51 protein-coding genes are annotated in these 51,605 nt (G+C 71.0%); 23 read left to right on the forward strand and 28 right to left on the reverse strand.

Translation table 11 applies throughout. The features are described from left to right. Positions 1-88: 88 nt before the first annotated feature. Positions 89-1,522 (forward strand): adenylosuccinate lyase, encoded by a 1,434-nt coding sequence (purB, locus tag ABT324_RS26605; RefSeq protein WP_351182971.1) that lies wholly within the window; start codon positions 89-91, stop codon positions 1,520-1,522. 38 nt (positions 1,523-1,560) lie between these two features. Here purB and ABT324_RS26610 read toward each other — a convergent pair whose 3' ends face one another. Beyond that, positions 1,561-2,211, reverse strand: coding sequence for a TenA family protein (locus tag ABT324_RS26610; protein ID WP_351182973.1), 651 nt, complete (start codon positions 2,209-2,211; stop codon positions 1,561-1,563). A 138-nt stretch (positions 2,212-2,349) separates the two neighbouring features. On the opposite strand from ABT324_RS26610, the gene ABT324_RS26615 reads away from it, so the two are divergent. Next, positions 2,350-3,243, forward strand: coding sequence for a phosphoribosylaminoimidazolesuccinocarboxamide synthase (locus ABT324_RS26615; protein WP_351182975.1), 894 nt, complete (start codon positions 2,350-2,352; stop codon positions 3,241-3,243). A 131-nt stretch (positions 3,244-3,374) separates the two neighbouring features. Continuing rightward, a complete protein-coding gene (locus ABT324_RS26620) occupies positions 3,375-3,746 on the forward strand; it encodes an ATPase (protein ID WP_351182977.1) in 372 nt (123 codons plus the stop codon). A gap of 99 nt (positions 3,747-3,845) precedes the next feature. Here ABT324_RS26620 and ABT324_RS26625 read toward each other — a convergent pair whose 3' ends face one another. The 4 genes from ABT324_RS26625 to ABT324_RS26640 all read right to left on the reverse strand — a co-directional run bounded on the left by ABT324_RS26625 (position 3,846) and on the right by ABT324_RS26640 (position 6,013). Further along, entirely contained in the window at positions 3,846-4,481 is a 636-nt protein-coding gene (locus ABT324_RS26625; RefSeq protein ID WP_351182979.1) for an MBL fold metallo-hydrolase, read from the reverse strand. A 41-nt stretch (positions 4,482-4,522) separates the two neighbouring features. Further along, positions 4,523-5,122, reverse strand: coding sequence for a Rossmann-fold NAD(P)-binding domain-containing protein (locus ABT324_RS26630; protein ID WP_351182981.1), 600 nt, complete (start codon positions 5,120-5,122; stop codon positions 4,523-4,525). Then, positions 5,056-5,511, reverse strand: a complete 456-nt coding sequence (locus tag ABT324_RS26635) for an NAD-dependent epimerase/dehydratase family protein (RefSeq protein WP_351182982.1) — start codon at positions 5,509-5,511, stop codon at positions 5,056-5,058. The genes ABT324_RS26630 and ABT324_RS26635 overlap by 67 nt, the downstream gene beginning before the upstream one ends. A gap of 97 nt (positions 5,512-5,608) precedes the next feature. After that, positions 5,609-6,013: a hypothetical protein gene (locus ABT324_RS26640; protein WP_351182984.1), complete on the reverse strand. Its 405-nt coding sequence runs from the start codon at positions 6,011-6,013 to the stop codon at positions 5,609-5,611. 267 nt (positions 6,014-6,280) lie between these two features. Between ABT324_RS26640 and purS the strand changes: the two genes are divergently transcribed. The 3 genes from purS to purL are packed head-to-tail and all read left to right on the forward strand — an operon-like array spanning position 6,281 to position 9,470. Further along, on the forward strand, positions 6,281-6,520 hold the full coding sequence (purS, locus tag ABT324_RS26645) for a phosphoribosylformylglycinamidine synthase subunit PurS (RefSeq protein ID WP_351182986.1): 240 nt from the start codon (positions 6,281-6,283) through the stop codon (positions 6,518-6,520). Further along, positions 6,517-7,194, forward strand: a complete 678-nt coding sequence (purQ, locus tag ABT324_RS26650; protein WP_351182988.1) for a phosphoribosylformylglycinamidine synthase subunit PurQ — start codon at positions 6,517-6,519, stop codon at positions 7,192-7,194. The genes purS and purQ overlap by 4 nt, the downstream gene beginning before the upstream one ends. Continuing rightward, positions 7,191-9,470, forward strand: coding sequence for a phosphoribosylformylglycinamidine synthase subunit PurL (gene purL, locus ABT324_RS26655; protein ID WP_351182990.1), 2,280 nt, complete (start codon positions 7,191-7,193; stop codon positions 9,468-9,470). Before purQ ends, purL begins: the two co-directional genes overlap by 4 nt. Positions 9,471-9,535: 65 nt before the next feature. Here purL and ABT324_RS26660 read toward each other — a convergent pair whose 3' ends face one another. Together ABT324_RS26660 and ABT324_RS26665 are read right to left on the reverse strand one after the other, a co-directional pair. Further along, the gene (locus tag ABT324_RS26660) at positions 9,536-10,594 is read right to left on the reverse strand and encodes a pentapeptide repeat-containing protein (RefSeq protein ID WP_351182992.1); all 1,059 of its coding nucleotides are present in this window, start codon (positions 10,592-10,594) and stop codon (positions 9,536-9,538) included. Between the two features lie 93 nt (positions 10,595-10,687). Continuing rightward, a complete protein-coding gene (locus tag ABT324_RS26665; protein ID WP_502949802.1) occupies positions 10,688-11,413 on the reverse strand; it encodes a lysozyme in 726 nt (241 codons plus the stop codon). A 594-nt stretch (positions 11,414-12,007) separates the two neighbouring features. Here ABT324_RS26665 and ABT324_RS26670 point away from each other — a divergent pair. Beyond that, positions 12,008-14,122, forward strand: a complete 2,115-nt coding sequence (locus ABT324_RS26670; RefSeq protein ID WP_351182994.1) for a putative bifunctional diguanylate cyclase/phosphodiesterase — start codon at positions 12,008-12,010, stop codon at positions 14,120-14,122. Between the two features lie 61 nt (positions 14,123-14,183). Here the strand turns inward: ABT324_RS26670 and ABT324_RS26675 are convergent, their stop codons facing one another. Together ABT324_RS26675 and ABT324_RS26680 are read right to left on the reverse strand one after the other, a co-directional pair. After that, complete coding sequence (locus ABT324_RS26675) at positions 14,184-16,061, reverse strand: glycoside hydrolase family 15 protein (RefSeq protein WP_351182996.1); 1,878 nt, start codon at positions 16,059-16,061, stop codon at positions 14,184-14,186. A 68-nt stretch (positions 16,062-16,129) separates the two neighbouring features. After that, positions 16,130-16,708: a type VII secretion system-associated protein gene (locus tag ABT324_RS26680; protein ID WP_351182998.1), complete on the reverse strand. Its 579-nt coding sequence runs from the start codon at positions 16,706-16,708 to the stop codon at positions 16,130-16,132. Positions 16,709-16,883: 175 nt separating this feature from the next. On the opposite strand from ABT324_RS26680, the gene ABT324_RS26685 reads away from it, so the two are divergent. From ABT324_RS26685 to ABT324_RS26700, 4 genes are all read left to right on the forward strand, one after another. Next, entirely contained in the window at positions 16,884-17,285 is a 402-nt protein-coding gene (locus tag ABT324_RS26685) for a PRC-barrel domain-containing protein (RefSeq protein ID WP_351183000.1), read from the forward strand. A 288-nt stretch (positions 17,286-17,573) separates the two neighbouring features. Further along, complete coding sequence (locus ABT324_RS26690; protein ID WP_351183001.1) at positions 17,574-18,749, forward strand: S8 family peptidase; 1,176 nt, start codon at positions 17,574-17,576, stop codon at positions 18,747-18,749. A gap of 255 nt (positions 18,750-19,004) precedes the next feature. After that, the gene (locus ABT324_RS26695; RefSeq protein WP_351183003.1) at positions 19,005-19,805 is read left to right on the forward strand and encodes a DNA-binding response regulator; all 801 of its coding nucleotides are present in this window, start codon (positions 19,005-19,007) and stop codon (positions 19,803-19,805) included. 524 nt (positions 19,806-20,329) lie between these two features. Then, positions 20,330-20,716 (forward strand): sterol carrier family protein, encoded by a 387-nt coding sequence (locus ABT324_RS26700; RefSeq protein ID WP_351183005.1) that lies wholly within the window; start codon positions 20,330-20,332, stop codon positions 20,714-20,716. A 104-nt stretch (positions 20,717-20,820) separates the two neighbouring features. Here the strand turns inward: ABT324_RS26700 and ABT324_RS26705 are convergent, their stop codons facing one another. Then, positions 20,821-21,696: a LysR family transcriptional regulator gene (locus ABT324_RS26705; protein WP_351183007.1), complete on the reverse strand. Its 876-nt coding sequence runs from the start codon at positions 21,694-21,696 to the stop codon at positions 20,821-20,823. A gap of 72 nt (positions 21,697-21,768) precedes the next feature. Here ABT324_RS26705 and ABT324_RS26710 point away from each other — a divergent pair, with 72 nt between their 5' ends. From ABT324_RS26710 to purM, 3 genes are all read left to right on the forward strand, one after another. Further along, positions 21,769-23,055, forward strand: a complete 1,287-nt coding sequence (locus ABT324_RS26710) for an MFS transporter (protein WP_351183009.1) — start codon at positions 21,769-21,771, stop codon at positions 23,053-23,055. 480 nt (positions 23,056-23,535) lie between these two features. After that, the gene (purF, locus tag ABT324_RS26715; protein WP_502949803.1) at positions 23,536-25,062 is read left to right on the forward strand and encodes an amidophosphoribosyltransferase; all 1,527 of its coding nucleotides are present in this window, start codon (positions 23,536-23,538) and stop codon (positions 25,060-25,062) included. Positions 25,063-25,169: 107 nt separating this feature from the next. After that, entirely contained in the window at positions 25,170-26,282 is a 1,113-nt protein-coding gene (purM, locus tag ABT324_RS26720; protein WP_351183013.1) for a phosphoribosylformylglycinamidine cyclo-ligase, read from the forward strand. Positions 26,283-27,094: 812 nt separating this feature from the next. Here purM and ABT324_RS26725 read toward each other — a convergent pair. Beyond that, the gene (locus ABT324_RS26725; protein ID WP_351183015.1) at positions 27,095-27,283 is read right to left on the reverse strand and encodes a DUF3073 domain-containing protein; all 189 of its coding nucleotides are present in this window, start codon (positions 27,281-27,283) and stop codon (positions 27,095-27,097) included. 225 nt (positions 27,284-27,508) lie between these two features. Between ABT324_RS26725 and ABT324_RS26730 the strand changes: the two genes are divergently transcribed. Next, positions 27,509-28,387, forward strand: a complete 879-nt coding sequence (locus ABT324_RS26730; RefSeq protein ID WP_351183016.1) for a DUF8083 family protein — start codon at positions 27,509-27,511, stop codon at positions 28,385-28,387. A 61-nt stretch (positions 28,388-28,448) separates the two neighbouring features. Here the strand turns inward: ABT324_RS26730 and ABT324_RS26735 are convergent, their stop codons facing one another. The 4 genes from ABT324_RS26735 to ABT324_RS26750 all read right to left on the reverse strand — a co-directional run bounded on the left by ABT324_RS26735 (position 28,449) and on the right by ABT324_RS26750 (position 31,976). After that, positions 28,449-29,306, reverse strand: a complete 858-nt coding sequence (locus ABT324_RS26735) for a methyltransferase domain-containing protein (RefSeq protein WP_351183018.1) — start codon at positions 29,304-29,306, stop codon at positions 28,449-28,451. Positions 29,307-29,705: 399 nt separating this feature from the next. Next, positions 29,706-30,266, reverse strand: a complete 561-nt coding sequence (locus ABT324_RS26740; protein WP_351183020.1) for an RsiG family protein — start codon at positions 30,264-30,266, stop codon at positions 29,706-29,708. 89 nt (positions 30,267-30,355) lie between these two features. Continuing rightward, entirely contained in the window at positions 30,356-31,498 is a 1,143-nt protein-coding gene (ygfZ, locus tag ABT324_RS26745) for a CAF17-like 4Fe-4S cluster assembly/insertion protein YgfZ (protein WP_351183022.1), read from the reverse strand. 49 nt (positions 31,499-31,547) lie between these two features. Beyond that, entirely contained in the window at positions 31,548-31,976 is a 429-nt protein-coding gene (locus ABT324_RS26750; protein WP_502949800.1) for a Fur family transcriptional regulator, read from the reverse strand. Between the two features lie 231 nt (positions 31,977-32,207). On the opposite strand from ABT324_RS26750, the gene ABT324_RS26755 reads away from it, so the two are divergent. Beyond that, positions 32,208-33,056 carry an aminodeoxychorismate lyase gene (locus ABT324_RS26755; protein WP_351183024.1) on the forward strand — a complete coding sequence of 283 codons (849 nt, stop codon included), beginning with the start codon at positions 32,208-32,210 and terminating at the stop codon, positions 33,054-33,056. 67 nt (positions 33,057-33,123) lie between these two features. Here the strand turns inward: ABT324_RS26755 and ABT324_RS26760 are convergent, their stop codons facing one another. Next, entirely contained in the window at positions 33,124-33,639 is a 516-nt protein-coding gene (locus ABT324_RS26760) for a DinB family protein (protein WP_351183026.1), read from the reverse strand. 97 nt (positions 33,640-33,736) lie between these two features. Beyond that, positions 33,737-34,378, reverse strand: a complete 642-nt coding sequence (locus ABT324_RS26765; RefSeq protein ID WP_351183028.1) for a heme-binding beta-barrel domain-containing protein — start codon at positions 34,376-34,378, stop codon at positions 33,737-33,739. Between the two features lie 186 nt (positions 34,379-34,564). Between ABT324_RS26765 and ABT324_RS26770 the strand changes: the two genes are divergently transcribed. Then, positions 34,565-35,344: a class I SAM-dependent methyltransferase gene (locus ABT324_RS26770; RefSeq protein WP_351183030.1), complete on the forward strand. Its 780-nt coding sequence runs from the start codon at positions 34,565-34,567 to the stop codon at positions 35,342-35,344. A gap of 159 nt (positions 35,345-35,503) precedes the next feature. Here the strand turns inward: ABT324_RS26770 and ABT324_RS26775 are convergent, their stop codons facing one another. The 7 genes from ABT324_RS26775 to ABT324_RS26805 form a co-directional block, all read right to left on the reverse strand. Further along, a complete protein-coding gene (locus ABT324_RS26775) occupies positions 35,504-35,806 on the reverse strand; it encodes a DUF1416 domain-containing protein (protein WP_351183032.1) in 303 nt (100 codons plus the stop codon). Positions 35,807-35,837: 31 nt separating this feature from the next. Beyond that, positions 35,838-36,686 carry a sulfurtransferase gene (locus tag ABT324_RS26780; protein ID WP_351183034.1) on the reverse strand — a complete coding sequence of 283 codons (849 nt, stop codon included), beginning with the start codon at positions 36,684-36,686 and terminating at the stop codon, positions 35,838-35,840. A gap of 30 nt (positions 36,687-36,716) precedes the next feature. After that, complete coding sequence (locus ABT324_RS26785; protein WP_351183036.1) at positions 36,717-37,166, reverse strand: DUF4395 domain-containing protein; 450 nt, start codon at positions 37,164-37,166, stop codon at positions 36,717-36,719. Between the two features lie 106 nt (positions 37,167-37,272). Continuing rightward, on the reverse strand, positions 37,273-37,347 hold the full coding sequence (locus tag ABT324_RS26790; protein ID WP_350945149.1) for a putative leader peptide: 75 nt from the start codon (positions 37,345-37,347) through the stop codon (positions 37,273-37,275). Between the two features lie 152 nt (positions 37,348-37,499). Next, positions 37,500-37,940: a TlpA family protein disulfide reductase gene (locus tag ABT324_RS26795; protein ID WP_351183038.1), complete on the reverse strand. Its 441-nt coding sequence runs from the start codon at positions 37,938-37,940 to the stop codon at positions 37,500-37,502. Continuing rightward, the gene (locus tag ABT324_RS26800) at positions 37,937-38,740 is read right to left on the reverse strand and encodes an LmeA family phospholipid-binding protein (protein ID WP_351183040.1); all 804 of its coding nucleotides are present in this window, start codon (positions 38,738-38,740) and stop codon (positions 37,937-37,939) included. Before ABT324_RS26800 ends, ABT324_RS26795 begins: the two co-directional genes overlap by 4 nt. Before the next feature lie 43 nt (positions 38,741-38,783). Further along, the gene (locus tag ABT324_RS26805) at positions 38,784-39,542 is read right to left on the reverse strand and encodes an alpha/beta hydrolase (protein ID WP_351183042.1); all 759 of its coding nucleotides are present in this window, start codon (positions 39,540-39,542) and stop codon (positions 38,784-38,786) included. A gap of 185 nt (positions 39,543-39,727) precedes the next feature. Between ABT324_RS26805 and ABT324_RS26810 the strand changes: the two genes are divergently transcribed. Further along, entirely contained in the window at positions 39,728-40,474 is a 747-nt protein-coding gene (locus ABT324_RS26810) for a winged helix-turn-helix transcriptional regulator (RefSeq protein ID WP_351183044.1), read from the forward strand. 440 nt (positions 40,475-40,914) lie between these two features. Here the strand turns inward: ABT324_RS26810 and ABT324_RS26815 are convergent, their stop codons facing one another. Beyond that, a complete protein-coding gene (locus ABT324_RS26815) occupies positions 40,915-42,138 on the reverse strand; it encodes an APC family permease (RefSeq protein WP_351183046.1) in 1,224 nt (407 codons plus the stop codon). A gap of 135 nt (positions 42,139-42,273) precedes the next feature. On the opposite strand from ABT324_RS26815, the gene mshD reads away from it, so the two are divergent. The 5 genes from mshD to pstB all read left to right on the forward strand — a co-directional run bounded on the left by mshD (position 42,274) and on the right by pstB (position 47,390). Further along, positions 42,274-43,227, forward strand: a complete 954-nt coding sequence (gene mshD / locus ABT324_RS26820; RefSeq protein ID WP_502949801.1) for a mycothiol synthase — start codon at positions 42,274-42,276, stop codon at positions 43,225-43,227. Between the two features lie 219 nt (positions 43,228-43,446). Next, entirely contained in the window at positions 43,447-44,562 is a 1,116-nt protein-coding gene (gene pstS, locus ABT324_RS26825; RefSeq protein ID WP_351183048.1) for a phosphate ABC transporter substrate-binding protein PstS, read from the forward strand. A 166-nt stretch (positions 44,563-44,728) separates the two neighbouring features. After that, complete coding sequence (pstC, locus tag ABT324_RS26830; RefSeq protein ID WP_351183065.1) at positions 44,729-45,691, forward strand: phosphate ABC transporter permease subunit PstC; 963 nt, start codon at positions 44,729-44,731, stop codon at positions 45,689-45,691. Next, positions 45,688-46,602 carry a phosphate ABC transporter permease PstA gene (pstA, locus tag ABT324_RS26835; protein ID WP_351183050.1) on the forward strand — a complete coding sequence of 305 codons (915 nt, stop codon included), beginning with the start codon at positions 45,688-45,690 and terminating at the stop codon, positions 46,600-46,602. Before pstC ends, pstA begins: the two co-directional genes overlap by 4 nt. Before the next feature lie 11 nt (positions 46,603-46,613). Then, a complete protein-coding gene (pstB, locus tag ABT324_RS26840; RefSeq protein WP_351183052.1) occupies positions 46,614-47,390 on the forward strand; it encodes a phosphate ABC transporter ATP-binding protein PstB in 777 nt (258 codons plus the stop codon). 227 nt (positions 47,391-47,617) lie between these two features. Here the strand turns inward: pstB and ABT324_RS26845 are convergent, their stop codons facing one another. From ABT324_RS26845 to ABT324_RS26855, 3 genes are all read right to left on the reverse strand, one after another. Continuing rightward, complete coding sequence (locus ABT324_RS26845) at positions 47,618-48,460, reverse strand: helix-turn-helix domain-containing protein (RefSeq protein ID WP_351183054.1); 843 nt, start codon at positions 48,458-48,460, stop codon at positions 47,618-47,620. A 151-nt stretch (positions 48,461-48,611) separates the two neighbouring features. Next, positions 48,612-49,259: a phosphate signaling complex protein PhoU gene (phoU, locus tag ABT324_RS26850; RefSeq protein ID WP_351183056.1), complete on the reverse strand. Its 648-nt coding sequence runs from the start codon at positions 49,257-49,259 to the stop codon at positions 48,612-48,614. Positions 49,260-49,405: 146 nt separating this feature from the next. Then, positions 49,406-51,605: LCP family protein (locus ABT324_RS26855; RefSeq protein ID WP_351183058.1), on the reverse strand; the 2,200-nt coding region annotated here is incomplete at its 5' end.

Below are 51,605 nucleotides of genomic sequence, written 5' to 3' on the forward strand. Positions count from 1 at the left end.
GCCCGCGCCGGGGGGGGGGGGGGGGGGCCCGGCCGCCCCCCCCCCCCCCGGCCGGGCGGCGCACCGCCCGCCGGTATCCTGGCTGCTCGTGACGGTCAAGCCCAGCATCCCGAACGTCCTCGCCGCCCGCTACGCCTCGCCCGAGCTGGTCGAGCTGTGGTCGCCGCAGCACAAGATCATCCTGGAGCGCAAGCTGTGGCTCGCCGTGCTGCGCGCCCAGGCCGACCTCGGCATCGAGGTGCCCGAGTCGGCGCTGGCCGACTACGAGCGGGTGCTGGAGCAGGTCGACCTGGACTCCATCGCCGCCCGCGAGCGGGTCACCCGCCACGACGTCAAGGCCCGCATCGAGGAGTTCAACGCCCTCGCCGGTCACGAGCAGATCCACAAGGGCATGACCTCGCGGGACCTGACCGAGAACGTCGAGCAGCTGCAGGTCCGCCGCAGCCTGGAGCTGGTGCGCGACCGCACCGTCGCCGTCCTGGCGCGGCTCGGGCAGCTCGCCGCCGAGCACGCCGAGCTGGTGATGGCCGGGCGCTCGCACAACGTCGCCGCGCAGGCCACCACCCTCGGCAAGCGCTTCGCGACCGCCGCCGACGAGCTGCTGGTCGGCTTCCACCGGCTGGAGGAGCTGCTCGCCCGCTACCCGCTGCGCGGCATCAAGGGCCCGGTCGGCACCGCGCAGGACATGCTGGACCTGCTCGGCGGTGACGCGGGCAAGCTCTCCGAGCTGGAGCGCCGCGTGGCCGGGCACCTGGGCTTCGGCTGCACCCTGACCAGTGTCGGCCAGGTCTACCCGCGTTCGCTGGACTTCGAGGTGCTGACCGCGCTGGCCCAGCTGGCCGCCGCGCCGTCCAACGTCGCCACCACGATCCGGCTGATGGCCGGGCACGAGCTGGTCACCGAGGGCTTCAAGCCCGGCCAGGTCGGCTCCAGCGCGATGCCGCACAAGATGAACACCCGGTCCTGCGAGCGGGTCAACGGCCTCGCGGTGGTCCTGCGCGGCTACGTCTCGATGACCGGTGAGCTGGCCGGTGACCAGTGGAACGAGGGCGACGTGTCCTGCTCGGTGGTCCGCCGGGTGGCGCTGCCGGACGCGTTCTTCGCCTTCGACGGGCTGCTGGAGACGTTCCTGACCGTGCTCGACGAGTTCGGCGCGTTCCCGGCGGTGGTCTCCCGCGAGCTGGACCGCTACCTGCCGTTCCTGGCGACCACCAAGGTGCTGATGGGCGCGGTGCGGGCCGGGGTCGGCCGGGAGACCGCGCACGAGTCGATCAAGGAGAACGCGGTCGCGGTGGCGCTGGCCATGCGCGAGCAGGGCGTGGAGCGCAACGACCTGCTGGACCGGCTGGCCGCCGACGACCGCCTGCCGCTGACCCGCGACCAGCTGGAGGAGCTGCTGGCGGACCGCCTCGCCTTCACCGGCGCGGCGGCGGCCCAGGTCGGCGACGTGGTCGCGCAGGTCGAGGCGATCACCGCCCGCTACCCGGAGGCCGCGGCCTACCGCCCCACCGACATCCTCTGAGGGCGTGCGCAGCCGTGCTCTCGGGCACGGCTGCGCGCTCAGCCCCAGTGGGCGTCGAAGAAGTCCAGCTCGCAGCGGGTTGCCTGCTGGAACAGGCGCAGGCAGCGGGCCCGCTCGCGCTCGTCGAGCTCCGCGCCCACCCGGTCCAGCTCGCCGCACAGCCAGCGCACCCACGCCTGGAAGCCCGAGTTGTTGTGCAGCGTGATCCACTCCGCGTGCACGAAGTTCTCCGGCAGCGCGCTCGGCGCGCGCACCGCCCACTCCAGGTAGGACCACTCCGCGACGGTCAGCACCGTCAGGACCTCCGCGTAGCTGCCGCGCGCGTTGGTGTCCTGCATCAGCTCCCGGAACGCCACCGTCGCCTCGGCCAGCCGCGGGTGCACCCGGTCGGACTCGCCGACCCCCAACGCGTCGAACGAGCGCTGGAAGTAGGTGTTCTCCTCGCTGGTGACCACCCCGATGCTGCCCGCGATCGCCAGCCGCGACGCGTAGCGGTCCGCCTTGGCGACGCCGGAGCCGAGCAGCGCCAGGAAGTCGTCCACGAACTGGTAGTCCTGCACCAGGTAGGAGCGCATCGAGTCGACCGGCACCAGCCCGTCGAACAGGGCCTGAGTGAACGGGTGCGTGATGACCGCCGTCCAGTCGGGCTCGCTGCGCTGGCGGAGCCAGTCGGTGAATGTCTCGGTCACGGGTGTCCTCCTGGGTCCAGGCCCGGTGCCTCGGCTGGCACCGGGTTTCCGGCGCACCGGCGTCCGCCGCCAGGCGAGCCGGGTCACTCCTACCACCGCGTGCGGGCGCCCGGCCCCCGGTGGGGGAGAATCCGGCACGTGGTTGCACTCGCCGATTACCCCCAGATCGCAGCGGGCAAGGTCCGCCAGCTGCACGCCGTGGACGACGAACACCTGCTGCTGGTCGCCTCCGACCGCCTCTCGGCGTACGACCACGTGCTGGACACGCCGATCCCGGACAAGGGCCGGGTGCTCACCGCGATGAGCGTGTACTGGTTCGAGCTGCTCGCCGACCTGGTGCCGAACCACCTGGTCAGCGCCGACGACCCGCGCATCCCCGGTGAGGTGCGCGGCCGCGCACTGCTGGTGCGGCGGCTGGAGATGCTGCCGGTGGAGTGCGTCGCGCGCGGCTACCTCACCGGCTCCGGGCTGGCCGACTACCAGCGCACCGGCGCGGTGTGCGGGGTCGAGCTGCCCGCCGGCTTGGTCGAGGCCTCGCAGCTGCCGGAACCGATCTTCACCCCGGCCACCAAGGCGGAGCTCGGCGACCACGACGAGAACATCAGCTTCGACGCGGTCGCCGCGCAGCTGGGCGCGGAGCGCGCCGAGCAGCTGCGCGAGGTGACGCTGCGGGTGTACCAGCGGGCGGCGGAACACGCGCGCGGCCGCGGCGTGATCCTGGCGGACACCAAGTTCGAGTTCGGCCTGGCGCCCGACGGCTCGCTGGTGCTCGGCGACGAGGTGCTGACGCCGGACTCCTCGCGCTACTGGCCCGCGGACGGCTACCAGCCGGGCCAGGTGCAGCCGTCGTTCGACAAGCAGTACGTCCGGAACTGGCTGACCTCGCCGGCCTCCGGCTGGGACCGCGCCTCGGACACCCCGCCGCCGTCCCTGCCCGCCGACGTGGTGGCGGCGACCCGCGACCGCTACGTGGAGGCCTACGAGCGGATCACCGGCCGCTCCTTCGCCGACTGGCCGACCCCGGAAGCCTGACCGGCGGCCGGGCGCGCTTCCGGGGCTGCGGAGTCCGATGAGGATCCCTTCATCGGACCTTCAGGGCGACCTCACGCGCACCACCGAAGCTGGTTCTCGTCAAGGGGAAAGCCCGAGCGAGAGGCAGCACGATGATGCGGAAGACGAAGCGGACCTGGCTGGTGGCGGGCGCGGCGGTGGCGGCCCTGGCCCTCGGTGGCACGGGAGTCGCCCTGGCTGGCACGAGCACCACGCCCACCCCGGCCCCGCTCCCCACTGTCCAGCCCCAGCCCCAGCCCCAGGTCCCGGACCAGGTCCAGCCCGCCCCGGTGTGCGTCGACGACGACCTCGACGACCGCTTCGACGACGACTGGGACGACCGGTTCGATGACGACTGGGACGACCGGTTCGATGACGATCGGGACGACCGGTTCGACGACGATCGGGACGACCGGTTCGACGACTGCGACGGCCAGTTCGACCACGACGACGTGGACGACGTGGATGACCGGGACGACGACTGACCCGGGCAGGCCGAGGCTTGCCGGATCGGGCTCGGGGAACTCGCACCGTCGGTGAGGACGCAAGCCCCCTGACGTCCCGCTGGTGGCGGGACCCTGGGATCAGACCGTGGCCGGGGTGGCCTTCTGCAGGACCTGGACGGTGGTGCCTTCCGGGCGGAGGTTCTCGAACATGCGGTAGTGCATCTGCGGGGCGGCCAGGACCGCCTCGTGGATGGGGACCGCCGTGCGCGGGGCGACGGCGCGGAGGAAGTCGACCGCTTCGGAGAGCTTCAGCCAAGGGGCCGCGGTCGGCAGGCCGAGGACGTCGATGCGCTGCTCCGGCACGTGGAACGAGTCGCCCGGGTGGTAGAAGGCGCCGTGGTCGACGATGTACCCGATGTTGTCGACCACCGGGATGTCCGGGTGGATCACCGCGTGCGCGCCGCCGACGACGGTGACCGCCGCGCCGCCGAGTTCGAGCGCGTCGCCCGGCCGGGCGGTGGTCGCGGTCAGGCCGCGTTCCTCGACCGAGGCCGCCGAACCGGGGTCGACGACCAGCTGGGCACCCGGGTTGGCGGCCAGCAGCGCGGGCAGCCGGTCCAGGTCGAGGTGGTCGGGGTGCTGGTGGGTGACCAGCACGGCGTCCAGGTCGCGCAGGTCCTCGAAGTCCGCGGAGAACGTCCCCGGGTCGAGCAGCAGCCGCGTCGACCCGTTCTCGACCAGCACGCACGAGTGTCCGAAGTGGGTGATCTGCACGGTGTTCCTCCTCGTCAGACGGCTCGACCACTCTCGCACGATCACCAGTCGCGGCTGGGCAGCGCCTTGAGCAGCTCGGCTTCCTCGTCGGCGGTGAGCCCGGCCCCGCGCGCGCGGTCGGCTCCCAGCGCCCGCTCGGTCGCCAGCGCTGCGGACACCGTCTCGGCCAGTGGTCGGATGCGCAGCCCGGCCGCCAGCGAGGGAGCGGGGTCGTGCGAGGCGAAGCCGTCGTGGTCGTCCGGGATCCACAGCGGCAGCGACTTCGGCCCGGCCCAGCGCTGCACCCCGGCCGCTTCGAGCGCTTCGGGAGCGACGGCCGCGAGCGAGGTGCCGGGCGGCGCGACCAGTGCGGCGATGTCGGCCAGCAGTGCGCCGAGCGTGGTGACCGGGCCGATGCCGTCGAAGGTCCCGGCGAGCCCGCGTTCCGCGGCGGTGACGATCCAGCTGGCCAGGTCGCGGACGTCGATGTGCTGGACAGGTGAGCCGGGGGTGTCCGGCACGAGCACCCGCCCGCCGCGGGACAGCCGCAGTGGCCAGTAGCCGAACCGGTCGGAGCGGTCGCCGGGGCCGGTGATCAGGCCCGGCCGCACCACGAACGCGCGGTCGCCCACCGCCGCCCGCACCGCGTCCTCGCAGGCCACCTTGATGCCGCCGTAGGACTCGGGCGTGCTGGTGTCGGCGGAGTCGGTGATCGGCGCCAGCAGCGCGCCGTCAGTGCGCTGACCGGTAGTTTTGTTGTCGGAGTAGACGTGATTGTGGACACGAAGGTCCAGTGCCCGGCGGTACCCAGGACGTCCAGCGCCTCGCGGACCCACTGGTAGTCGCGCGCGACGTCGACGACCGCGTCGAACCGCTCCCCGGCCAGCGCCGCGAGCCCCTGGTCGCGGTCCACGACCACCAGCTCCGCGCCGTCCGGCACGTCGCCGCTCGTGCCGCGCGCCGCGCAGACCACCTCGTGCCCGCGCTCCAGCGCTGCCGCGGCGACCGCGTGCCCGACGAAGACCGTTCCGCCCAGAACCAAGATCCGCATGCCCAGCACACTTCCGGACACGACGCGGTCCTGGCGATGGATCTCGCTACCGGTGAACGCCGTGGGCACCCCGGTCGGAGTGCCCACGGCGTCGCGGTCAGCCGGTGACGGTGATGGTCATCGTCGGTCCGGCGCCGCCGCCGACGCGGGTGTGCACCGGGTACTGCCCCGGCGGGACGTCGGCGATGGTCGCCACCGCCTCGGCGACGCCGTCCCTGTCGGTGACCACCTCGGCCAGGCCCTCGTCCGCGCCCACCGGGTGCTCGCGGTTGCGCACGAACGCGGCCGACGAGATCCAGCTGACGCCCTCCAGGCCGTGGTCGAGCCGCAGGACCAGGGTGTTGCCCGCCCGGACCTGGGACTTGTCGGCGGTGAGCCGCGGCTGCTCGGCGACCGCGACCTGGGCCGGGGCGGGGCTCGGTGCGGCGGTGGCCGGGACGGTCGTGGTCAGCGCGAGTCCGGCGAGCAGCGCCGCGCCCAGCAAGGTCTTGTAAGTGCGCATCGGAATGCGTTTCCCCTCAGTGGCTTCGGATCAACACCGGGCACCTCCCCGTGGTGCCCGCTCTGATAGACGGCCGGGAGGGGCAAAGGTTTAGACGAGCTGGGGAAAGTGTGATGCAAGGCACAGCAGAGTCCGGTGTGGTGAGCTGCACCGCACCCGGTGCCCCTGCCCGGAGGGGTGAACTCCCAGCTCAGTTACGCTTTGGCAGTACTGCTGGCCATCCGTCGGGGTCCCGGCGGATCTGCACGGAAACCGGGAGCAGCACCCGTGGCCCGAGTCGTTGTCGACGTCATGCCGAAGCAGGAGATCCTCGACCCGCAGGGGCAGGCGGTGGCGAATGCGCTGCCGCGGCTCGGGTTCGACGGGATCGCCGAAGTCCGCCAGGGGAAGCGTTTCGAGCTGGAGGTCGCCGACGACGTCGACGACGACACGCTCGCCAAGATCGCTGAAACACTGCTGGCCAACCCGGTCATCGAGGACTACGAAGTCCGGCGGGTGGACGCGTGAGCGCGAAGATCGGCGTCATCACCTTCCCCGGCACCCTCGATGACGTCGACGCGGCCCGCGCGGTGCGCCGGGCCGGTGCCGAACCCGTCACCCTCTGGCACGCCGACCACGACCTGAAGGGCGTGGACGCGGTGGTCGTGCCCGGCGGCTTCTCCTACGGCGACTACCTGCGCTGCGGCGCCATCGCCAAGTTCGCCCCGGTGATGACCGAGGTCGTGGAGTCCGCCCGCAAGGGCATGCCGGTGCTCGGCGTGTGCAACGGCTTCCAGATCCTGTGCGAGTCCGGGCTGCTGCCCGGCGTGCTGACCCGCAACGCGGGCCTGCACTACGTCTGCCGCGACCAGTGGTTGAAGGTGGAGAACACCAGCAGCGCGTGGACCACCCGCTACGACGCGGGTGCCGAGCTGCTGATCCCGATCAAGCACGGCGAGGGCAACTACATGGCCGACCAGGCCGTCCTCGACGAGCTTGAGGGCGAGGGCCGGGTGCTGTTCCGCTACGCGGGGGAGAACCCGAACGGGTCCCAGCGCGACATCGCGGGCATCACCGACGCGCGCGGCCGGGTGGCGGGCATGATGCCGCACCCCGAGCACGCGATCGACCCGCTGACCGGCCCCACCGATGACGGCCTCGGCATGTTCCTGTCCGTTCTGGATGCACTGGTGGCAGCGTGACCAACATCGACACCGTCGAGCAGGCGAGGACCACTCCCGAGCTCGACCAGCCCTTCCGCGAGCTGGGCCTGAAGGACGACGAGTACGCCCGGATCCGGGAGATCCTGGGCCGCCGCCCCACCGACGCCGAGCTGGCCATGTACTCGGTGATGTGGAGCGAGCACTGCTCCTACAAGTCGTCGAAGGTGCACCTGAAGTACTTCGGCGAGACCACCACCGACGAGATGCGCGAGAAGATGCTCGCGGGCATCGGCGAGAACGCGGGCGTGGTCGACATCGGCGACGGCTGGGCGGTGACGTTCAAGCTGGAGAGCCACAACCACCCGTCCTACGTCGAGCCCTACCAGGGCGCGGCGACCGGTGTCGGCGGCATCGTCCGCGACATCATGGCGATGGGCGCGCGCCCGGTGGCGGTGGCCGACCCGCTGCGGTTCGGCCCGGCCGAGGCCGAGGACACCAAGCGGGTGCTGCCCGGCGTGGTCGCCGGGGTCGGCGGCTACGGCAACTGCCTGGGCCTGCCCAACATCGGCGGCGAGGTCGTCTTCGACGAGTGCTACAGCGGGAACCCGCTGGTCAACGCCATGTGCGTGGGCGTGATGAAGGTCGAGGACCTGCACCTGGCGCACGCCAGCGGCAAGGGCAACAAGATCATCCTGTTCGGTGCGCGCACCGGGCTGGACGGCATCGGCGGCGTGTCCGTGCTGGCCTCGGAGACCTTCGACGGCGACGAGAGCGGCTCCGGCCGCAAGAAGCTGCCGAGCGTGCAGGTCGGTGACCCGTTCGCCGAGAAGGTGCTCATCGAGTGCTGCCTGGAGCTCTACCACGCGGGCCTGGTCGTCGGCATCCAGGACCTGGGCGGGGCGGGCCTGTCCTGCGCCACCTCCGAGCTGGCCTCGGCCGGTGACGGCGGCATGCGGGTCGACCTGGACCAGGTGCCGCTGCGCGCCACCGGGATGACGCCCGCGGAGATCCTCTCCAGCGAGTCGCAGGAGCGGATGTGCGCCGTGGTGGAGCCCGCCAACGTGGATGCGTTCCTGGATGTCTGCCGGAAGTGGGACGTCACCGCCACCGTGATCGGTGAGGTCACCGACGGCGAGAACCTGGAGATCTTCTGGCACGGCGACCTGGTGGTGGACGTGCCGCCGCGGACCGTCGCGCACGAGGGCCCGGTCTACGAGCGCCCGGTGGAGCGGCCCGCCGAGCAGGACCTGATCGCCGCGGACAACGCGAGCACGCTGGCCCGCCCGGCCACCCCGGACGAGCTGCGCGAGACCATCCTGCGGATGGCGGCCTCGCCGAACCTGTGCTCCCGCGCGTGGGTCACCGACCAGTACGACCGCTACGTGCGCGGCAACACCGTGCTGGCGCAGCCGTCGGACGGCGGTGTGCTGCGCATCGACGAGGAGACCGGGCGCGGCATCGCGGTCGCGACCGACTGCAACGCGCGCTACACCCGGCTCGACCCGTACGCGGGCGCGCAGCTGGCGCTGGCCGAGGCCTACCGCAACGTGGCGACCACCGGTGCGACGCCGGTGGCGGTCACCAACTGCCTGAACTTCGGTTCGCCGGAGGATCCGGGCGTGATGTGGCAGTTCCAGCAGGCGGTGCGCGGGCTGGCCGACGCCTGCGTGGCGCTGGGCATCCCGGTGACCGGCGGCAATGTCAGCTTCTACAACCAGACCGGGCAGAAGGCGATCCTGCCGACCCCGGTGGTCGGCGTGCTGGGCACGATCGACGACGTCACCCGCCGCATCCCCACCGGCATCGGCGGTGAGGAGGGCGAGACGCTCCTGCTGCTCGGCGAGACGCGCGAGGAGTTCGGCGGCTCGGAGTGGGCGCGCGTGGTGCACGACCACCTCGGCGGCACGCCGCCGGAGGTCGACCTGGCGCGGGAGAAGCTGCTGGCGGAGATCCTGGTCGCGGGCTCCCGCGACGGCATGATCTCGGCGGCGCACGACCTCTCCGAGGGCGGCCTGGCGCAGGCGCTGGTGGAGACGGCGCTGGTCGGCGAGTGCGGCGCCCGGGTGGTCCTGCCGGAGGGCGCGGACCCGTTCGTGTGGTTGTTCTCCGAGTCGGCGGGTCGCGTCCTGGTGGCGGTCCCGCGCACCGAGGAGACCCGCTTCACCGACATGTGCACGGCGCGCGGTCTGCCGTGGGCGAAGGTCGGGGTCGCCGACGCGGGCGAGAAGTCCCTGGACATCCAGGACGTCGCGAACATCCCGCTGACCGAGCTCCGCGAGGCCTGGGAGGGCACGCTGCCGAAGTTGTTCGGCTGATCCGCTCAACACGAAGGGGCACCCGAGCCACGGGTGCCCCTTCGTCGTGAGTGGGGATGGTTGCTCTAACCACCATCGCCGCTCACGAGTTCGGGCGGTAGGACCACGTCGTGGTCCGGGCTGGTGGTGATGCCGGTGGCCACGACCTCGCCGCGGAAGGTGGTGCCGGACAGGTCGGTGTCGGCCCCGAAGTGCGCCTCGCGGAAGTCGGTGTGCCCGTGGAACTCGGCGTCGGCCATCGACAGCTCGTTGGCGAAGCGGGTCTCGTTGAACCTGGTGGTGCCGGTGAAGCAGGTGCGGCGGAAGGTGGTCCGGGAGTTGAACTCCGCCCCGGGGAACCAGGCGAGGTGGTGGAAGACCGAGTCGTCGCAGCGGAACCGCCCGTGCAACCGGCCCGGCCCGACGACGGCGGCGGTGAACCACACCGGCCCGTGGAACTGGCACCGGCTGAAGTTGTTGTCGCTGTGCAGCTTCGCGTACCGCAGCGTCAGGGTGCCGATCCTGCGGTCGGCGACGTCGAAGTACTCCAGCGTCGCGCCGGTCAGGTCCAGGTCGTAGGCCGGGGCGTCGGCATCGTCGGCGCGCGACAGCAGGTCCACCACGAGCCGCTGCGCGGTCAGGCGCACCTGGAGCTTCCGCTCCGCCTCGTCCTCCCCTGCACGGTCCACGAACTGGGCGCCGTAGCGGTGGTGCGAGAACGGTCGCCGCAGGTAGGAGCACAGCACGTCCAGCACGGTCTGGGCGTAGTCGGGCCGGTTGCGGGCCAGCCCGGCCAGCGCGTGCAGCGCGCCGACGCGGACCTGGTCGGTCTCGTGCCCGAGCAGCTCGATCGCGCGGGCGAACCGCTCGTCGGCGATCCGGTCCCGGTCCAGCTCGACGCGCCGGTCCTCCAGCTGGTAACGCTCCCGCTCGGTCTGCTGCCGCTGCTCCTCGGTGCGCCGTCGGCGGTCGTTGAGCCACAGCGCGTACAGCGCGACGACCGAGCCTGCGGCCAGCCCACCGGTGCGCAGCGCGTCGGCGCCGGTGGTGCGCTGGTCGAAGACCAGCAGTGCGGCGCTCACGCCGACCAGCACCACCACCGCGATGGCGATGGTCACCACCAACCCGACCTTGCGCTCACCCATGCGCGTGATTCTGCCGGGCGGTGGTGTGGTTCCGGGGCGGGCAGCGGGAACCCGCGGTGCCGTCGGGAGCGGCACCGCGGGTTCGCCGAGGTGTCAGCCGTTGGCCAGGGCCTGCAGGCGGTCGTACGCGCCGTTGAACACGTTCTTGTCGATCGGCGAGGAGGTGTGCTGCCAGATCGTCCAGATGCCCCAGTTGTACGGCAGCTGGCCGACCGTGCTCGCGTAGCGGGCGACCCACAGCGGGTTGGTCGAGCTGAAGTCACCGCTCACGCACTGGTTCCACCAGGTGGTGCTGGTGTAGATGACCGGCCAGCGGCCGGTGCGCGAGTGGTAGGTGTCGCTGAAGTCCTTGATCCAGGCCGTCATCTGGCTCTTGGTCTTGCCGTAGCAGGTCGAGCCGTACGGGTTGTACTCCATGTCCAGCGCGCCCGGCAGGGTCTTGCCGTCCTTCGACCAGCCGCCGCCGTTGTCCACGAAGTAGTTGGCCTGGGCCGCGCCGCTGGAGCGGTCCGGCAGCGCGAAGTGGTAGGCCCCGCGGATCATGCCCACGTTGTAGGAGCCGTTGTACTGCTGGGCGAAGTACGGGTTCTTGTACCCGGTGCCCTCGGTGGCCTTGACGTAGGCGAACCGCATGCCCTGGTTCCACCAGGAGTTCCAGTCGACGTTGCCCTGGTGGCTGCTGACGTCCATGCCGGCCACGGTGGCCAGCGGGTCGACCGCGGGCTCCGGGGCGGGCAGTTCGCCACCGCCCTCGTGCTTGCGGATCTGCGAGCCCATCGGGGTGTCGGTCACCGGTTCGGAGCTGGTCTGCGTGCCCATGGCGGAATCCCTTCCGGGCAGGGGGGTGCTGGCCAGCGCGGGCGCGCACAGGAAGACGACACCTGCGCAGATCATCGATGCTAGGGAGAGCAGCCGTAATCGGCGACCACGTCCACTCGGACGGTTCATCGGGGCCTCCTGGTGATCGGATTCGGTGCGTCGTCGGGGACGACGCGGCTTGCCCCGAAAGTGTCGCGAATGGTTTTCGTTGGAAGTAGATCCTGTGTTAGTTTTTAACCGGAATGGCTCAATCCGGACAGCTGAGGGTGAACTGCCGGCCACCAACGGGTAGTTCGGCGCCGAGCACAACCTCCAAGCCGGGCTGAGCGTCGAAACCAGCAGATCGATCATGACAGCCGTACTCGGGCCAGGACGTGGTGGCGGACGGTAATCGATCGTCGTGCGAGCCACGCGGATGGCCTGCTCGGATGAGGTTACGGCTTACCCCGGGTGCCGCACATGATGTTCGACCGCCGGACCGATCCGGTCGTATGCTCCGAACGAGAACGGGCCAGGCGAGTACGAGTGGAGGGCGCCCCAGGCATGACTGGCTGGACCGCGCCGGTGCCAAGCGCTCACGAGGTGACCGCCGAGGTGAACCGAGCCGACCGACGCCGCTTCGCGGCGGCCTGGGCGCACGCGCTCATGGGCACCAGCTACGTGCCCATGACCAGCGCTGAGATCGAAGGCCGCCTGTCGGGCTACACGGACCGACTGGTCGACGTCCTGCTCAGCGACCCGTTCGACACCGCCGCCGCGCGCGAGGTCGGCGTCGACCTCGTCGCCGTGCACTTCACCAGCGCCGAATCGCTGGCCCGCACGGTGAACCTGATCGGCGACGAGATGCTGGACGTCCTCGGCCTGGAGAGCAACCCCCACTGGCGCGGCCGGGTCGCGGCGCTGCAGGGCGCCCTGTGCTCCGGGTTCGTGCAGGCCGCCCGCAAGCGCACGCTGGACGAGCAGGAAGCCATCCGGCAGGCCGTGCTGGACGCCCGCGACGCCGTCGAGCAGGCCCTGCGCACCAGCGAGGCGCGGTTCCGCGCGATCTTCGCCGAGGCCGCCATCGGCATCGGGATCGGCGACATGGAAGGCCGCATCCTCGAGGTCAACGACTCGCTGACCCGGATCATGGGCCGCTCCGCCGGCGAGCTCCGGACCATGCTGGTCTCCGACATGATGCACCCGGCCGACCCGGACAGCGTCTGGCGGATGTACCAGGAGCTGGTCCGCGGCGAGCGCGACCAGTTCCGGGTGGAGAAGCAGTTCATCCGCCCCGACGGCGGCACCGTGTGGACCGAGATGATCGTGTCCCTGGTCCGCGGCGAGGACGGCCTGCCGCTCTACCAGGTGGCGCTGATCGAGGACGTCACCGACCGGCTGATGCTGCAGGAGCGGTTGCGGCACCAGGCGATGCACGACCCGCTGACCCGGCTGCCCAACCGCGCGCTGTTCCTGGAGCGGCTCACCAACGTCCTGCGCCAGCACGGGCCCGGCGACCGGGTCGCGCTCTGCTACATGGACCTGGACGGCTTCAAGGTCATCAACGACAGCCTCGGCCACCACGTCGGCGACGACCTGCTGGTCGCGGTCGCGGACCGGCTCGCCGCCGTGGTGCACGGCGACGACCGGCTCGTCGCGCGGATGGGCGGCGACGAGTTCGTGATCCTGCTGCAGAACTCGCTGGGCACCGAGCAGGCCGTGGAGGTCGCCGACACGGTGCTGGAGGCGCTGGAGCAACCGTTCCGCATCGGCGGCCACGAACTTTCGGTGGGCGCGAGCATCGGCATCGTGGAGCGGCCGGTGAACGGGCAGACCGCCGCCGAGCTGATGCGCGACGCCGACGTGACGCTGTACTGGGCGAAGGCCGAGGGCAAGGGCCAGTGGGCGCTGTTCGACCCGGAGCGCAACGCCACCGAGGTCGCGCAGTTCCACCTGTCCGCGAAGATGCCCGCCGCGCTGGAGCGCGAGGAGTTCTACGTCGACTACCAGCCGCTGATCGGCCTGCGCGACCAGAACGTGGTCGGGGTGGAGGCGCTGGTCCGCTGGGCGCACCCGGAGCTGGGGCGGCTCGGCCCGGACCGGTTCATCGGGCTGGCCGAGGAGACCGGGCTGATCGTGTCCCTGGGCCGGTGGGTGCTGTGCCAGGCCTGCCGCCAGGCCAAGCGCTGGCAGGACCGGTTCGGCTCCGCGGCGCCGTTCGTCAGCGTCAACCTGGCGGTGCGGCAGTCGCGGGACCCGGGCCTGGTCAACGACGTCGCGGCGATACTGGCCGAGACCGGCCTGGAACCCTCGCGCCTGCAGCTGGAGCTCACCGAGAGCGCGATCATGGGCACCGCCGACGAACCGCTGGACGCGTTGCGCGCGCTGTCCCAGATGGGCGTGCGGATCGCCATCGACGACTTCGGCACCGGCTACTCGAACCTGGCCTACCTGCGCCACCTCCCGGTGCACGAGCTGAAGATCGCGGGCTCGTTCATGGAGGGCCTGCGCGACGCGGAACGAGCCGACCCGGTGGACGCCCGCATCGTGGCGACCCTGGTGGACCTGGCGCACGCCCTCGGCCTGACGGTCACCGCGGAGGGCGTGGAGACGCTGGCCCAGTCTCGCCGGATGGCCGACATCGGCTGCGAGACCGGCCAGGGCTACCTCTTCGCCAAACCCGGTTCCCCGGAGGAGATCACCAGGTTCATCACCGACCACCTGGACTGACCAGCGGCGGCCCCGGGCACCCCGCGATCCCGGTGGGAGTTGCGGGCCCGCCGTGGCGGGGTCAGCCCGGCTGGCCGTCGCGGCGGTTGCGCTGGGCACGGGTGACCCCGCCGTGCAGCACCGCCGCCGAGTTGACCAGGGCCAGGTGGCTGAAGGCCTGCGGGAAGTTGCCGGTGAAGCACCCGGTCGCCGCGTCGTACTCCTCCGCGTACAGCCCCACGTCGTTGGCCAGCGCCACCAGTTCGCTGAACAACTTCTCGGCCTCGCCGCGGCGGCCGATGTGAACCAGGGCCTCGACCAGCCAGAACGAGCACGCCAGGAACGAGCCCTCGCGCCCGGTCAGGCCGTCGACCTGGTGGCGCGAATCAGTTGCCGTGTAGCGGTCGACCAACGCCCCGTCGTGCTGCAGCTCCCGCTGCACCGCCTCCACGGTGCGCACCACCCGCTCGTCGTCGCCGGGCAGGAAGCCCACCGACGGGATCCGCAGCGTCGCCGCGTCCAGCGTGCGCGAGCCGTAGTACTGGGTGAACGCCCCGACCTCCGGGTTCCACGCCCGCTCCAGCACTTCCGCGCGCACCGCGTCGCGGATCTCCCGCCAGCGGTGCACCGGACCCGGCAGCCCGTCCTCCTCCGCGGCGCGCACCGCCCGGTCGAAGGCCACCCACACCATCACCCGGGAGTGCGTGAAGTACCGGTCGGGGCCGCGCACCTCCCACAGGCCGCGGTCCGGCTGCTGCCAGATCCGCTCCAGGTGCCGCAGCATCCCGCGCTGCAGCGCCCAGGTCTCCTCGCGCTCCGGCAGCCCGCGTTCCCTGGCCAGGTGCAGCACGTCCATGACCTCGCCGAACACGTCGAGCTGCAGCTGCCGGAAGGCCGCGTTGCCGATGCGCACCGGCTGGCAGCGGCGGTAGCCCGCCAGCCAGTCCGCCTCCCACTCCAGCAGGTGCCGCTCACCGTTGACGCCGTACATGATCTGCAGGTCAGCCGGGTCGCCCGCCACCGCGCGCACCAGCCAGGTGCGCCAGGCCGCCGCCTCCGCGGAGCAGCCGAAGTTGTCCAGCGCCAGCAGCACCAGGGTCGCGTCCCGCAGCCAGCAGTACCGGTAGTCCCAGTTCCGGTCCCCCGGCACCGCTTCCGGCAGCGAGCTGGTCGGCGCCGCGATGATCCCGCCGGTCGGCGCGTAGGTGAGCGCCTTGAGGGTGGCCAGCGAGCGGTGCACCGCGGCCGAGTGCGGGCCGGAGTACGAGATCTTCGTGGTCCAGCTCCGCCAGAACTCCTCGGCGGTGCGGATCTCCTGGACCGGGTCGACCGGCGCGGGCAGCTCGTCCGGGTCCGGTGACCACTGCATCGCCCAGGACAGCGCCTCCCCGGCCCGCACCGTGCGGACCAGCTCGTGCGCCCGCTCGTGCTCGGCGCGCAGCGGCAGGACGTCACCGCGCAGCACTGCGGTGTGCGGGCCGGCGATGGCCAGGATGAACTCGTCGAGCACCGGTTCGGTCTCGCGCACCCGGCGCACCCAGGGCACCGCCTCGCCGTAGGCGAACCGCACCACCCAGCGCATCTTGACGTCGACCTCGCCGGAGACGCCCTGCACGGTGCGCACCAGGCAGGGCTGGGCGTGGTGGTCCTGCTCGTGCGGCGGCATGCAGTCGATCAGCCGCAGCACCCCGTCGTCGGTGTGGAAGTCGGTCTCCAGCACCAGGGAGTTGTCCCGGTACCGGCGGCGCACCTCGCGGACCGGGGAGGTCGGCGCGATCTGCCAGTGCCCGTTGCGCTCGCTGCCGAGCAGTCGGCAGAAGCAGGACGGCGCGTCGAAGCGCGGCAGGCAGAGCCAGTCGATCGACCCGTCCTTGCCGACCAGGGCCGCGGTGCGCAGGTCGGACAGCAGCGCGTAGTCCTCGATCGGCCCCGGCCCGCTGTCCCGCTGATCACCCGTCACCTGTCCGAGGCTAAGCACAACTCCCGGTGATCACAGTTCCGCGACGCGTGAGCTGCGGTGATCCGCGCTCACGACCGCTCGGCCGCGGTCCGCGCCAGGACGCTGTGCGGGATCACCGCCTGGACCGCTTCGTGCAGGTTGAGGCCGAGGGCCAGGCCGTTGAGCAACTCCGGCAGCGCGCTGCCCGGCACCCGGCGGAAGCCCGGCCAGTCCGACGGCACCCGCCCGGCCGAGGTGCAGGCCGGGAGCAGCTGGCTGCCGTCGGACATCTCCGCGGTGTAGAGCATCGCGTCGTCCTCGCGCGGCGCGTAGAGCAGCAGCTCGGCGTCGAGGACCGCTGCGGGCAGCGCGGAATCCTCCAGCCGCCCCTCGGCGATCTCGACCAGCACCCGCTCCAGCTCGTTGGTCGGCTCCGGCCGGTCGGTGACCAACGTGGACGGCTGGTAGCGGTCGTTGAACTGGAAGTCCTCGTCGATGTCGCCGTCCGGGCCGATCCGGTAGGCGCCCACGATGCCCTCCGGCGGTACCTCGCCGCCGTCCGCTCCGTAGCCGGGGTCGGTGATGTAGAGCCAGCTGTTGGGGTTCTGCTCGGCGTGCGCGCGCATCTCGTCGGTGATCGGCGGTGCGGGCGGGGTGGCTTCGGACATCGCGGGCTCCGTGCTGTTGATCGTCGCGCTCAGCTCGTGCCGAGCACACCTCCGAGAGTGCCAGCCGCACCTGGGCGCGCGCCGGGGCGGCCCCCCTCGGACCAGCCGTTCCGAGGTGCCGTCGCGGCTGGTCCGGGGGGAGACTGGCGGGAGTGTTCGGGGAGGGGAGGCGGCGATGATCGGTCAGCGGGAAGCGTTGCGGATGTTCGGGTGCGAGGTGTTCGACCCGGCCGGTCATCGGGTGGGCATCGTCGGTCAGCTGTTCATCGACGAGGACACCGAGCAGCCCGCCTGGGTCACCGTCCAAACCGGACTGTTCGGGACCAACGAGAGCTTCGTGCCGCTGGAGGGCGCCGCCTTCGACGGGGACACGCTCACCGTCGCGGTCGGCAAGGAGGCGGTCCGGCTGGCCCCGCGCGTCGACCTGGACCAGGGCGACCTCCCGCCGGCGCAGGAGCGCGCGCTGTACCTGCACTACGGGTTGACCTACGGGGTCGCCCCGGACGGCTCCGCCGAGGAGGCGGAGTACGTCGAGGCGGTCCGCCTCCGGCTGCGGCGCTGGATCGCCGCCACCTGATCGGGGAATCAGTGCGGTCACCCGGCGCACACGGGTGACCGCCGCAGGAGAACCGGGCGAAAAGGATTAGTTGAATTCTCCACCGCGCCCGCCGCTGCTCGCGGCGGGCGCGATTTTGCCTGCTCATTCCCGGTAAGCCGAGCAGAGATGGGAATGCGTTCACCCCACCGTCCGATTGTGTGGCGACAAATCGCCAACATCACCCGTCCGAGTGTTTTCCCTGGTTACGTTCCGCCGTGAAACACCTTCGCTCGGCCCCACCCGAGCGTACTGGAACGGAGGGGACACATGAGGAAGCTGCTCTACGGCACCGGGGCAGGGGTTGCCGCAGCTGCGCTCGTGTTCGCCGGGGCTCCCGCCGGCGCACAGCCGCAGATCGACCTCGCACCGCTGGTCCTGCACCCGCAGGCCAAGGTGACGAGCGCCGACGACGCGGACGTCTACATCGTCAACCTCAAGGACGGCATCACCGCCCAGGGCGTCGCCGAGGAACTCGGCGTCCAGGCCCGCAACGTCTACGACTCGGCGATCAACGGCTTCTCCGCGAAGCTGAGCCCCGAGCAGCTGGACAAGGTGCGTGCCAGCAGCAAGGTCGAGAACGTCTCCCAGAGCTACCGCATCCAGGTCGAGCCGGCCAAGAAGCAGGCCGTCGAGTCCTGGGGCCTGGACCGCATCGACCAGGCGGACCTCCCGCTGGACGGCAACTACGCCCCGTCCGGCACCGGTGAGGGCGTCACCGCCTACATCATCGACACCGGCATCGACGTCTCGCACCCCGACTTCGGCGGGCGCGCCGAGGTCGGCTTCGACGCCCACGGTGGCGACGGCTCGGACAACCAGGGCCACGGCACCCACGTGGCGGGCACCATCGGCAGCGACACCTACGGCGTGGCCAAGGGAGTGAAGCTGGTCGGCGTCAAGGTGCTCGGCGACGACGGCAGCGGCACCACCGAGCAGGTCGTCTCCGGCATCGAGTGGGTCGCCGAGAACGCCAACGGCCCGTCGGTGGCGAACATGTCGCTGGGTGGCCCGAAGGACCCGGCGCTGGACGAGGCCGCGACCAACCTGGTCAACAAGGGCGTCTTCCTCGCGGTGGCCGCCGGTAATGAGAGCCAGGACGCCGAGAACGTGTCCCCGGCCAGCGCCGAGGGCGTGTTCACCACGGCCGCGTCGGACGAGAACGACGGCTCCGCCGACTTCAGCAACTTCGGCGCCACCGTCGAGGGCTACGCCCCCGGCGTGGACATCGTCTCCACCGTCCCGGGCGGCGGCACCGAGGCGCTGAGCGGCACCTCGATGGCCAGCCCGCACGTGGCCGGTGTCGGCGCGCTGTTCCTGCAGGCCAACCCGGACGCGGCCCCCGCGGACGTGATCTCCGGGCTGCAGGGCCAGGCGGCGACCGACAAGATCCAGAACGCGCCGTCGGGCACGATCAGCGACCTGCTGCAGATCGGTGACCTGTGATCCGGTAGCGACATGCGAACGCGGGCCCTTCCTGACCACGATCGGGAAGGGCCCGCGTCGCGTCCGCTGCTGCATTCGGGGGACGCCGGGGTGCGGCCGAACGGGGTCAATCCAAGGTCGCTGCGCGCCATCGTGCGAAAGTCGGTTCCAGCGATCGTTCCCGGTGGATACGTTGCCATCAACGGGGGTGTTCAGTGTCCATCGCGGTGCCGGTGCTGAATCGGTGCTGCTGGGGCACACGAGGAGGGGTGTGCCGTGCTTCCCGGATACACCGAGGACTTGGCGCAGTCGTCGACCGCGGTCGACGAACCGACGAGGGAAACCGCGACCACCGAGCCGCTCACCGAGCGGGCCGTGCGGGCGCAGGTCGCCTCGGTCACCCGCGCTGCCCGGGCGCAGTCCGGCAACGGTGGCGTGCTGCAGGTCGTGCACGGTGCCAAGCGGGTCGGCTGGGCGGCTTACGAGCTCCAGCGCAACGCTTCGCAACTGGTCCAGGGCGTGGCCAAGCCGCCGTACGTGACGACTGGGCCGCTGGACTCGCTGGAATCGCGCAAGCTCGCCGAGGGCGTGCAGTACCAGGTGCTTTATGACCGGTCCGCGTTGGCGCTGCCGCCGCAGCTGGACATCACCACCAAGCTGGTCGCGCAGGGCGAGCAGGCCCGGGTGATCCACGTCGCGCCGACCAAGCTGATCATGGTCGACAACGAGATCGCGCTGATGCCGCTGACGGTGAGCGAGAACACCGTGGAGAGTGCGGTCGTGGTGCGCAGCTCGGCGATGCTGGCCGCGCTCGGCCGGATCTTCGAGGACATGTGGCGCTTCGCCGCGCCGTTCACCGCGGCCCAGGACCTGTCCGGCCAGGAGATGCAGCCGACGGAGGAGGAGCGGTGGATCCTGTCCCTGCTGGCCTCCGGCGCCACGGATGACACGATCGGCCGACTGATGGGCTTCAGCGCCCGGACCGCCCACCGCAGGGTCCGCGAGCTGATCGCCCGCCTGGGCGTGGAGACCCGCTTCCAAGCGGGCATGCAAGCGGTCAAGCTCGGCTGGCTCTGATCGGGTCCCCCGCGACGGCGGTGGAGATCAACCTGGTCCCCGTCGAAGTCGCGGAGGACCCGGCCAGATCGCCGAGTCCCACCCGCCGCCGCCCCCGTCGGTCCGCGGCGAAGTCCCGTCGGCGCCACTCCCACGGGTCGTGCCCACAGCCACGTGTCGATGTCGGCGTGTCGCGTGCCCGACACGCCGGTGGTTACAGTTTCAGTTGAAACTGAAACCGTCCGACGACGCGTCGCCACGCTCGCGTGCCCGAAGTGGACGGAACCTCTCACCGGCTCGGTCGGAGAAGGCGTCTTTTGCGTTCGATCAGCGCTGGGTGCTGGTGGAAGCGGTTTCGGCGCTTGCCTGGGGTTGCAGTTGCAATGAAACTGTGCATTCTCCGACGACTCGCCTGAGAGGGGCCGGTGGGATCACCTCATTGAGGTTGGGCACCTGGTTGCCGCGGGAATCGCGGGACCGCGGACGGCGGGGTCGGACACCGGAGGTCGGGGCGGGGTGTTGGCGGGTTTTCGTAGGCTGGGCGCATGCCCAGTCGACGTGCCGTTGATCCCGGTGAAGTGCGCGACGCCGTCGCGGCGGTCCGCCCCTGGCTGGACGACGACGCGCAGCGCCCGGCCCGCCCCGAGCTCGCCGCCGCCGTGCGCCTGAGCCTGCGGACGCTGGAGCAGGTCGCGCCGGGCAACAGCGTCGAGGTCCGCGTCCCGCCGTTCGCCGCGGTCCAGTGCATCGCCGGACCCCGCCACACCCGGGGCACCCCGCCCAACGTCGTCGAGACGGACGCCCGCACCTGGCTCCTGCTCGCCACCGGCCGCCTCACCTGGACCGAAGCGGTCGACCAAGGCGCCCTCATCGCCTCCGGGACCCGAGCCGACATCTCCCAGTGGCTCCCCCTGGTCCGCACCGGCGGATGACCTCCCCGTCCCGGGCGGACGTCGCGGTTCACGGGTCCAGCAACGCTGCGGTTGGTCGTCAGTCGAACGGGGTGTCCGTTGTGGACGCGTGAGTTCCCGCGAGTCTAGGGGCTGTCCTGCGGTGCGCCCAGGATCCGCGCCGCCAAGGTGGGCAGTGCTCGGGTCAGGTACGCGGGTTGCGGTGGCCGGGTCACCAGCGAGAGCGTGACCTTCCCCGCCACGGGTGAGGGCAGCAGCCGGTCGGTCGGGTCGTTCCACCAGCGGGCGGCGAGGTCGGGGACCAGCGCCGGGATCCTGCGGTGCCGGGCGATCCGGAGGGTGGCCTCGATCGTGGGGCCAGGCCGAGGGGCCGCGCCGAGCTTGGACAGGCTGGCGTGGAGGTGCCCGCCACTCAGGTCGATCGAGGAGTACAACACCTCCCGTCCTGCCAATGGGCGCTTCCCGTCGGCCGGGGACGGGGTGCCCTCGGGCAGGACCAGGACGAGTGCGGAGGTGCCGAGCAGGGTGCGGTGCAGGCCGCGGGGTAGGGCGGTCTGCCCAGCGATGGTGACGATGGCCGCGTCCAGGAGTCCTTCGTGGACCTGGCCGATCAGGGCTGGTCCGTGATCGATCTCGGCGTGGGTGGTCAGCCCTGCCAGCTCGACCTGCGCGGCGGTGAACACGATCGGCGCCAGCGCGTGGATCGTGCCCAGGCTCAACGACGGTGACTGCGTCGCCGTCGCGACGTGCTCGGGGAGGGCGTCCAGCTCGGCCAGCAGCCGGGTGGCCTTCCGGGCCAGCTCCCGCCCCGCGGATGTCGGGCGGGCCCCGGTGGTGTCCCGCTCGAACAACCTGACGCCCAGGCGGCGTTCCAGGTCGGCCAGGCGGCGCGAGGCCGACGGCTGCGTGGTCAGCAGTTCCTTGGCAGCGGCCCCGACCGACCCGTGCCGGGCCACAGCCTCGACGAGCGCCAGGTCCTCGGTCCGCAGGCGGGAGGTCATGCTCCCAGCGTATGACCCCGGCGTGCTGTTCGATCTCTACCCGCCCGGATTGCGGCGGCACAGGATGGACGGGTGCGTAGAGGACTGCTGCTGCTGACCGCGATCACGTTCGTGACCTGGATCGGGACCCGGATGACCGCGGTCGCGCTGTCCCTGGTCGCCTTGGAGGAGACCGGGCAGGCCTGGACCACCGGGCTGGTCGGCGGCATGGCGGGCCTCCCCCTGCTGACCGTGGGCTGGTGGGGGCGGGGCGTGCGGGACCGGTTGACCAGCGGCCCCGCGTTGGCGGTGGTGATAGGGGTGAACGCGGCCGGGCTCGCCGTTGTGCCGCTGGCCGCCCTGGTTGACCAGGTCGGGGCGGTTGCGCTCTGTGCTTCGGGACTGGTCACCGGGGCCGCGGGCGCGCTGCTCGGACCGGCCGAGCGGTCGCTGGTCTCGGATCTCGCCGACGAGCACGTCGCCCGGGGTGGCCAGTCAGGTGCGGCGCGGTGGTTGGCATGGCAGGACCTGGCCCACCGGGTCTCGATGATCTTCGCGCCGCCCGCAGGGGCCTGGCTGGTGGCGGTGTGGGGATCCGGTCCACTGCTCTGGTGCGAGACGGTCGTGGTGGTCCTGTCCGCGCTGGCAGTCCTGGCCGTCCCCACCGCCCAGCGCACTCGTCACGAGGAGCAGCACGACGACACCGCCGGGGCTGTGCGGAGGGGGTCGGTGCTGGGGGCGCTGCGTTCCCACCCGGAGGTCGCTGCCGGGATCCTGATGGCCGGGGTCGGTGGGCTCTGCTGGTTCGGGTTCACCCTGGGCCTGGCCGTCCTGGGGTTCGAGCACGGCATGCCCGGTGCTCTGATCGCGGCAGGCATGAGTGGCTACGGCACTGCGTCCGTGGCTGCTTCCTTGCTGGTGCCGGTGGTCATCGACCGGTTGCCCAAGGTGGCGGCGATGGTGGCCTCCTGGGTGGTACTCGGGACGGTGTTCGTCGTCCTGCCCGCCGTCGCGCCGAACCTGATCGGTGTCGCGGTGGTGGCCGCCGTGGGCGGGGCAGCGACGCCCTGGGGGATCGCAGCTCTCAACGCGCTGATCAGCGGGCGAACCTCCGGAGCCGAGCGGCGGGCCGCGTTCACCGCCGAGACCGTTCTGCACTCCGGGGGAGTCTCGGTGGGCTTGCTCATCGGCGGGGCGCTCATCGGATTGGCCGGGGCCGGGCCGGTGCTGGTGGTCACCGGGGTCGTCCAGGTGGTTGCCGCACTGGCCGGGGCCTGGAAGACCCGCCGGCCAGCGCCGCGGACGACTTTCCGGCCGGCGTCGCCGCAGCAAGGAGTCCTGGTGACCTGCGAAAACACGGATGGTGTTGGCGCCGGGTGAACTCCAGCGGTCCCTTCCGCGCCCTGCTGGTCTCTGAGGGCGCCGAAGGACGTGGTGACGGGTGACCAGCGGACTCGAGCGTCGTGCCGGTCAGCGCGCTTAAGAGGATCAGGCCGCCTGGAGCGACGTTGGTCACCAGTGCAGTGAGCAGGTCCAGGAGGGGCGTCCAAATTTGCCCATGAGGCGGTGCTCCGGTTCCCGATCAAGGCCCCCAGCTGGCGTTGCCTCGCCTCCGGGGGCCGCTCCCGCGGAGGCGGAGTCGTGGTCGCGGGATGCGGGCGAACCTGGTTGACCACGGGCGTCGGGTGACGCACAGCACCAGGTTCGAGGTGCACCAGAGGCACCAGCGGGTATCCCTGGCACGGCCCGTCGTTACACTGAGGTGTAACTCCGGCTCCGTCCTTCAGGGAGTTCTCGGTGGTCACCGACCGGCCCGAACCGGCTAACGCAAGTACCCACGCGGACCCCTCCGCCGATCCCATCGAACGTGACGTGCCCCGCGAGGAATGCGGCGTCTTCGGCGTGTGGGCTCCCGGCGAAGAGGTCGCCAAGCTCAGCTTCTACGGGCTCTACGCCCTCCAGCACCGAGGGCAGGAAGCCGCCGGCATCGCCGTCGGCGACGGCTCGCAGGTCCTGGTCTACAAGGACACCGGGCTGGTCAGCCAGGTGTTCACCGAGCAGACCCTGGCGTCGCTGCGCGGCCACGTCGCGGTCGGCCACGCCCGCTACTCCACGACCGGCGGCGGCACCTGGGAGAACGCCCAGCCGACATTCCGCACCACGGTCGCCGGCAGTGGGCTGGCGCTCGGCCACAACGGCAACCTGGTCAACACCAGGGAGCTGCGCGACCGGATCATCGCCGAGGGCGTGGACACGGTGGCGGCCAACGCCTCCTCCCCGGCCAACGCCTGCGACCGCGCCACCACCGACTCCGACCTGGTCACCGGGCTGCTCGCGGCGCGCGCGGCGGACCTGGGCATCGAGCAGGCGGCGATGGAGCTGTTCCCGACGCTGCGCGGCGCGTTCTCCATGGTCTTCTGCGACGAGCAGACCCTCTACGCGGTGCGCGACCCGCACGGCGTGCGTCCGCTGGTGCTCGGTCGGCTGGAGCGCGGCTGGGTGGTGGCCAGCGAGACGGCCGCCCTGGACATCGTCGGCGCCTCGTTCGTCCGCGAGGTCGAGCCCGGCGAGCTGCTGGCCATCGACGGCGACGGGCTGCGCTCCCAGCACTTCGCCAACCCGAAGCCCAAGGGCTGCATCTTCGAGTACGTGTACCTGGCGCGCCCGGACACCACCATCGCTGGCCGCTCGGTCAACGGCACCCGCGTGGAGATCGGGCGCCGCCTGGCCAAGGAGCACCCGGTGGACGCCGACCTGGTGATCCCGGTGCCGGAGTCGGGCACGCCCGCCGCGATCGGCTACGCCCAGGCCTCCGGCATCCCCTACGGCCAGGGCCTGGTCAAGAACTCCTACGTCGGCCGCACCTTCATCCAGCCGTCGCAGACCATCCGCCAGCTCGGCATCCGCCTCAAGCTGAACCCGCTGCGCGAGGTGATCCGCGGCAAGCGGCTGGTCGTGGTCGACGACTCGGTGGTGCGCGGCAACACGCAGCGGGCCCTGGTCCGGATGCTGCGCGAGGCCGGTGCCATCGAGGTGCACGTGCGGATCGCCTCGCCGCCGGTCAAGTGGCCCTGCTTCTACGGCATCGACTTCGCCTCCCGCGCCGAGCTGATCGCCAACGGCCTGGACATGGACGGGGTGCGCCGCTCGATCGGCGCGGACAGCCTCGGACACGTCTCGCTGGACGGCCTGGTCGCGGCCACCGAGCAGCCCCGCACCCGGTTGTGCGCGGCCTGCTTCGACGGCGAGTACCCGATCCCGCTGCCCGACGACGCCAAGCTCGGCAAGTACGTGCTGGAGGGCGAGCAGGAACGGGGCGTGGCGGGACCGGCCGAACCGGTGCTGCCGACCGGCTACGGCGCGGCCGAAGCACTGCAACGGCCCTGATCCCGCCCACGAAGACCCCCCGTGGTTCACCGTCGACGCGTAGCGTTGTCCGTGCTACACATGCGCGTCCGGCGAATCCCAAATCGCACCAGAATGTGGAGCCAGTCGTGTCCGAAGACCTGCTCGCAGGGTCTGCCCAACCCGATAGCCCGAAAGCCACCTACGCCGCTGCGGGGGTGAGCATCGAGGCCGGTGACGAAGCGGTCGAGAAGATGCGCCCGTGGGCGAAGCGCGCGACCCGGCCCGAGGTGCTCGGCTCGCTCGGCGGGTTCGCCGGCCTGTTCCAGCTCAAGCTGGACCGCTGGAAGGAGCCGGTGCTGGCCTCCTCCACCGACGGGGTGGGCACCAAGCTCGCCGTCGCGCAGGCCCTGGACCTGCACGACACCGTCGGCATCGACCTCGTCGCGATGGTCGTCGACGACCTGGTGGTGTGCGGGGCGGAGCCGCTGTTCCTGCAGGACTACATCGCCGTCGGCAAGGTCGTGCCGGACCGGATCGCCGACCTGGTCAAGGGCATCTCGGAGGGCTGCGTGCAGGCGGGCTGCGCGCTGCTGGGCGGCGAGACCGCCGAGCACCCCGGGATGATGGCGCCCGGCGAGTACGACATCTCGGCCACCGGCGTCGGCGTCGTCGACGCGGACGCGATGCTGGGCGCGGACAAGGTGCGGCCCGGCGACGTGGTCATCGCGATGGGCTCCTCCGGCCTGCACTCCAACGGCTACTCGCTGGCCCGGCACGTCCTGCTGGACATCGCCCGGATGCCGCTGGAGGGCCACGTCGAGGAGTTCGGCCGCACCCTCGGCGAGGAGCTGCTGGAGCCCACCCGGATCTACGCCAAGGACTGCCTGGCGCTGGCCGCCGAGGCGGGCGTGCGGACGTTCGCGCACGTCACCGGCGGTGGCCTGGCGGAGAACCTGGCCCGGGTGATCCCGGCCGGGCTGACCGCGGTGCTGGACCGCGGCAGCTGGACCCCGGACCCGGTGTTCCGGCTGATCGCCCAGCGCGGCCGCGTCGAGGCCGAGGAGATGGAGCGCACCTTCAACATGGGCATCGGCATGGTCGCGGTGGTGACCGCCGAGGACGTGGACCGCGCCCTGGCGGTCCTCACGGCCCGCCACGTCCCGGCGTGGGTGCTCGGCGAGATCGCCAAGCAGCCCACGGTCGAGGACGCGGGCGAGGAGGACCGGGTGGTCCTGCGCGGCAACCACCCGCGCTTCTGACCTGAGCGCTGAACGCGGCCCCCGGACCCGTCCGGGGGCCGCGTCGCACATTCACCCGCTGGAGCGGGAATCCGCGGCGCGCCCCGCTCGTTGTACGGGGAGCTGGCGTGCGCGCGTGCCCCCGGGCCCCATCTGAAGCCTGCGAGGAATACCGTCCGGCTGGAGCCTCGTAGCGCCAACCGCCGAGAGGCGGCCCGCGCACGCTGGCGTTTTCTACTTGTTTGCGGTGGCTGGTTTGCGTGGCGGTGCGGGTAGCGGAACCTCAGCGTCCGCCTGGACTGCGGGTGCCCAACTTTGTGTATGCCACTACACGGCAGTTGGGCCGTCCTCGCCAGGCGAACGCTGAGGGCCCGCGGCGGTGCCAGTTGCGAGGGTGGGCTATGCGCCTTCGGCGCATGCGACACCTTCACATCGGCGCCAGACGTTCTCGCGGATGCTGTTCACCGCTGCAAGCGGCTTCGCCGCTTGCCTGACGGGGGTTGTGCGGCGTAGGTGCCTCGCCGCTTCTTCTTGCCTGTCGGCCGCCGTTGGTGCCTGAGTTGTTGATCTTCGTGGGTGTGGTTTTGGGTGGGTTGTTCGCTGGGTGGTCAGCGCAGGGAGCCGAGCGGTGTGGTCACCGCTCGGCTGGTTCCCTGGAGCAGACGCACGTGAGTGGCGTCACCGGTTGCCCGGCGACGCCACTCACGTGAGCTCCTCCTATGTGGGACTCTGCGAGTTCGTCAATTCCCACCTGCCGGGTAGGACGAACGACGTGCGACGCGCCTTCTCCCGAGCGAGCAGCGTTCAACCGCTGTCCTCGGTGGAGATGTGCTTCAGCGTCGGCCGTAGTCGTAGTCGTCGTACCCGTCGTCGTGCGAGTCATCGCGGTCCTCGTTGGACCACTCGCCGGACTCCGAGGCGGACAGCTCGCGCTGCAACGCCTCGATGTCCATGGACGGGGAACTGTACTTCAGCTCGCGGGCCACCTTCGTCTGCTTGGCCTTAGCCCGGCCGCGCCCCATGGCTCGACCCCCTCGCACAGGGTGTGCGGGGCGGACAGGGGAAAGTCGGCCCCGCATGATCTCGACAACTTTTCCTGTAACTACCGTACCGTGTCGAGGCGGTTGAACGCGACGTGGTGCCGGGTCTGAGTGGTCGTGTCTTGGGTGACGTCGCCCTCCCCACCGTTTTCCGACGTCCGCGAGTCGGCGGCGGCCCCCGCCGGGCGGTCTGGCACGATGCTCGCTGTGCCTGAGCCGTTCGTCGCCTACCTGAGGGTGTACGAGCCCTTGTCGTCCTTCGACGCGCCGCTCCGCGAGGAGCTGGAGGCGGCCGTGGACCGGGGCCCGGTCGATCCGTTCGACGCCGGGCTCCGGGAGCAGGACGTCTGGCTGCGCAGCCAGCTCGCCGCCCCGCCCCGCCAGCTACCCGGCGAGACCGCCGACGGCGGCGTGCAGGGCGTCGGCGACGTGCTGGTGCTCGACCCGAAGGAGGTGCCGAGCGCTCCGGCGGCCACCGTTGGCCCGGGCCCCCTGGTGTGCCCGCTTGACCTGCGCGGCCGGTCCGCCGCGGCGCTGGTCGGCTTCCTGGGCGACTCCGAGCTGCCGCTGCGCACGGCGGCGCTGGCGGTGCCGGTGGAGCAGGCCAAGGTGCGCGCCAGCGCGGTGGTCAGCGAGCTGGCGGGTGGCGCGGTGCACGTGCTGTCCTCGACCTGGACCGTGCCGCTGCCCTGGTTCGTGGTGGTCGACCCGACGGAGCGGTGCGTGTTCACCGAGTCGGACCGGCGCCGCGTGTGCTGGCGGGTGGCGATGGCCGACGCCCGCCGCCGGGTGGCGCGGGCGCACTCGATCGGCCGCCAGTCGATCGGCGAGGAGGGCCCGACCCGGATCCTCCGCGAGACGGGTCGCTGGCTGGAGCGCTTCCACCCGCACTCGGCGGTCGAGCTGGACTACGGCGGCCTGGTGCAGCTGATGACCACCAGCGACCTGGAAGCCGACACCTCGGCCGAGGACGTGCACGCGATCGTCGACGCGATGGAAGCCGACGACGCGGAAGAGGTGGCCACCCGCTACGAAGCCCTCCGGGACTTCTGGTCGGAATTCGCCGCCCGCGAACGCCACAACTGACAGGACTGCCGAGCGGCCACCTCGCGTGGCGGCGCGGGCAGCGCAACCCGTGCGCTGCGGGTCAGGGGTGGCAGCGGATCTCGCCGTTGAGGACCGCGAACCAGCCGTCCTCGGCGTCGATCCAGGCGTGCCAGGCCGCTGCCAGGTCCTCCAGTTCCGCGCGGGTCGTCAGGCCGTGGCCCAGGGCTTGCTCGGCGAAGGACGAGCGGCGGATGCGGTCCGCCCACAGGTTCCCCCACCAGGAGCGCTCCTCGGGAGTGGCGAAGCACCACGCCGTCGCGGTGCAGCCGACCTCGCTGAAACCGGCCTCCAACGCCCAGGACTTCAGGTGCTGGCCGCCATCGGGGTAGGCCCCGTTGTGCCGCGCGACGTCGCGGTAGAGCGCCAACCAGCGGTCCAAGCCGGGGTTCTCCGGGGACCACCGCATCCCGCCGTAGTCGGCGTCACGAGCGGCGACCACACCTCCGGGACGGCACACCCGCCGCATCTCGCGCAACGCCGCCACCGGATCAGTCAGGTGCTGCAGGACCTGGTGCGCGTGCACGACGTCGAAGGACCCATCGGCGTAGGGCAACTCGTGGACGTCGGCGCTGTCGAACCTGACGTTGTCCAACCCCCGCTCGACGGCCCCGGCGCGAGCGATCTCCAAGGGCGACTCGACGTTGTCCACGCCCACCACGACCCCAGGCGCCACCAGAGCGGCGAAGTCGTGCGTGATGGTCCCAGGCCCACACCCGACATCGAGCACGCTGACCCCGGCCCGCAGATCGGGAATCAGGTACCCAGCGGAGTTCTCAGCAGTTCGCCACCGATGAGACCGCAGAACGCTCTCATGATGCCCGTGCGTGTAAACCCCCACCTGCCGACCGCTCATCACACCATCCCAACATGCGGGAAAATAGTTCCAATATCTGAGCATAGCCGTGCGGGGGAAGACTCAACAACCCCGAATGAGAAGAACGCCCGAAGCCCGGAAGGGGGCACCCCAACGCGAAAACCTCAAAAAACCTCAGAACCCCAGAAAGCTTGGAACCGGCCCCGACACCCCAGGACCCGCAGTCACTACGACGACCGCACGACCGGTGGTGAGGGTTGAAATCCCGAAAGGAATTGGCTCCTCGCCACCGCAGGTTCCGTCAACAACGCAACGAAGCCAATTTCGATGAAATCGCATCACCCAGAGCAACTACCTACGGCTTAGCACCCAACCCCTCCCCAACGGCATCCTCCGCCGTCCACTCGACCCCGGTACCACCGCAAAATCCCACGAACGCGCAGCAACACCCCCGGCGCCCACCTCGCCCGCCGGGCCCCAGGGTCACGGCCGGTCCCGCTCCTCCGCCAACCGGTCGTCCACCGACGCCGCGCCTTCGCGGTAGCGGCGCGCGATCTCGGCGTTCAGGCAGTCCACCACGCCCTGCACCTCGCGGCGGCGCTGCGACACCGAGTCCTCCTCGGCCGTGTAGGCCTCCAGGGCCTGGGCGAGCTTCGCGTCGGACAGCGAGGTCACGTTGGAGAGGTCGGCGTCGGAGACGAGCGCCTCGACGTGCCTGCGGTGCGCTTCCGCCCGCGACGGCTCGGTCGTCTGGTAGCGGCCGGAACCGGCTGCCGGGCCGACGGCGTTGTCCGACAGGATGTTCACCAACTGTTCGACCACCGAGGTCGAACCGTCCTCGACGCGGCGCCGCTGCTCGGCGCGCACGATGTCGATCCGGACGTGCAGCACGCGGCGCAGGTACGAGAGGTCGGTCTCCTCCTGCGCCGCCTCGTCCCGCAGCGCCCGCACCTCGCTCAGCTCGCGGCCTTCGATTCCACTGGTGTAGTCCGGGGACAGAACCCTGTCGATGCGGCGCCGTCCACCCGGGCGGACTTCGATCACGTGGCCATCCTCCGGCAATCCGGCCGAACTCGCCAACAATTCGGCGATGTCGTTTCGAAAGCGGTGCGGAATCGGGTGATCGCGGGGTGCTACCGGCCGCGCAGCCGCTCCGCGGCGACCCGCCCCGGCGGCTCCCCGCTGTCCGGCGGCACCGAGTCGGGGTCCACCGCCGCGGCCACCGCGCGGTCCTGCTCCGGGTCCCCGGCGACGAGCTCGGCGTCCACCGGGGTCGAGCGCTTGAGCAGCGCCAGCGCCACCGGGCCGAGCTCGTGGTGCTGCACCACGCTGCCGACCCGGCCGACCTTGCGGTCGCCGTGCCACACCGGGTCGCCGGTCTCCGGCCGCACCTCCACCGAGCCGTCCAGGTGCAGCAGCACCATGCGCCGCGGCGGCTTGCCCACGTTGTGGACCTTGGCCACCGTCTCCTGGCCGCGGTAGCAGCCCTTGGCCACGTGCGCGGCCACGTGCACCCAGCCCAGTTCGTGCGGGATCGCGCGGTCGTCGGTGTCCAGCCCGACGCGCGGGCGCAGCGCCTCCACCCGCAGCGCCTCGAAGGCGAGCGTGCCGGAGGGGCGGATGCCCGCGTCGGTCAGCTTCGTCCACCACTCGACCAGCGACTCGCGGGGCACCACCAGGTCGATCGTGGGCAGCGAGCGGAACGGCACGTTGCGCGCGAAACCGCCGCCGGGCAGCGGCTGCACCTCGTACGGCCCGGACGGCACCGCCGCGAACTGGGCGAGGATGCCGCCCGCGTCCGGGCCGACCGCGGTGAGCACCGCGAACTCCGCGGTGGCGTCGCGGGGCTCCACCCTGGACCAGAAGCGCATCGCGTCGAGGTACTCCGGCACGGTCTGCTTGCCGTCCACCCCGATGGTCGGCAGGGCGCTGGTGGCCTGCGCCTCGCGGTCGGTGTCCAGGTAGACCACGCCCTCGTGGTGGGCGACCAGCAGATGGCAGTCCACCCGGCCGTGGCTGTCCAGGATCAGCGCCTCGGTGCCCTGCCCGGCGGGCAGCTCGGTCAGGTGCTGCGAGAGCACCAGGTGCAGCCAGCTCAACCGCTCTTCACCGGGGACCGCGATCACCTGGCGGTGGGAGCGGTCCACCAGCACCGCGGACCGGCTGGCGGAGCGCTGCTCGGCGAACGGGTCGCCGAAGTGCCAGGGCACGCCCACGTCCACCGCGTCCTCCGGTGCGGGTACCGCACCCGGCAGGTCCAACAGGGGTGAACTCATCAGCGCTCCTCGGTGTGTTGCGGGGTGCCCGGTGGGGGCGTGCGGGACATCAGCCCGCCTCGGTCGCGCGGCAGTTCCGGCACATGCCGGACAGCGCGAGGTGGGTGGCGTCCAGTTCGAAGCCGCGCTCGCGGCGCAGCTGGTCAGCCAGGTCGTCGAGGGTCTCGGTCGGCACCTCGTCGATCCCCCCGCAGCGGTGGCAGGCGAGGTGGACGTGCTCGTGCTCCTCGACGGAGTAGGTGGGCGCGCCATGCCCGAGGTGCGTGTGCCGCACCAGGCCGAGCTCCTCGAGCAGGTCGAGGGCGCGGTAGACAGTGGTGATGTTGACCGTGGAGGCGGTGCCCTGCACCGCGCGGCAGACCTGCTCCGGCGTCGCGTGGCCGAGTTCGCGCACCGCGTCCAGCACGAGCTGGCGCTGCGGCGTCATCCGCATGCCACGTTGGTGCAAGGTGCTGCGCAGCGATCCCTGGTCGCTCAATGCCCGCTCCTGTGCTCGGCGCGCTCCGGTCGGCACGTCCGATCGTAACGCCGAGGGTTCCTCACCGGACGTGCGTGCGACTCCGCGCCTGGTGCCCGAACCCGATTCCCGGTGAAACGGGGTACGGCCCCGCAAACAGTGCAGTTCCAATTGGAACCGCGCGTGGGGGCCGGTGCCGGTGTTCCGCCGCCACGTCGGATGAGCTCGTCCGCCAGGCTCTACGCTTCCGGCATGCGCGTACTGGCACTTTTGGACGGGACGATCGCCGACCCGGAGGCACCGCTGTTCCGCGCCGACGACCTGGGGGTGACGCGCGGTGACGGGGTCTTCGAGACGATCCTCGTCGCCGAGCGGCAGCCGCGGGAGATCGGTCCGCACCTGGACCGGCTCAAGCGGTCCGCCGAGCTGCTGCAGATGCGGCTGCCCGAGCGCGCCGCGTGGGAGCGGGCGGTGCAGGCGGTGATCGACAACTGGCCGTGGGACACCGACCCGGAGATGGCCCTGAAGTTGGTGTGCACCCGCGGCATCGACGGCGGGGACGGCACGCCGCACGGCTTCGCGATGGGCATGCCGATCGGAGAGGACACGCGGCGCAAGCGCCGCGACGGCGTCTCAGCCGTGACGCTGGAGCGCGGGTTCGCGCCGGACCTGATGGAGCGCGCGCCCTGGCTGCTGCTGTCCGCGAAGAGCCTCTCCTACGCGGTGAACATGGCCGCCCTGCGGGAGGCAGAGGCGCGCGGCGCGGATGAGGTCATCTTCACCGCGACCGACGACTCGGTGCTGGAGGGGCCGACCTCCACCGTGGTGATCGCCCAGGGCCGGACCCTGCTGACCACCCCGCCGAGCTCCGGCATCCTGGAGGGCACCACGCAGGGCGCCCTGTTCCGCGCCGCCGAGCAGGCGGGCTGGCGGACCGAGGTGGCGAAGTTCCCGAAGTCGGCGCTGTTCGAGGCGGACGGCGTGTGGCTGTGCTCCAGCGTGCGGCTGGTGACCCAGGTACACACCATCGACGGCACGGCGACCAAGGCCGACGCCCAGCTGCACGACGAGGTCACCCGGCTCTACGAGTCCAACTACTGACCCGCCCCCGCGACCTCGATGGGGGTCACACGTCCGACCTCCATGGAGGTCGCGGTGCGCCGGGTGGTCAGCCCATGGTCCGCTGGCCGTCGATGGACTCGCGGATGATGTCCGCGTGGCCCGCGTGCTGGGCCGTCTCCGCGGCGATGTGGAGCAGGGTCCGGCGCACCGTCCAGCGCCTGCCCCCGCCCCGCGGTGCTGGCAGCTGGTGGGACAGGTCCAGGTCCGGGACGGTCGCGACGATCTCGTCGGTGGCGCGCGCGACCTCGTCGTAGGCGTCCAGCAGCGAGTCCAGGGAGTCCTCGTCGGTCAGCTGGAAGCTGGCCGCGTGCGCTTCGGCCACCGTCTCGTCGCGGGTGTCCTCGAACGCGCGGCCGTTGCGGATGAAGCTCGCCCACTGGCGCTCGACCGCTGTGACGTGCTTGATCAGGCCGCCGAGGCACAGCTCGCTCTTGGTGGGCTGGGTGCGGATCTGCTCCTCGGTCAGGTCCTGCACCGTGTACCGGAGGAACTCGCGGCGCGCCTGCAACAGCTCCAGGATGTCGGCGCGCTCGCCGACGAGGGTTTCCTTGATGATCGTCATTGCCCACCTCGGGTGATCGTCGTTGCTGACGAACCTAGTGGGCACGGCCGACACCGGCGCCGGACGCGGGACCACCGCGCCCGGCCCCGGCTGGAGGTCAGCCGACGACGCGGTCCAACTTGGCGGACAGCCGCGGCTGGAGCTCGTGCTCGGAGGTCGCCCGCTCCTCGACGTAGGCCAGCGAGCCCTCGACCACGCCGTAGAGGCGGCTGGCCGCGGAGACGTCCTCGCTGGTCGGGGTGCGCAGGACGGCGTCGGTTCCGAACTGCCAGGTGGTCTGCGCGGTCGGCTTGCCGAAGAACATCTCGGCGACGCCCGTCTCGTGCAGGATCAGCAGCTCGATGGTGTCGTCCGGCTGCGGGCGGAAGAAGCCGGTCTCGCGGAACGCCGGGCCGACGACCTCGCCGCCCTCGCCGGTGAGCCGCCACGCGCGGCTCTCGTAGGTCAGGAACGAGCGCCCGTCGTGCGCGATCGTGACCTGCTGGATGAAGCGGTAGGTCTCGTCGAGCGACGGGTGCGAGGCCTCGCCCTCGCCGCGCCACACACCGACCATCGGCAGCAGCGCCAGGCACGCGTCGTCCAGCGACGGGCCCAAGCGCAGGTTGGCCGTGTCACCGGGGCCGGGCAGGTCATCGAACTCCGGCACGTTGCGGTGCGCGGTGAGCTTGGCGCGCTCGGCAGCTGCGGCGACTGCGGCGTCACCGCTGCCGCGCTGCGGTTCGTTCGGTGTTGCAGTCACGGTGGGAAGGCTACCGGTAGCCGCGGATCAGTCGCTGTACAGGCGGTACACCACGTAGACGGCGAACCAGATGGTGGCCACCGCGGCGAGGCCGACGAGGGTGACGAGGCCGTAGTGCATGAAGTCGATAAGTTCCACGGGCAAAGAATAACCACCGAACGGGCCCGGCGGAGTGTGGCGTCGGGCATGATCTGGCGCACCAACAGCCGGGACGGGAATCACATGGACTTCGAGACGTTGCGCGAGCGGGCGCTGGCCTTCCGCGAGGACCTGCTGGCGCGCAAGGACGAGATCGCGCCCAGCGACTTCGGCTGGTACCCGTACGACACGATGGCCAACATCTTCCACCTGGATGCGCTGCTCAGCGGGCCGCAGCGGCGGATCTTCGAGCAGATCGCGGGCACCAGGGTCGCCGACATCGGGGCGGCCGACGGCGACTTCGGGTTCTTCCTGGAGGCCGAGCTGGGCTGCCAGGTGGACGTGATCGACAACGCGCCGACCAACTTCAACGGCCTGCGCGGGGCGCGGCGGCTGGTGACCGAGCTGGACTCGAAGGTCCAGGTGCACGAGATCGACCTGGACGCGCAGTTCGAGCTGCCCGCCGAGCGCTACGGCGCGGTGTTCTTCCTCGGGCTGCTCTACCACCTGAAGAACCCGTTCTTCGTGCTGGAGCGGCTGGCCGAGCGCGCCGACCTGTGCTTCGTCTCGACCCGGATCGCGCAGCTCACCCCGGACGGCACCCGCGTCCAGCAGCAGCCGGTGGCCTACCTGCTGGACCCGACCGAGGCGAACAACGACGCGACCAACTTCTGGATCTTCAGCGAGGTGGGCCTGCGCCGCCTGTTCGACCGCACCGGTTGGGAGGTCGTCGACTTCACCACGGTCGGCTGCACCCAGGACTCCAACCCAAGCGCCCAGGACCGCGACGAGCGAGCCTTCGCCCTCCTCCGCTCCAAGCACTCGTGAGTGGCGGTGGTGGTTGGGGCGACCGTTGCCGCTCACGAGGTGGGTGCGTGGGGTCGTGAGTGGCGGTGGTGGTTGGGGCGACCGTTGCCGCTCACGACTGACGAGTGAGGGGCACCTCCTGGTGCTGGAGGTGCCCCTCGTTGTGGCGGTATCGCGGGGTCAGGCGACTGCGATGTCCACCGGGTGGACGCCGGGGCCCGCGGTGGTGACGGTGGACTGGCCCTTGCCGTCGCGGTGGAGGGCTCGGACCGTCCAGTCACCGGGAGCGGCGTAGAAGCGGAAGTCGCCCTCCGGGGAGGAGACGACCTCCGCGGTGAACTCGCCGGAGGAGTCCAGCAGGCGGACGAAGGCTCCGCCGACCGGCTGGTCCCCGGACCGCACCTTCCCGGCCACCACGACCTGGTCGGTGTCCTCGGCCACCGCGGTCGCCGACTGCTGCGGTGCTCCGCATCCGCTGCTCATGCTCATCTCTCCTTCGGTTCGAGGCTTTTCCTCAGGCCTTGGCGGACTCGGCCGGGTTCTCGATCGGCACGCCGACCAGGGAGCCGTACTCGGTCCAGGAGCCGTCGTAGTTCTTGACGTTGGTATTGCCCAGGAGCTCGCGCAGGACGAACCAGGTGTGCGAGGAGCGCTCGCCGATGCGGCAGTAGGCGATGGTGTCCTTCGCGGTGTCCAGGCCAGCCTCGGCGTAGATCTGCTCCAGCTCCTCGTCGGACTTGAAGGTGCCGTCCTCGTTCGCGGCCTTGCTCCACGGGACGTTGATCGCCGACGGGATGTGCCCGGCGCGCTGCGCCGACTCCTGCGGCAGGTGGGCCGGGGCGAGCAGCTTGCCCGCGAACTCGTCGGGGGAGCGCACGTCGACCAGGTTCTTGTTGCCGATCGCGTCGACGACCTCGTCGCGGAACGCGCGGATCGAGGTGTCCGGCTCCTGCGCCTGGTAGGTGGTGGCGGGCCGGTTCGGCTCCTCCTTGGTGAGCTCGCGGCCGTCCAGCTCCCACTTCTTGCGGCCGCCGTCGAGCAGCTTGACGTCGCCGTGCCCGTAGAGCTTGAAGTACCAGTAGGCGTAGGCGGCGAACCAGTTGTTGTTGCCGCCGTACAGGATCACCGTGTCGTCGTTGCTGATCCCCTTGGCGGACAGCAGCTCCTGGAAGCCCTGGCGGTCGACGAAGTCACGGCGCACGTGGTCCTGGAGCTCGTTCTTCCAGTCCAGCTTGACGGCGCCGGGGATGTGGCCGCCGTCGTAGGCGGTGGTGTCCTCGTCCACCTCGGCGAACACCACGCCGTCGGTGTTCAGGTTCTGCTCGGCCCACTCGGTGGAAACCAGGACCTCTGCGCGGCTCATCGAGCGACTCCTTCGTTGATCTTCAGTGGTTCAGCGGGTTTGCGAGGTGGACGCCCCGGCGGGCGCCAAGCGCCGGAGCACCAGGTACAGCTGGCAGCCGAGGCAGTAGCCGAACACCGCGTTGAGCAACGCGGCGACCAGCGCGAACGCGTTCGCGACGAATCCGAGGGTGGTCCACTCGGCCGCGTAGCCGATGGTGGCCACCAGGGCGAACGCGAACCCGATGCCCTGCGAGAACCGGACGGGAGCCGGGTCCTCGCGGTCGGCCTGGTCGATCGGGGACAGCCGCGGCTGCACCGCCTGCCGGTACACGAAACCCCACGGGTTGAGCCGCATTCCGATGAACGCGCACATGCCGAACAGCACCATCTGGGCGGCCAGCACCCGCCAGCTGGCGGTGATCAGCCCGAGGGCGAGGATCGCGCTGGTCACCGCGGCGGTGAAGCGGACTCCTCGGGGGTCGAGCGTTCCGGCGGACATGGGGCCTCCTGACTGTGGACTTCGACTGCCGAGTCCGTCAGGCGGTGGGAGCGCGCACCGTCGCCACGACACGGCCGCGCGAGGTGCGAGACGTACTACCGCCCGGTCAGTGCCCGCAACACAGGCTGCTACCCACGCGGCAGAGATCAACCGCGCGCCTTCGGGTCAGCAGTACATGCACGCCCCGGAGGTTACCGCCTGGACCGATCAGCGGGAACCCTGTTCACAAGGTGGGACACCCCGGGGTGATCACGCCACGACCCGGAGTTCGCAGTTTCAATTGAAACTGCGGATCTCCCTGGGGCACCGTCGCAGTTTCAATTGAAACTGCGGTCAGCTGAGGTGGAGTTGCAGGGCGGTGGCGAGCTTGGCGCGGTGCGGGACGCCGCTGACGCGGAACAGCTCGGCTCCGGTGGCGTCCAGGACGAGGGTCGTCGGGGTGGTGTGCACGCGCAGCGGCGTGGACCACTCCGGGTGGTGGGTGAGGTCGACGTCCACGTGGCGGACGCCCTCGGTGCGCTGCGCGAAGTCGGAGAGCAGCACGCGGGGGTGGCGGCACGGCGCGCAGAACGTCGTCGACAGCTGGAGCAGCGTCACCCTCGCGTCCTGGTCCGGGGCATCGACGAGCCGCTGCCGCAGCTCGTCGGGAAGGAGGTCGGTCACGTTCTCCCCACCGTTCCTCTCGCGGACCCTGCCCTGCCGGGACTTCCACACCGCGCCGAGCAGCAGCGCCGCCGCCACGGCGACGACTAAGACACCGGCGCCGGGGCTCACCCGGTGGTCACCCCGTCGGGGGTGATCGTGACGTCCTCCGCGATGCCCTCGACGACCAGCGCGCCGCGCTCGGCGTGCACCGCGGTGGGCTTGACCTCGAACGGCAGCATGCCCGGGTCCAGCGTGGTGCTGAACTGCTGGAGCACCGACTTCTCGAAGATCGACGGCAGCTCGATCGCGCCGAAGGTGCTGTTGTTCAGGTCCAGCTTGCGCGGCTCGATCTGCATCTTGCCGTTGACCAGCGACAGCACCGCGATCACCCGCACCTTGTTGTCGGAACCGGCGATGTTCACGGTGCCGTCCAGCTGCACCACCGCCTTGGTGCGGTCGGTGCCCGAGGCGAGCTGCTCGTCGGCGGCGCTGACGCTGCCGTCCTCGTCGGCCAGCGCGTCCTTGGCTGCCGGGTTGATGGTGAGGTCCTGGATGCCGATCAGCCGGGCCACGTCGGAGGCCTTGAGCTTCACCCGGCCGACCAGCTCGTCCACCGTGAAGTGGTCGGCGGTGCCCGCGATGAGCTCCGAGGTGGACACCTTCGCCCCGTGCAGGTCGGCCTCGATGCCGACCTCGTTGAACGGGCCGACCTGCACCGCGTTGGCCGCCATCTGCACGTCGCGGTAGTTCCCGGCGACGACCTGGGTGAGGAACGGGAAGCCGTTGATCCGCACCTCGGGGTTCTCGGGCAGCTGCAGCTGCTCGGCGACCTTCTTCGACACCTGGTACTCGGCGATGGCGGCGCCGCCGAAGTCGGCGCCCACCAGCAGACCCGCGATGATGACGAGGGCGATGACGAGCTTCTTCACCGAGCGGTCCGTTTCTGTCGGGGCAGGAGTGGTTGGCGGGTCCTCAGTGACCGCCACGATCGGGTGGCCCCACTGTATCCGCCGCCCACCGCGCGATGCGGTCCACCAAGTCCGGGGTGGCCGCGCTCTCGGCGTGCCGCATGCCCTCTTCCAGCCACAACTCGCCGCCACCGGCCTCGCTGAGCGCGACCGCGTCGGCCGCCGGGAAGTAGTGGTCCTGCGCACCGTGCACGATCAGCTGCGGGACCGGGATGCGCGGGACCAGCTCGATCGGTGAGATCGGCACCTCCTCCCACGGCGGGGCGAGGCGGACGCCCAGCAGCCGCGCGCTCAACCGGCCGTGCGGCTGCTCCAGCAGCCAGTGCACCCGGCGCATCGCGGGCGTGTCGCGCACCCACCAGCGGGCGGGGCTGCTCACCGCGACCACCGCGTCCGGTGCCGAACCCAGCGCGGCCTGGCGCAGCACCACCGAGCCGCCTAGCGAGAAGCCGATCGTGACGACCCGGCGGCAGCCGAGCTCGCGCAGGCGCGCGACGGCGGCGTCGATGTCCAGCGCCTCGGCCGGGCCGACGGTGGTGCGGCCACCGGAGCGCCCGTGGCCGCGGAAGTCGACCGCGAGCACCGGCGCCCGCCGGGCCAGGCGGTGCAGGATCCGCCGCAGGGTGGGCTTGCGGGTGTGGTTGGTGAAGCCGTGCCCGACGACGAACCCGAGGTCGGCGGGCAGCCCGGGACCGGTCAGCAGCTGGCCGCGCAGCGCGGTCCCGTCGGCGGCCGACAGCTTCACCGCGCGCGGGCGACACATGCGCGTAACACGAGATCGACTGCTGTTCACAAATGTGATGCGCCCCGTTGGACCTGGGCTTTTCCGCTGCATGTCGGTTATTCTCCTTGCCATCCACAGGCAACGACGCCGAGTCATCCGCCATGTGCGGCTGGCCACTCCCGCCCGGACGTCGGGTTCACGCCTTGGGGACGGAGGCCCTCCAGATGAGCTCCGAACTGCTGCTGCTGACCAGCGAAACAGACTGCGAAGCGGTCCTGCCCGCGCTCGCCCTGCTCCCGCACCGGGTGCGCGTGCTGCCCGCCGACCCCGGGTCGGTGCTGTCCGGCGGCGCGCACGACGTGATCGTGGTCGACGCCCGCACCGACCTGGTTGGTGCCCGCGACCTGTGTCGCCTGCTGTCGGCCGGTGACGTGCCGGTGGTCGCGCTGGTCAACGAAGGTGGCCTGGTCACCATCAGCGCCGAGTGGGGGGTGGACGAGATCCTGCTGCCGACCACCGGTCCGGCGGAGGTCGACGCCCGGCTGCGCCTGCTGCTCTCCCGGCACGGCGACGCGAGCAGCGGCGGCGACGGGCTGCTCAGCGTCGGTGACCTGGTGATCGAGGAGGCCACCTACACCGCGCGGCTGAAGGGCCGGGCGCTGGAGCTCACCTACAAGGAGTTCGAGCTGCTCAAGTACCTGGCCCAGCACGCGGGTCGGGTCTTCACCCGCGCCCAGCTGCTGCAGGAGGTGTGGGGTTACGACTTCTTCGGCGGCACCCGCACGGTCGACGTGCACGTCCGGCGCCTCCGCGCGAAGCTCGGCCCGGAGCACGACTCGATGATCGGCACGGTCCGCAACGTGGGCTACAAGTTCGTCCGCCCGAACCGCACCAACACCCCCATCGCGGCGGAGGCCACCGACCCCGCGGACACGGAAGCCCCAACCCGCGACACCGCCCTCACCCGCTGACCGCCTGCCTCCACTGCCTGCGCGGGTCCTGTGATCCGAGGTCCCTTCAGCCAGCTCCGACGCCCGCGTCCGGTCCGTCGGGTTCTCCGCTCCGGAGTCCTGCTCGTCGTGCCCTCCGGCGGTGCCCCGTCCGTCGAGATTCCTTTCGAGTTCTGTCCGCCAGGCTCTCCGTCGGTGCTCCAGCCCTCGGGCCCTCCGCGACCCCAATGGGGATCAGACGTCTGGTCCCCACCATTGAGATCGAGTACTACTCCACAGTGGACGGATGGTTGTCCACAAGTGTCGGCGCGTCGGGATCCCGACACGCCGGAGATCGCAGTTTCAATTGAAACTGCGGAAGACCCTGCTCGTAGGTCGCAGTTTCAGTTGAAACTGCGGGAGGTTGTGCCTGGGGTTCGCAGTTTCAGTTGAAACTGCGGGAGGTTGCGGGTGCGGGTGGGTCAGGGTGTTCGGCGGTGGCGCCAGAGCCAGGCGGTGGTGCCGAGGGCGAAGCAGGTCAGGCCTGCGAGGACCGAGGTCCAGGGGAGGGTGGCCGCGAGGAGCGCGCAGCCCGCGAGGCCGAGGGCGGGGAGGGCGCGGGGGAACCAGCGGTGGGCGGGCGGCAGGGTGAGCGCTGCGGCGTTGGCGATCGCGTAGTAGACCAGCACCCCGAACGACGAGAAGCCGATCGCCCCGCGCAGGTCCGTGACCAGCACCAGCACCACCACCGCCGCGACGATCAGCAGTTCCGCGCGGTGCGGGGTGCCGAAGCGCGGGTGGATCGTGGCCAGCGGCGCGGGCAGGTCGTGCTCCCGGGCCATCGCCAGCGTCGTCCGGCCGACCCCGGCGAGCAGCGCGAGCAGGGCACCGAGCGCCGCCACCCCGGCGCCGACCACGGCGAACGGTGCAAGCTGCGGCAGGCCGCCCGCGCGGACCGCGTCGACCAGCGGGGCCGACGACGTCGCGAGGTCCGGGCCGAGCGCCGCCAGCAGCGTGCACCCGACCGCGAAGTACAGGCACACCACGATCCCGAGCGCGATCGGGATGGCGCGCGGGATCGTGCGCCGCGGATCGCGGACCTCCTCGCCCAGCGTCGCGATGCGGGCGTAGCCCGCGAAGGCGAAGAAGAGCAGGCCGGAGGCCTGCAGCACGCCCAGCGGCGCAGGCGGCAGGGCCGAGGCGGGAGCCGAGGCGCCGCCGAGCCACACCGCGAGCAGCGAAGCTGCGAGCGCGGCGAGCGTCAGCGCGAGCAGGATGCGAGCGAGCTTCGCGGTGCGCGTGATGCCGACGTAGTTTACCGCGCCCAGAGCCGCGGCGAACGCCGCGGCGGCGGGCTTGGCGTGGGCGGGGAGGAGGTGTTCGGCGGCGGTGAGGGCCATCGCCGCGCAGGACGCGGTCTTGCCGAGCACGAAGCCCCAGCCGGCGAGGAAGCCCCAGAACGGGTTGAGGCGTTCGCGGCCGTAGACGTAGGTTCCGCCCGCCGCCGGGTGCTGGGCGGCCAGCGCCGCGGAGCTGGTCGCGTTGCAGAAGGCGATGATCGCCGCCAGCAGCAGGCTGATCAGCAGTGCCGAGCCGGCTGCCGCCGCAGCTGGGGCGAAGGCGCTGAACAGGCCCGCTCCGATCATGGAGCCGAGGCCGATCACCACGGCGTCGACCGTGGTCAGCCGTCGGTGGAGTGGGGGCACGCGGTGGTCCTCGCTTCCGGGCGGTCGCAGCCGCACCACCTTCGGGCACTCGACATCGGCGCCGCAAGCGCGCCGGGGGTGCTCGCGCGTCACTCGCCCGGGTGTTTCGGCGGGAAGCTGGGTAACGTCGGTGGCGTGCAGCTGACTTGGCGAAATGGATTGGACAGCGGGGAAGCGACCGAGGTCATGGACCTGCTCGAGAAGACCGAGGCGGCCGACGGGGTGGCCCCGGTCGGCGAGCACGTGATCCTGCGCCTGAAGGCGCACCGCGACGTCACCCACCAGATCGAGCCGGTGCAGGCCGACGTGCGCTCCGAGCACTTCGTGCTGCGGGACGCGGGCAGCCGCCTCATCGGGTACGCGCACCTGGACACCGAGCACGAGAAGTCCTCCGGTCAGCTGGTCGCCGAGCTGGCGGTGGACCCGGACCACCGTCGGAAGGGGGCGGGGGCTCGCCTGGTCGAGGCGCTGCTGGACCGCGCCGAGCTCTCCGTCGAACCCGCCCCGGACACCGCCAAGCTGCGGATCTGGTCGCACGGCGAGCACCCGGGCGCGGTGCGGCTGGCCGAGCGGTACGGGTTCAGCCGCCCGCGTGAGCTGTGGCGGATGGGCCGGGACCTGTCCGAGCCGGAGCTGCCGCCGGTCGAGCTGCGGGAGGGCGCGCACCTGCGCACCTTCCGGCCGGACCGCGACGAGGCCGCCGTGGTGGCGGTCAACCACCGGGCGTTCTCCTGGCACCCCGAGCAGGGCGGCATGACCGAGCAGGACCTGCGGACGAAGGAGCGCGAGGACTGGTTCGACCCGGCCGGGTTCTTCCTCGCCGTGGACGACCGGGACCAGCTGCTCGGGTTCCACTGGACGAAGGTGCACCCCGACGGAACGGGTGAGGTGTACGTCGTCGGGGTGGACCCCGACGCGCAAGGCGGCGGGTTGGGGCGGTCACTCACAGTGGCTGGATTGCGACACCTGAGCGACACTGGCTGCCGCCAGGTGATGCTCTACGTCGAGGCGGACAACGCCCCGGCCGTCAAGGTGTACCAGCGATTGGGGTTCGCCAAGTGGGACGTGGACGTGCAATTCGGACGCTGATCGTCCGGTGCGGTGAGTCACGAACACCACTCGGATTCGCACTCTCGTTCCCCCGAAGGTTTGTGCGTCTGCTTACTAAGCGTGCCTTGTTCACCTCTCGTTCACCTGGATGGCGAGGGCCGTCCACCACGGCTCCTTAACGTCCCTGGCGAGCGGCAAAGAGCACGGGCCGAACCTGGTCCAGCCGCACATCCGCAGGTCTCCGAGTGGAGGAACGAAGTGAAGATCAAGCGGCACAGCGCTGCGTTCGCCGTCCTCGCCGCGGGCGCGCTCGTGCTCGCGGGTTGCGGCACCGACCAGAACACCCCGCAGGGTGGCGGCAACCCGGCGCTGGACGCGCTGCAGCTCGAGTGCGGCACCAAGCCGGTCTCGGGCGAGGGCTCCTCGGCGCAGAAGAACGCGGTCGACGTCTTCGCTCGCGACTACGGCCTCAAGTGCCCCGGCCAGAACGTCAACTACACCAAGTCGGGTTCCGGCAAGGGCGTGGCCGCCTTCACCGCGGGCCAGGTCGACTTCGGTGGCTCCGACTCGCCGCTGAACGAGGAGAAGGGCGAGGTCGCCAAGGCCGCCGAGCGCTGCCAGGGCAACCCGGCCTGGAACCTGCCGATGGTCTTCGGCCCGGTCGCCATCGCCTACAACGTCGAGGGCGTTGACGACCTGACCCTCAACGCCGACGTGATCGCCAAGATCTACCAGGGCCAGATCAAGAAGTGGGACGACCCGGCGATCAAGGCGCTGAACCCGAACGCGCAGCTGCCGGCCACCGACATCGTGCCGTTCTTCCGCTCGGACGAGTCGGGCACCACCGAGAACTTCCAGAAGTACCTGGCCACCGCCACCGGTGGCGCGTGGACCGGCAAGGGCAAGACCTTCCAGGGCGGTCCGGGCGTCGGCCAGGGCCGCGAGGGCAGCGACCAGGTCTCGCAGTCGGTGAAGGCCACCCCGGGCGCCATCACCTACGTCGAGTGGTCGTTCGCCAAGAACCTCCAGCTCGGCCAGGCCAAGATCGACAGCGGTGCCGGTCCGGTCGAGCTGACCACCGAGAACGTCGGCAAGGCGATCGACGGGGCCCAGATCCAGGGCGAGGGCCACGACCTGCGGGTGGACCTCGAGTCGATCTACGGCAACAAGCAGCCGGGCGTCTACCCGATCGTGCTGAACACCTACGAGATCGTCTGCTCGAAGGGCTACGACCCGGAGACCGCGAAGTCCGTCAAGGCGTTCCTGACGGTCGCGGCCAACGCCGACCCGCAGCAGCTGCAGGACGCCGGCTACGTGCCGCTGCCGGAGGGCTTCAAGACCAAGGTCACCGAGGCCGTCAGCGCCATCTCCTGAGTAACCCGGGTCGCACCTGACTTGGGCGAACAACGGGTCGAATCTACGAAGTGAGAGGCTGCAAACAGCAGTGACCGACTCGACGAGAGCCGATCTGCGCCCCGCGGACACCGGGACCGGTGCCCCGCGGGGCGCTTCGGCGCCTAGTTCCGGACCGGAGGCTCCCATTTCCGCTCCCGACACCTCCGCGGGCAAGACGCACCGCCTCGGCGACCGGGTGTTCTCCTCGATCGCCACCGCCTCCGGCGCCTTCGTGGTCGCCCTGATCGCGGCCATCGCGATCTTCCTGCTGATCCGGGCGGTCCCCTCGTTGCAGGTCAACGAGGTGAACTTCCTGTTCAGCCGTGAGTGGGACACCCGCGACCCGAACAGCTTGAGCTTCGGCATCCTGGACCTGGCCTGGGTCACGGTGGCCAGCTCGCTGGTCGCGCTGATCATCGCGATGCCGCTGTCCTGCGGGATCGCGCTGTTCCTCACCCGCTACGCCCCGCGCAGCCTGGCGCGGCCGTTCGCCTACCTCGTCGACCTGCTGGCCGCGGTGCCGTCGGTCGTCTACGGCCTGTGGGGCTTCCTGGTCCTCGGGCCGGTGCTGCGGCCGGTGGCCCTGTGGCTGAACGAGTACCTCGGCTGGATCCCGATCTTCGCCGAGGGCAACGTGCGCCCGATGGGCCTGGGCACCGACATCTTCACCGCCGGGATCGTGCTCGCCGTGATGATCATCCCGACGATCACCGGCGTGACCCGCGAGGTCTTCTCCCGGACCCCCAACCAGCAGATCGAGGGCGCGCTCGCGCTCGGCGCCACCCAGTGGGAGGTCGTGCGGACCACGGTGTGGCCGTTCGGCCGCAACGGCTTCATCGGCGGCTCGATGCTGGGCCTGGGCCGCGCCCTGGGCGAGACGATGGCGCTGACCATCATCCTCAGCTCCACCACGGCGGCGCCCGGTTACAGCATCTTCGACGCCGGTGCCACCTTCGCCTCCAAGATCGCGCTCGGCTCCGCGGAGTTCAACAACAACATGCAGGTGGGCGCCTACATCTCGGCCGGGCTGGTGCTGTTCGTCATCACCTTCGCCGTCAACGCGATCGCGCGCTGGATCGAGAGCGCCAGCGGTAAGGGGAAAGCATGAGGACCGACACCGCTGACGTGGAGCAGCTGGCCACGCCACCGGCGTTCCAGCGGATCAGCTTCGCGCGCAAGTTCAAGAACAACCTGGCCACCACGTTGTTCGGCGCGGCGTTCGTGATCGCCGTGATCCCGCTGCTGTGGGTGCTGTGGACGCTGCTGGAGCGCGGCCTCAAGCCGGTGCTCAGCACCACCTGGTGGACGCACTCGTTCAACGGCCTGCTGCCCAACGACTTCGGCGGCGGCATCTACCACGCGCTGGTCGGCACCCTGCTCGAAGGCCTGGTCTGCCTGGTCATCTCGGTGCCGCTGGGCATCATGGTGGGCGTCTACCTGGTCGAGTACGGGCGGCAGTCGCGGTTCGCGAAGGTCGCCACCTTCATGGTGGACATCCTCAGCGGCCTGCCGTCGATCGTGGCCGGCCTGTTCATCTACGCGCTGTGGATCACCACCTTCGGCTTCACCCGCAGCGGCTTCGCGGTGGCGCTGGCGCTGCTGCTGCTGATGATCCCGGTGGTCGTCCGGGTCACCGAGACGATGCTGCTGATCGTCCCGGACGAGCTGCGCGAGGCGGCGTACGCGCTCGGCCTGCCGAAGTGGAAGACGATCATGAAGATCGTGCTGCCCACCGCGCTGTCCGGCATCCTGACCGGGGTGATGCTCGGCCTGGCCCGCGTGCTGGGCGAGACCGCACCGCTGCTGATCCTGGTGGGCTACTCGGCCTCGATCAACTTCAACCTGTTCCAGGGCGAGCTGGCCTCCCTGCCGCTGGCCATCTACATGGAGCGCAGCACCGGCACGGTGGCCGGTGACTACCGGATGTGGGGCGCCGCGCTGACCCTCGTGGTCGTCATCATGCTGATCAACCTCGTCGCGTCGCTGCTGTCGAAGCTGTTCGCGATCAAGACGAAGTAGGGACCGGAAACATGGCCAAGCGCCTCGACATCAAAGACCTGAACCTGTACTACGGCAAGTTCCACGCCGTGCAAGACGTGACCCTGCAGGTCCCGGCCCGCAGCGTCACCGCCTTCATCGGTCCGTCCGGTTGCGGCAAGTCGACCGTGCTGCGCTCGCTGAACCGGATGCACGAGGTCATCCCGGGCACCCGCGTCGAGGGCAAGGTGATGCTCGACGGCGAGGACATCTACGCCAGCGACGTGGACCCGGTGCAGGTGCGCAAGACCATCGGCATGGTGTTCCAGCGGGCCAACCCGTTCCCGACGATGTCGATCCGGGACAACGTGGTGGCCGGGCTGAAGCTGGCCGGGGAGAAGAACAAGAAGAAGCTCGACGAGGTCGCCGAACGCGCGCTGCGCGGCGCGAACCTGTGGGAAGAGGTCAAGGACCGGCTGGGCAAGCCGGGCGGCGGCCTCTCCGGTGGTCAGCAGCAGCGCCTGTGCATCGCGCGGGCCATCGCGGTGCGCCCGGACGTCCTGCTGATGGACGAGCCGTGCTCGGCGCTGGACCCGATCTCCACGCTGGCGATCGAGGACCTGATCTCGAACCTCAAGCAGGACTACACGATCGTCATCGTCACCCACAACATGCAGCAGGCGGCGCGGGTGAGCGACCAGACGGCGTTCTTCAACCTGCGCGCGGTGGGCGCACCCGGCCAGCTCGTCGAGATCGACGAGACGGGCAAGATCTTCTCCAACCCCACCCAGAAGGCCACCGAGGACTACATCTCCGGCCGCTTCGGCTGATCGGTCCGCGCCTCAGCGCCCTCGACTCAGGTGAAGGGCACCTTTTGTCGCACAGCCGACGAGAGGTGCCCTTCGTCCTTGGCGTGGGCGCCCAACTTGGTGTGTGCCGGGGCACGAGTCCTCCCACCCCGGCCATCCGTCCACTGCGGACTGACTCCGGGCCCCGCGATTCCAATGGAGATCGGACGTCTGATCCCCGGTGAAACCGCGGGGGTCCGGTCGGGAGGTCAGGCGGCGGCGGCTTCGTCGGCGATCGCCGAGATGAAGGCGCTGGAGTCCTTGGGGTTCAGCGCCCGGGTGCAGACCAGCTCGAAGGCCTTCAGGTAGTCCGCCGTGTCCCCCGCCTTGTCCAGGAACCGCGAGTTCGCCGAGTCACCCAGGTGCACCACCTGCGGGTCGGCCTCCTCCGGGAACGAGAACACCGAGATCCGGTCACCCATCAGCGGGTGACCGCCCACCCGGAACGGCAGCACCTGGATCGTCACGTTGCGCCGGTAGCCGAGCAGCACGAGGTGCTCCAGCTGCTGGCGCATCACCCCGGGTCCGCCGACCGCGCGCCGCAGCGCCGACTCGTCCAGCACCGCCCACAGCTCCAGCGGCTGGTCGCCGACCAGGCGCTGCTGGCGGGTCGCGATCACCGCGAGGCGCTCCTGCAGCTGGTCCGGGGTGTGCTCGTGCGCGTCCGCGGTGAGCAGGGCGCGGCTGTAGTCCGCGGTCTGCAGCAGCTCCGGCAGCGGGTCCGCGCCGTAGCAGCTCACCGCCTTCGCCGCCGTCTCCAGCCCGAGGTAGGTCTGCAGCCCCGGCCGCTGCGCGGTGCTCGGGTACTGCTGCCACCAGCCGCGCTGCTTGGAGTCCTGCGCGAGGTCCACCAGTGCGGCGAGCTGCTCGGCGCCCGCCCCGTAGAACTCGGCCATCAGCCGCACGTCGGAGGTGCGGACCGGGACCCGGCCGAGTTCGATCTGGCTGATCTTGCCCTGCGAGCAGTCCAGGTGGGCGGCGACCTCGCGGTGCGTGCGCCCCGCCAGTTCGCGCAGCCGCCGCAGCTCGCTGCCAAGCCGTCTTCTGTGCACGGTCGGACTCTTACGCACCGCGCACCTCGCCCACCGCGGTTCGGTACGTTCTCACCCGAACGAGGATGGCACACCGCGATCACAGCATCGACTGCTGAGACCGAGTATTAGTACTTCGTTGGTCACAGCCGCGGCGACCTGCGGGAACGGCTCAGACGTTCGGCATCTTCCCGGTAACGATGAACACCACCCGGCGGGCCACCGACACCGCGTGGTCGGCGAAGCGCTCGTAGAACCGGCCGAGCAGCGTCACGTCCACCGCGGCGGCCACGCCGTGCGACCACTCCGGGCTCATCATCACGGTGAACAGGTGGCGGTGGAGGTCGTCCATTTCGTCGTCGTCCTCCTCCAGCCCGCGCGCCGACTCCACGTCCTGGGTCTGGATGACGGTCCGCGCGCGCCCGGCGAGCTTGACCGCGATCCGGCCCATCTCGGCGAAGTACGGCTGCACGTCCGGTGGCAGCACCGCGTTCGGGTGGCGGCGGCGCGCGGTCTTGGCCACGTGCAGCGCCAAGTCGCCCATCCGCTCCAGGTCCTCGGCGGTGTGGATGGTGGAGATGACCGTCCGCAGGTCACCGGCGACCGGGGCCTGCAGGGCGAGCAGCCCGAAGGCGTGCTCCTCCGCGCGGGCCCGCGCCTCGTCGACCTGCACGTCCTCCTCGATGACCTGTTCGGCCAACTCCAGGTCGGCCTCCAGGAGTGCCTTGGTGGCGCGCTCCATGGCGGTGCCGACCATGGTCGACATCGAAGCGAGTTCGTCGGCGAGCTCGCCGAGCTGTTCCTGGTAGACCTCACGCATGCTACCCAGGGTACTTCCAGCGGTAATCGGACAGAATGACCCGTGGTGAACCGGCGGTGAACACGCCATGAGGAATTTTTCGCCAACCACCCGGTGGTGAGCGCGGGTGGTCGTCAGGACCACCACCCGCACTCACGAGGGCGGTATCACCCGCAGAGGTCGGTACCGGCGTTCACCGTGGACAGACCGGTCGGGGCCGACGGCTCCTCGGGCTGGGTCGGGTCCGCCGGCTGCTGGCGGAAGCTGGTGCCACCGCCGCTGGGCATGTTCTGCGGCGTGTCCCCGGTGTTGATCGGCTGGTCGTCGAGGATCGCCTGGAACAGCGCCTGGGTGTCCTCCTCGCGCAGGACCTCCATGCCTTCCTCGTTGGCGTAGCCGGTGGTGGGCACGGTGATGAAGGTGACCCGGCTGGGGTCCAGGCCCTGCAGCTGCTGGCCCAGGTCCATCAGCCGGTCGACGCCGATGTTCTCGCCGAAGGTGTTCGCGCTGACCGCCTTGACGAAGTCGCTCAGCTTGCCCGGGTCGAGCAGTACCTGGCTGGACATCGTCTTGCGCAGCAGCGCGGACAGGAACAGCTGCTGGCGCTGCATGCGGCCGTAGTCCGAGGTCGGGTCGCCCTCGACGTGCCGGGCGCGCACGTAGTTCAGCGCCTGGTCACCGCTGATGTTGTGCTTGCCCGGTTCCGGGATCACGGTGCCGAGGGTGCTGTCGATGATCGGCTTCTCGGTGCAGATCTCCACGCCCTGCACCGCGTCCACCATCGACTTGAAGCCGTTGAAGTCGATGCCCAGGAAGCTGTCCACCCGCAGCCCGGAGATCTGCTGGATGACCTTGGTGGTGCACAGCGGACCGCCCACCGCGTACGCCTCGTTGAGGCGGACGTCCTGCCGAGCCGGGGCCTGCTGGCCGGTGTACTGGCCGGTCTTGGCGTCCCAGCGCTCGCAGGAGGGCATGTCGACCTGCAGGTCGCGCGGGAAGGACACCAGCACCACGCGGCTCCGGTCGGCCGGGATGTGCGCGATCATCGTGGTGTCCGAGCGGGCGCCCTGCGTCTCGTCCTCGGTGCCCACGCCGTCCTCGGGCTTCGCCCCGGCGCGGGTGTCCGAGCCGACCAGCAGGAAGTTCTGGTCGCCGGTCTGCTTGGCGACCTCCCTGATGGAGTCGGAGTTGGGGTCCAGCGCCGCGATGGACGACGGGCCCCAGAACGTGGTGGCGCCCCAGGCGAAGCCCAGCGTCAGGAACACCGACAGCGAGGCGGCCACCGCGACCGCCATCACGATCAGGTTGGTGCGCCGCTTGCGCTGCTTCTTCTTCCACTCCATCCGGGACTGCCCGTCCCGTCCTTCGTGGAAGTCGAAGGGCATGTCGGTGCCGAGCTCGGGTTCCTTGCGCTTGCCGAGCAGCCAGGAGAACTTCTTGCGGCGCGCTTCCTCCTCGGCGGCGATCTCGTCGTGCACCGCGGAGAACCGGGCGAGCGTGGCGTCGATCTGCTTGATGTCCGCCTTGCGGTCGTCGTGGTCGTCGTCGCCGTCCTCGTCGGACTCGAGGTCCTCGTCCAGCTCGTCGAAGTCGTCGAACTCGTCGTCGTCCTCGACCAGGTCGGCCAGGTCGTCCGGGGGCGCGACGATGGCGGTCTCCTCGGCGGCGTTCGCCGGGGTGACGGGCTTGGCGATGGTGGTCTGCTGGTCCTCCGGGTTCAACCGGGAGACCACCGAGGTCGCCTCGGCGCGCGGTGGCGCGGGCGGGACCGGCGCGTGCTGGGTGGTGGCCTCCAGGTCCTCGTTCACCGGGGGCGGGACGGGGCGGTTCGGCGCGGGGCGGCGCGGCCGCCGTGGCGGGCTGGCCGGGGCGTCCCCGCCCAGGGCCTGGTTGATCCGCGTGGCCTCGGCCCCGCGGGTCGGCTCGACCGGGGCACCGCCGCGCGGCTCGACAGGAGCGCCGTTGCGCACGGGCGGCTCGACGGGAGCACCGCCGCGGTTGGCCGGCGGCTCGACAGGAGCGCCGCCGCGCGGGGCGGCGGGCGGCTCGACCGGGGCACTGGGGCGGTTGGCCGGGGGCTCAGCGGGTGGGCCACCGCGCGGCGCACCGTTCAGCGGCGCCTCCATGGGCGCGCGGGGTGGTTCCGGCGGAGCGTCCGGGCGTGCGCCGCGAGCGGCTGCACCACCGGCGAAAGCAGCTGCGGCGCCACCAGCCGGGCGGCGGTTCGGCGGGGGCGGGGTGTCCTGGCGTCGGCGGGGCTCGCCAGCGGGTGCCTGCGGGGGGCGCGGGTCGTGCAGTTCGCGGACGCCCAGCGAGCGGCCTGCGGCGGCGAACTCCAGCGCCAGCGTGTTGCCCTGCTCGCGCCGC

Origin of the sequence: Saccharopolyspora sp. NPDC000359, from assembly GCF_040300525.1 — a bacterium.
Lineage (GTDB): Bacteria > Actinomycetota > Actinomycetes > Mycobacteriales > Pseudonocardiaceae > Saccharopolyspora.

Excerpts from the sequence above, each read along its gene's own strand:
- ABT324_RS26620 (WP_351182977.1), top strand. The coding sequence starts at position 3,375 with ATGATGCGGAAGACGAAGCGGACCTGGCTGGTGGCGGGCGCGGCGGTG.
- ABT324_RS26635 (WP_351182982.1), bottom strand. The coding sequence starts at position 5,511 with ATGCGGATCTTGGTTCTGGGCGGAACGGTCTTCGTCGGGCACGCGGTC.
- ABT324_RS26640 (WP_351182984.1), bottom strand. The coding sequence starts at position 6,013 with ATGCGCACTTACAAGACCTTGCTGGGCGCGGCGCTGCTCGCCGGACTC.
- ABT324_RS26660 (WP_351182992.1), bottom strand. The coding sequence starts at position 10,594 with ATGGGTGAGCGCAAGGTCGGGTTGGTGGTGACCATCGCCATCGCGGTG.
- ABT324_RS26665 (WP_502949802.1), bottom strand. The coding sequence starts at position 11,413 with ATGGGCACGCAGACCAGCTCCGAACCGGTGACCGACACCCCGATGGGC.
- ABT324_RS26680 (WP_351182998.1), bottom strand. The coding sequence starts at position 16,708 with ATGTCCGAAGCCACCCCGCCCGCACCGCCGATCACCGACGAGATGCGC.
- ABT324_RS26685 (WP_351183000.1), top strand. The coding sequence starts at position 16,884 with ATGATCGGTCAGCGGGAAGCGTTGCGGATGTTCGGGTGCGAGGTGTTC.
- ABT324_RS26690 (WP_351183001.1), top strand. The coding sequence starts at position 17,574 with ATGAGGAAGCTGCTCTACGGCACCGGGGCAGGGGTTGCCGCAGCTGCG.
- ABT324_RS26700 (WP_351183005.1), top strand. The coding sequence starts at position 20,330 with ATGCCCAGTCGACGTGCCGTTGATCCCGGTGAAGTGCGCGACGCCGTC.
- ABT324_RS26705 (WP_351183007.1), bottom strand. The coding sequence starts at position 21,696 with ATGACCTCCCGCCTGCGGACCGAGGACCTGGCGCTCGTCGAGGCTGTG.
- ABT324_RS26725 (WP_351183015.1), bottom strand. The coding sequence starts at position 27,283 with ATGGGGCGCGGCCGGGCTAAGGCCAAGCAGACGAAGGTGGCCCGCGAG.
- ABT324_RS26735 (WP_351183018.1), bottom strand. The coding sequence starts at position 29,306 with ATGCTCAGATATTGGAACTATTTTCCCGCATGTTGGGATGGTGTGATG.
- ygfZ (WP_351183022.1), bottom strand. The coding sequence starts at position 31,498 with ATGAGTTCACCCCTGTTGGACCTGCCGGGTGCGGTACCCGCACCGGAG.
- ABT324_RS26755 (WP_351183024.1), top strand. The coding sequence starts at position 32,208 with ATGCGCGTACTGGCACTTTTGGACGGGACGATCGCCGACCCGGAGGCA.
- ABT324_RS26760 (WP_351183026.1), bottom strand. The coding sequence starts at position 33,639 with ATGACGATCATCAAGGAAACCCTCGTCGGCGAGCGCGCCGACATCCTG.
- ABT324_RS26770 (WP_351183030.1), top strand. The coding sequence starts at position 34,565 with ATGATCTGGCGCACCAACAGCCGGGACGGGAATCACATGGACTTCGAG.
- ABT324_RS26775 (WP_351183032.1), bottom strand. The coding sequence starts at position 35,806 with ATGAGCAGCGGATGCGGAGCACCGCAGCAGTCGGCGACCGCGGTGGCC.
- ABT324_RS26780 (WP_351183034.1), bottom strand. The coding sequence starts at position 36,686 with ATGAGCCGCGCAGAGGTCCTGGTTTCCACCGAGTGGGCCGAGCAGAAC.
- ABT324_RS26785 (WP_351183036.1), bottom strand. The coding sequence starts at position 37,166 with ATGTCCGCCGGAACGCTCGACCCCCGAGGAGTCCGCTTCACCGCCGCG.
- ABT324_RS26805 (WP_351183042.1), bottom strand. The coding sequence starts at position 39,542 with ATGTGTCGCCCGCGCGCGGTGAAGCTGTCGGCCGCCGACGGGACCGCG.
- ABT324_RS26810 (WP_351183044.1), top strand. The coding sequence starts at position 39,728 with ATGAGCTCCGAACTGCTGCTGCTGACCAGCGAAACAGACTGCGAAGCG.
- pstA (WP_351183050.1), top strand. The coding sequence starts at position 45,688 with ATGAGGACCGACACCGCTGACGTGGAGCAGCTGGCCACGCCACCGGCG.
- pstB (WP_351183052.1), top strand. The coding sequence starts at position 46,614 with ATGGCCAAGCGCCTCGACATCAAAGACCTGAACCTGTACTACGGCAAG.
- phoU (WP_351183056.1), bottom strand. The coding sequence starts at position 49,259 with ATGCGTGAGGTCTACCAGGAACAGCTCGGCGAGCTCGCCGACGAACTC.